The following is a 57,365-nucleotide window of genomic DNA, read 5'->3' as shown; positions in this document are numbered from 1 at the left end:
AGCTTGATCAAATTTACTAAGATCACTAGTAACGCTATTCAACTGTTCACGAATTGCATTAATTGATTTGTTAACTTCATCAATTGAAGCATGTGAGGATGTTTGTAGTTCAGCAATCTTTTGTTCAATGCGTTTCTTCTCAGCAACTTTTTCTTGGTAGTCGTGAGAAGCACTAATGTTGATTTGCTTAGCCTCTGCGGCCTTAATTTGTTCATCAATGCCCTCTAGGCTCTTGATGGCAGAATCGTATGATGGATGCGTCGCAGCAATCACCTTTTGAGTTTGTTCGATCTGCTGTTTTAATGAATCAATTGCTTTTCGGCTCCCCATACCAGATTGTTTGATTTGTTCAAGCCTTTCGGCTTTTCGCTGATTGAACCGTTCAATGGCCTCCTGTTTGCGATCTTCGGCTTTTTTGTGGATGGCTTCGACTTGATCCTCCGGTAGATCTTGCGCACACGTTGGGCAAACGGTATTAGCTTCGTGAGTATGTTCATCCCACTGAAAAGTTCTACTGTGTTCTTCCTGCCATTCGTCACGAAGGTAGGCAGCTTGCCTTTCCTTGTTCTCAATGGACTGTTTAGCATGTTTAATGTCTTCCTCTGCCTGGTTAATTAACGATAATGTGCTATTAGCTTCTTTTTTTCTCTCATGCTGTCGCTGGTAGAGATCAGCAACAACTGATTGGTTATGCTGTTGATACTCAGCCTTAATCTCATTGATTTCCGTTTCAATTTCTGAAATTTGACGTTTCTGTTCTGTGATTTCGGATCCGGAACGAATACGGTTTATTTCTTCATGTTTTTCTTCCATCTTTTTATCAAGCGTCTGTTTTTGTCCCTGAAGTTTTTCTTTGTCTAGTCCAATAAGATCCGGTTTATTACGGTTAACTTCATCGATGCGCACCGGAATGCGATCAAGTTCTTTATTGATTTCTTTTTGTCGATTTTCGACATATTCTTTGTGTTTATTTATTGACCGACCTTCCAACTTTTCCATGAGCTTGTTAAGGTCCATGCGTTCTTGTAGTACCTCATCGTCTGTAACATCACCCGCAATTGAGATGAGCGTTTCGCGTTTTTCTTTCCAGTGGAGTTGATCGTTAAAGTAGGATGGTGAAGTAAGCAGTTTAAACACACTCTCATCGACAATCGATTCAACTTTGGCATCAAATTCCTTTTTACTTGTTGGCGCTTTGTCTACATAAAATTGATTCGTATGGCCATCAAACTCTTTTGAGATGCTGCCTTTCTTTTTAGTCCACTTCTCTTTGTAGACCTTCCGAAGCTCAGTTCTTACTCCATCGACCATCAGCACTGCATCAACCTCGTGCTCAAGCCCGTGAATCTCTTTACCTGACACGTCCAAGGTCTTAACTGCAAATTTGCTACTGTTCTTGCTGTCTTTATCAAAGAGCAACCAAAGGAAGGCATCAAATAAAGAAGTCTTGCCAGTAGCGTTATCGCCGTACACCTTAAGATCTGCACCGTCTGCTTGAAGAGTAAAATCCTTAATACCCTTGAAGTTTCGTAACGTTAAACGCTCAATACGCAGTTTTTTCATATGGACACTGCCTCCTTCGAAATATTTTTGTTGTAAAATTCCCGACTAGCAATAGCAACAACGACGTGGTCTCCACGATCCGCAACGAGTTCGTACGCCATTTCTTCTAAGGTGCTACTAAATGGAGTGACTTCATAGGGAATGCCCAAGGAAATAAATAATTCGGGCTTTACATGCACCTTGATCTTTTTGTCCTTCGTATCTCCTGTCGTCATGATGATGTATGCTCCTTGATCAACAAGTGCTGCGTTAACTTCCGCTAACTGCTCGAGCAACCTCTTTGTATAGTGCACAGTAATCCTCCTATGCTCCCATTGCGATCTAGCTAGGGGTAAGCTACAATGAGGATATAATTTGAATTTGAAACCCCCTGAGTCAAATTGAGTTGCCGCTCAATTGGCTCCTTTTTTTGTTTCCAAGTGTTTGATATAAGCGAGTGCTGCAATAATGTGTTTATTCATCACCGTCACCATAGCTTCATCTCCCATTTCATCTGATGAGGATTGCAATTTCTTTACTGCATCCTCCATTTCAAATGCGTTTGGCTTCATTTCTATGTCTCACCTCCAAATCAAATTTAATGCTCCCATTGCTGATAAATACGCTAGTACTGACAAACCAACAATTAATCCTTCTCAAGCCTCTTCATAGTGCTCCGTTTTGCTGAACGATGTGCTGGATGTGTTGCTCGTAATTCCGGTCTTTCATGTATTTTTCGTATTCGTCGATTGATTTGATCACTACATCGTTTGCGACTGACTGTTGTACCCATTGGTGCTTAACCGATTCTCGAGCAACTCCCCACGCTTCCTCTGCAACGTTCGCAATGCAATAACTGGCATGTCGAACATCAAGAATTTGCTTCAATAGCCGCTGGATTTCCTCTAGCTCAAGTGGATTGAATTCCTTACCGGGTCTCTTAGATACTGAAATCCTTTGCAACTCTTTGGCTGCTGCCCCTGCTTCGGCAAGCTCTTGTAAAAAGTTAATGAGCTGCGTAGACATATCTGCAAGTAAACGCGGATCGGTGGGAGGCAACGCTTGAATACCATAGATATATAAAATCTTTTCCTTCGCTATTCGATCTTCGAGTGCCTCACACCAAGAAATCGCCAGTTCTAATGTTGGTGGTGCATCCCCTTCTTCTATGGCAGTCAGTGCTCTGTAAGAAATTCCCAGCTCCCGTGATAACCATTGTTTGGTTCGTTGTTCGGGTTGACTTGCTCTTTCACGTGCAATTCTTAAGATGTCTTTTATCCGTGACGCTCGATATAAACGGTGACTGTTCGCATTTTTCATCATCTTGTTCGCCTCCGATTCTTAATATATTGTTGTTAAAATGATAGTTAGATAGATTCCTTTGATTCATTTGCAGCATCTTCATCCCTATCTTTCTGGTACTCGCCGGATTCAATTTTCTTTTTAAGGATTTGCTTGGTGGCATACATTACTTGGGATCGCAACCTTCCGTTTTTAAGTTGCTCACCTGGGATGAGTTTTACTTTCACTGTTGTTCAGCTCCTTTCAGGCTATGGTGGTATTTGGTTTCCTTTCTAGTAAGCTTGTACTAGAAGGGAGGTGTCTAAATGAAAAGAATAGATAAGTTTAAAATCATTTGCTTTGCTTGTAATACCGAAGTCATTGTTTCAGTGAAAGATGCCAGGAGTCTCATTGACGAAAGTTTTAATTGTCCAGTTTGTAAAGAAAACCTTTCGAGTGATGTTCACAAAACTGTTCGCTCAGTTCATAAGATCAATCAAGAACTTGAAGATTTAAATGAATTAGAGAATGAAGGATTTATTTCTCTGAGGGTTTAAATCCCCTCTTATAACCAATCACTGTGATAGATTCAAGCTGATCTTTGGCGGCATCCAAAGCCTCTTTTGCTTCTGAAACAGTGATTGGGCTGTTTTTTAATAAAGAAACAATATCGTTAGCTAACATTTGCTTAGCATCTTCACTCATGTGTAATCACCTCCTTTCAGGCTGTATCAGATTTTTGCGCATTTATTGCGCTACTAGACTCAAAAAAAAGTGACCAGTGAAAGCCATAAAATTCCGCTAAACGCTTAGCAACTTTAACACTAGGAGTTAGTCCGTTTTCAATTTTTGAGTAATAAGAACGGTCAATACCTATTTCTTTAGATACTTGTTCCTGATTTAGCTTCATGCCATCTCTCATTCGCTCCAATGAATTAACCTGCATATGAACACCTTCTTCCTGTGCAATTTCTACACCTATTGTAGCGTGCTATTTATGCACAGTCAAGCGTCAATGAGTAATTTTTGCGCAAATATTTAAATGTGCATGAAAATCCCTTATAATTAGGAGTGTGCATAATATGAACACAATACATTTTGAAAGAAGGAAGAATGTCATGTACGGCAATAGGCTATCTTCTTTAAGAAAGAAGAAAGGTTTGTCTCAGCAAGAGTTAACAAATCTTCTAAAATTGAATAGATCCACTTATTCTCGCTATGAGACTGAAGCAACTGAGCCAGATTATGATACGTTGCTCAAGCTTGCGAAATTTCATGATGTCTCTGTTGATTACTTGTTAGGGAACACTGAATCAACAACAGTAAATGTTGCTGGCCAAGAAATTGAACTTAATAAAACAGAACTTAAAGTCTTTAATGAAATAAAAAAACACCCTATCATGTTTCATGATCTCCAATCTGATCCGGAGAAAAAGATTAAGGAATTAATCAGTATGTGGGAGTACACGAAGAAGATTCGGGACGAATATGAGAAAGAGCTTGATCCAGATGATGATGGGATGGAGCCGTTGCCAGACAAAGAGTAACTGGTCTCTTTATAGATTATATCGATTCTTCTTATATCGGGAGGGATATTGTGCGCCAAGAAGTGAGACGCGGAAATACTCAAGCTCAATTTAACGATCAAGCTTCCACTTTTCTATTCGCAGAAATAGGAGTTTTATCTATTTTAATAGGAGTTGCTTTTTCTAGTTGGTGGGTATTTGGATTTGTTTTTATAGGTTTAATAGCTATGACTTGGTTTAGAGGGAGTACCTTAGTTTTAGTCATAACACTGACGTTATGTTGGCTTGTTGCAGGGTTTGCATTAGGGCTAATAATTAGTGGATATGGTGCTGCATTTGTTATTGGAATTATTGCACTCTTAGTATCAGCAGGTTTTCACATTGCTGCTATAGAGTGGGTTGAAGATATGAAATAAAAGCTTTAATGCAGAAAGGCTTTTCTTTTTACGAAAGATCGAACAGATATTCCGAAGATAACTACCCATAATTATTTTCAATATAGTAATAATAGCCCCTTAAAGGGTATTATTTAAACTACAAAAGGGAACATACATTCGATTAAGGGTGTGGTTAATTGTTACTTAGAGAGAGGCTCGGCCATATATTCACAATGAATGGGAGAAAAGAGCAAACAAAGTGCTAGAATCATTCAATTTCGAATTTGCTGACGAACTAGATATAGGGTTAATATGTTACAAATATGGTATTAAGATTAAACCTATGCCGATGGGAGTCACAAACATCTCCAAGGCGATTCCAATCAAGGGCCGCCGTGGAATCATTTATATTCAAAGTGGTTTGAATCCTATTATTAAAAAAATTATACTTGCAGAAGAATTTTGCCATCTTTATTCTCATGAGCAGAAACAACTGGAAGAATCCAATTCATCCATCAATAAAGTTGAAAACCAAGCTAAAACGATGGCCGCTTATCTGTTAATGCCCTCATCACTTTTAGGTGAAGTTTATATAAGCATCTGCCAGCAGACACAAGCTGTCCTAGTCTCAGAAATTGCTGACCATTTTCTCGTTACTGAGGAGTTTGCTCACTATCGCTTAGAGCTTGCCTTCGGGCATCCAGTACACGGAATCACAAAACTGCCTGATGGGTCACACGCGACTATACAGATGTTTGAGGAATAAATAATGGACAAGCTACTAGAGCTTGTCCATTTGCCATTTTATTATGCCCCACTATTGTAATAAGGATCTCATTCTCAATACATCGCGCCGCATACGTCGCGAGCTTCGTACCTTTGTTTGGCGAGTAGCTTTCGATCCCTTTAATGAGTCCGATCGTTCCGATGGAGATGAGGTCTTCTGTGTCTTCTTTCGTACTTTCGAATTTCTTGACGATATGTGCGACGAGGCGTAAGTTATGTTCAATGAGTAAATTCCTTGCGTTTTCGTCGCCTTCCTTCATTTTTTCCAAGCATTCTTTTTCCTCTTCTTTCGAAAGTGGTTGTGGGAACGCGTGGTTCTTTACGTATGAAACAAACAACATCATCTCTTTAAATACAAACACAATCCCTGCGAGTATACCCGACATACCGAATCCCTCCCAAGATCACCTCCATCCATCTTATGCAGGCAATGGCCTGGTCGGTGACTCCGGACGAGGAGAAATTTCGGTTCTTATTGTTATGGCAGTAATAATTGTTACTGTCTCTACTCTGAACGTGTGACCATGCGCACTTTAACCGAAAAGAAATTACGTAGAGTAATACTAATTACGCAGTTTTTAAATGTCTACATAGATACGTGAGATCTCTGCACATTCACAACTTGGAGCTTCTTTCATTTGTTCCTAAGATGTAGAGATAATTTATGAGAAAATCACTTCAATCATGCCCGAGGTTGTTCAAAAAGTTCTGGCGAGCACTGCCTAACTTGGCAGTCAAAACCCAAAATTAATATCAAATGTTCTATATAGGAAGTGAGCAGTGCGTTATAGAATTTAATTAATCATGTTTTTTTTAAGCTCTAAAATTGGCCAAGATTTCTTGACCGCATTTGCATTTTCATACTGTAAACCCCCGTACTTCATCACCATTGCTCCACCAACTTGTTCATAAATGTTGGATTGCATTTCGAGTAAGGTGTACGGGTAAGAAAGAAAATGCTCTGTCTTCTTCAGAATAAATATGTTCAACTTGTGGTAAATGACTTATTATATCTTTTGAAATAAAGAGGAAGACTAAATCTCATCATCTCCTCCAGTTACTAGAAGGACTGGAGCTGTAATATATTCTACTTTTATCCTAATCTCATCATTGTTAGTTAATTTCAGACTGCCGACCTAAATCCCTTTGAGAGATACTGGTTACTCATTAACCACTTACTTATTAGAACACTTATAAACGTTCTATATAGGATGAACTTAACATTTTCCTAATTGCACAGTTTGTTGTTGCTTTCCACTGCAGGCGAATGCTTGCAGTCCAGACTATAAGGGCAACATCGGCGGCCAAAAGACAGCCACCGTGTTTTCTTGACACTCCAGAGTATAAGTGCGACATCACCTCACCCTGCCGCTTGTGTTCGCTGTGTCTACTTGACCACAGAGGACCGGCCGAGCCTCCGTAGTATGACGGCGAGGTCACTGAAAAAATAGTGTCTAAATCTCTAAGTTACTCGTTAACGCGAACCAGCGGGTACGACCCATGTGGGGATTTCAACTACATGGAGCGTTGGGATGGCAGATTATCCCATCATAGAACCGTCTATGTGGGAATATAGCCTTTCTATGTGGGGATTGCTGCTAATAATTTCTCCTTATTGAAGAAAATTCCATCATAGACAGGGTCTACGTGGGATTTTCTATTTATAGCAAACGAAACTCTGTTATACATTTTTCAATTTCCCTTTTTCAGTGAACTTATTACGACCTGCGGGGTATCATCTTCTTCCGCAGGCGTCACCGCCTTTCGTTCCAATCAACGGTACTGAATAGCCGTTGTTGTTGTACTAGAGGTCCTTCCTTGTGACACTGGACGGCATTCATACACTTAGGAGATCAAAGGATAGCTATAGAAACCATTCATTGCTATATCTACTGTGAACGAATATCATTGATTTTCAATGACGTTGAATTTTTGCCTTAAACGTTTGATTTACCATTAATCCTAAAAGAAATTCTTTCGTTCAAATTATATAGAAAGAACCATTACAATTAAAAACAGATAGGTGCATTGAGTATAATCTACTCATAATTAATTGCTTTATATAAAATCTATAGTGGCATTTAATTCTCATTTGCTAGACACCTTCACACTTGTAATATATGACTTATCCTATATTTAAAGTTATAGCACCTATAATCGAGATCGTATGTCTTGTTATTCCAACATTGTATCAAACTCCTTACACCAGGTTAATAATTACCCTGCTACTTTTACCAGAATGTATACCTCTAGAGTTAATTGATACAATATGCCACGTCCAGTGTATATCAATGCACTCACAAGGAGCAGCGTTAAGAAGAAAAGAACACTATCTAAAATTTTCATTATAAGTTTCTTAATAATTACTCTTCTTTATTGTCATCAGTTCAGAATTTTGGTTCTAACAACTTTAAAATAAGGGTATAAAGCCTTTAAAAAATAACAGGAAATTGTCAAGTATTGTAGAACTTTAGTAGTTAATAAGGCATTGCCTAATTACTTCTAATTTCATAGGAATTGTTGGGGTGATCAAAAAACCTGTTAAAAGATGATCTTTATAGGCTTTTCTAAAAAAGTAAAAGACATGTCAATGGCTCGTTATTTTTAAAGATTAATCTACAATCCATATTTATAATTGATGCAACTGCTTTTCTTTAGTTTGTCCTATGATTTTAAATTCCAATATTTCAGGAGCTTGATACAATGTTCAAAGACAAATGGTATTACTCTACATGGTTCATCGTTATATTAATGTTTTTGTGGCCTTTTATTCTTCCTTTGGCTGCTGCAATCTCATTAATGGTCGTACAAATCATTAAGCGAAATGAGGTTTATGATATGACTAAAAATTTGAAGCCCGAATTAATAAAAGATCTGGGGAAACTTGAGACCGTAAAGAAAGAACTTACTGTAGAGAATGAAAATCTTTTAAACAAAAACAATGATTTAAAAACTAACATAGAAATAAATACAAAATTATGCGATGAGAACACGATAAAGCTAGAAGAAATAGTAAATAAAATCAACTTAAATAAGCAGAAGCATGAACAAATTGAGAAATTCCAGCAATTACAAAAAAAGTTTAGAAAAACGTATTAAAAACCTAAGAGAAGAAAGAAAAGTAATTAAAGAGAAGTACAAAAAAGAGAATAAGTTATTAAATGAGTTACCAGCTAAAAAAAATGAGTTAACTGAAGTCACAAATCGAGTGAACAAACTAAAAGATGAGGTAGTTATATTGGAAGAGGAAATACTTTATCAATCATTTGGTTTCTACGATTCGAAATACAAATTAGAAACGTCCCAGCATTATAAAGACAAACTAAAAGAACTCCGCGATGAACAAAAGACGATGGCACGGAATAAACAAGCGACTGTTCATAATAATGAGTTTACATTTAACGGAAGCAAGCAAAAGGGAAAAGCTTTTGTTCACGAAAATGTGAAAATGGTATTAAGAGCTTTCAATGTTGAATGTGAAAATGCAATTTCAAAAGTAACGTTTAGCAATATACACTCCGTTGAAAAAAGAATACTCAATTCTGCAAAATCAATTGAAAAAACGAACAAGCTAGGAAATATTAGAATTTCAGAACCGTACTTAATACTAAAGATTAATGAACTTTATTTAGCTTATGAATATGAACAGAAGAAACAAGAAGAAAAGGAAGAACAAAAACTTATAAGAGAGCAAATGCGTGAAGAAGCTAAGGCACAAAAAGAAATTGCAGCAATGAAAGCAAAAATATTAAAAGAAGAAACGCATTTCAATAACAAAATAAAAAAACTGGAAACCAGAATGAATAATTCTCTAGGCGATGAAAATAATGAGTTAAACCAGAAAATAGCTGAGCTCAATGCGCAATTACTATTGTTAGCTAAAGATAAAGAAAATGTTCACTTTAGAGAACAAAATACGCGTGCTGGATATGTATATATTATTTCAAACATTGGGTCTTTTGGTGATAATGTATACAAAATTGGTGTTACTAGGAGACTTGAACCATTTGATCGCGTAAAGGAGCTCGGAAGTGCATCAGTTCCATTCAACTTTGATGTGCATGCAATGATTTTTAGTGATGATGCACCTAAATTAGAAAAACAATTACATGATCAATTTATTAATACTAGTGTAAATAAAATCAATACCCGAAAAGAATTTTTTAATGTTACTTTAGAAGAGATTGAGAGGTTCGTTAATGCTAACCATGACAAGACGGTAATTTTCACCAAAATTGCTGAGGCTGATGAATATCGACGAACAGTTGCATTGGAGAAAGAGACTCGACAACAGTTATCTACTGTTTCTTAAGTAGACAAGCCAAAGCGCTCCTACTCATTATTTAAGGATTGCAGGTGTATTGAGCTGCTCATAGTCTATATTGATTAACAAAAAAGCTTCTGCTTGCTTTAACAAATAAAATGTACACTAAAAGGGTCGCTGTCGTGGGTTAGACGCATGCGGGAGTAGCGTTAGCCAAAGATCATCGCGCGTAGCGAGATAGCTGAGGCAACGCCTGCGGCAAGCGAATCCACAGAAGCCACTTACTCATAAATTAATTCATATGCAGATATTCAAGCTTTTTAAACAGTTTGTCCATCCATAGATGACTAGAAAAAGCTGTCGTAAATCTTTGTTATTTTCTTTTATGCGACTAACACTATTAAAAATATTATTTGTACTCTATGGCTAGAATCAAAACTTTATTCTAATTAAAAAATGCCCATCTGTGATGAGCAATTACATAAAAGATTTTCCTTTATAATTAAAATAACCAATTTCTTCTTTTTGGTTCATAGTTTTTTTCAGATGTACCCATACCTCTTTTACCAAATTGATGATCTAACTCATCCAACATTTTAGTATATTGCTCCCTATCAAGACTACCATCGGCATAGTAAAAACACGCTAATGCATAAGCTAACGCAGTTGTTTCAACATTAACTGTCACATCGACATCTGAATTACCGCTTTTTGAAATGATTGATTGTGTATCAAATTTCTGCCGGCTCGGTATTACATCCTCACGTCTGTACACTCAATAAACCCTCCAATATAGAAGGGATGCTATAATTAAACAGCATCCTCTCTTAATTAAATTAAAACTCTTCTCTGTTTTGACGAGCTCTCGCTCTAGCAATAGCTTCTGAATCTACATGAACATCAACGTAAGAGTTTCCACTGTTCTGAACATAGGCTTTGTTATCGTTATTGTTGTAATTGTAGTTTTTATCTTTTAAAATGTTCTCATTATCGTTACGGTTTTTGTTATCACTATTCACCCACACACTTGCCACATCATTATCCTCAAACTTACTTTCATCTCCAAAACCTTTGCTGTATTTTTTACAATACCCCATTGCTAAACCCTCCTTATTTTTGGTTTCTTTTAATAATATGTCCAGTATAAGAAGAGGTATAGGTATTCAAATCATGAAGTTATGAAATATGCTCCTGTCCATCTTTTTTAAAGTATATAAGTATTAGCGGTGACTCCGGACGAGGAGAAATTTCGGTTCTTACTGTTCTTCTGATTTGAGCTCCCCTAACGCATCGGCATGCCCGCCAGTTCATCTGGATTGTCAACACGAGCAAAATCACTTAAAATGATACTAATTGAAATTTTTTATATTTTCTTTAAGGGAGGCACTCGCATGAATAAACGAGCAATGACAATTGAAGATATGAGCAACTTAGAACGTGTGTCTGACGTACAGTTTCACCCAGATGGCAATGATTATGTGTACATAAAAACGAGCATTAATGACGCGGACAGCTATAACAGTCATCTATATGCTAGCTCAGTGGTTGAACGTGAGCATCGGCAATGGACGTTTGGCGATGTGTTAGACCACACCCCCCGTTTCTCTCCTGACGGTAAGCAACTCGTATTTCTATCCAATCGAAGCGGAACGAACCAGTTATGGATGATTCCTACGACCGGCGGAGAACCGCAACAGCTAACTTTTTTGAAATACGGAGCAGGAACTCCCCTTTGGTCGCCGGATGGCAAGACGTTACTTTTCTCCGCTCATGTGCTTCCAGATACTCATGTGTACAACGAAGGCGAACTTTCTCCTGAAGCAAAGAAAGAAGAACGAGAACGAAAACAAAAAGAACCACTCAGAATCACACGTCTTAAGCATAAATCAGACAGTCGTGGTTGGCACGATGAGACGGTCTCACAGTTGTTGCTGTATACGATTGACACAAGAGAGGTTACACGGCTTACAGAAGGCTCTCAAGACGCTTTAGCACCTGCATGGCACCCTGACGGCACAAAAGTGAGCTTTGCCATGAATAAGCACGGAGACGGTGAACAGCTTTCTGACATATTTATTATGAATCTTGCCGATAAATCTTTGGAACAGGCGACGAGTGGGGATGGACTCTTTTCATTACCTGGCTGGTCACCAGACGGTTCTTTATTTAGCTATGCGGGTCATCAAAAGGGATTTGCTGGCTCTACACAAACAGAGATCTATATAAAAACATCTCAAGGCACAAACGTTATTACAAAAGCATATGACATGCAGTTTCCAGACAGTATGATTAGCGACTGGAATTCGAGTGCGGGCAACCCAGGCTATGTATGGAAAGACAACCAAAACGTTATAACGACCGCTAGCCGTTATGGAAAAACAGGATTGTTCTCATTGTCGGTAGATGGCGAGTTAACGGTTCTCTACGAAGAAAATGCGCACGTATTTGAGTATAGCTATCACCGTAAGAGTGATACGTTCATTGTGGGCATTAGCCAGCCGACAGACCCGAGCAATTTATTTTTACTGGAGACAGGTGACAAAGCTCATCCGCTTACACAGTTAAATGCCACGATTTTAGATGAAGTCGAGCTCGCTCAGCCAATCACTCATTCATTTACTGCAGATGACGGTTGGACGATTGAAGGTTGGCTATTAAAGCCGTTTGGATTCCAAGAAGACCATTCGTACCCACTTATATTAGAAGTGCATGGCGGGCCTCATGCGATGTATGGGTATGCGTTTTTCCATGAGCTGCAAGTGTTAGCTGGAAAAGGTTATGCGGTATTGTATACAAATCCACGGGGAAGCTACGGGTACGGACAAACGTTTGTAGATGCTGTGCGCGGGGATTATGGCGGCAACGATTATACAGACTTGTTAAGCGCCGTTGATCAAACGGTTGATGCTTACGGTTGGATTGACGCGACAATATAGGTGTGACAGGTGGGAGCTATGGCGGGTTTATGACGAACTGGATTGTTTCACACACCAATCGGTTCAAAGCCGCTGTTACCCAACGTTCCATTTCCAATTGGCTCAGTTTTTATGGGGTAAGCGATATTGGCTACTTCTTTACAAAATGGGAAATCGGGGCTCATTTACTAGAAGATCCGGAAAAGCTATGGAATCATTCTCCATTAAAGTATGCAAAAAATGTTGAGACGCCTCTGCTTATTCTCCACGGTGAACAAGATTTACGTTGTCCAATTGAACAAGGCGAGCAATGGTTCCAAACACTGAAACACCTCGGCAAAGAAACTGAATTCGTCCGCTTTCCTAATGCCAATCACGAATTAAGCCGGAGCGGGCCTCCAGCGCTTCGTAAAAAGCGTCTCAAAGAAATCGTCAATTGGTTTGAGTCGTATATTCCGGTTCAGTCTAAAGTGATTGAACACGGGTGACTTCATAGGGGGAGCACAGCGATGAGAGACTCTTTTTTTCGCAAATTAAAATACCGTCAACCAGGAGTTATAGGAGAACAAGAAGCCGTAAAGTTTGCGGTAGCCTTACCGATTATGTACGAAAACGACGAACCAGTGCTGTTGTTTCAAGTGCGAAGCAGCAAAATGCGACGACAGCCTGGTGATATATGTTTTCCCGGGGGAAAAATCGAGACAGAAGACCTCACTTCAGTAGAGGCCGCTGCACGAGAACTAAGTGAAGAGACGGGCATCCCTCGGTCCAAAGCAGCCCATATCTCAAGTCTCGACCGTTGGTTGACCCCTTATGGGATTGTCGTGTACCCTCATGTATTTTTAATTGATCCAACACCACTCGCACCAAACGATGAAGTGGAGGAACTTTTTACGGTTCCGATTGCTGATTTATTAAAGCAAGCCCCGGAGCGAATTCCAATACCTCTACGTCCAGAACCTCCAGAAGACTTTCCTTATGAACGGATTGCTGGCGGGCGTAACTACCCATTTCGAACAGCAAAATTACCTGAGCTGTTCTATGAACATGAGGGGCGTCACATTTGGGGACTCACTGCGAGAATCCTTGAACATTTTCTCGAAGTACTTAATGAAAAAGACGAGTGAACTTTTGTTCACTCGTCTTTGTTTTGCCATTTTAAGCTACACGTCATGCAATACAACGCCCCAAAAAGCGTTGCTATCCATAACAATAAACCGTCTATAGAACGCATCCCTTTTGAAGATTCAGGGAGCAAAAAGCCGACTGATAAAAACAATGAAACGAGCAAAAACACCGCTGCAAACCGTTGATAATCTGTCGTTTTTATACGGATGTCTTTCGTATGTTTTGATTCCATATTCCCGACCACAACCTCCTCCGTACCATCGCTACCATTCTAGCATGTAAATGGGGACGCGGATGCAGGGAATTATTTCATGTCCATAACCATTGTCTGAACAAGATCTGCCGAGATTTTCGAAGCTGTGTTTAGAAACGATTCATACGACTGCAACGCTTCTTGTCCAGCGATATCGCTTAATGCGCGAATGATTAAGAATGGACAATCAAATCGGTACGCGACTTGAGCAATTGCTCCGGCTTCCATTTCCGTACACAATGCTCCTGGAAATTCCCTTTTAAGCTCATCAATCCTCGTTTCATTGCTCATAAATGAATCTCCAGATAATACGAGGCCCGGTTCAATTGATATGTTATTTTTCTTAGCAGCACCGATGACAGCCTCTTGGAGGTTGTGATCTGCAATGTACGCCGCAGGCATTGCTGGCACTTGCCCAAACTCATAGCCAAACACTGTTGCATCCACATCGTTGTAGCGGACTTCCGTTGATACAACGATGTCACCCACACTCATCGTCCGATCAAGCCCTCCTGCAACGCCGCTATTAACGACCACATCAGGTTTGTAAAGTTCAATCATGAGCGTCGTTCCGATGGCAGCGTTTACTTTGCCAATTCCTGATTTCATAAGTATGATTTCATTGTCGTACAGAAGCCCTTCATAGAAATAACAACCTGCAATCTCTTTTTCCTTTCGGTTACTCAAGTTTGCTGCTATCGTTCGAACTTCTTCTTCCATTGCCCCGATAATCCCAATCTTCACAACACCCATTCCTTCCCTACTTAGCACATTACGTAACAATAGCCTGAAGTTGTTCGTACAACGACAGGCAATCTGTTACTTCTTATTCTACATTTGTGACGAGCCAACCTTCGTCTTCAACCATTCCATCTCTACGCGATACGGGCTTCCTTCATAATACATCGTGCCTCGTGCCAATCCATGCCCACCATTATTTTCGATACGCTCAAGATAATCCCAATCTTCCTCAGGGATTCCTGTTGCATACTCCATCGCTTGCATCATTTCTGCACGGTTTTGAGTACCATCAGTAAATGTAAAATCTAATGATTCTTGCTCTGTACCAATCGGCTGGAAATCACCGTCTTCAGGAGGTGTAAGGGATGAATCGGATTCCTCTGAATCATTGTCTTCATCATCTTCTTCAATGGCGTCCTCTTCAATCGGTTCGGTAATATCTTCTTCGTCGTTTTCTGGCTCTGTAATATCAAGCGGATCTTCGTCTTCTTCGACATCCGACTCATTATCAACTTCTTCATCAACCTCATCATCGGCTACTTCTTCCGATTCAGAGAACAACAGGGTAAACATGAAAAAACCGATCAGCAAAACGACGACGCCAATGGATACGTTGAGCATGCGATTAATGGTTCGTTTCTTGCGCATATGAGCACGACTTTCACGTTGATACTGCTGGTTTTCATCCATATGTTATCACCTATTATCATCCATTCATTATACAAGACTATACTTGTACCCTTTATATTAAAGGATTTACTGATCGGATGAAAGGTTATTTTGTCGGAATTTTACTCTTCCCTATTGAATGCGGATAATTTCTACTTCCATATCCCCACCAGGCGTTGACACGCTTGCTCGGTCTCCAACCTTTCTACCTAGAAGACTTTGTGCCATCGGGGAGTCATTGGAGATCTTTCCTTCAAGCGGATCCGACTCTGCACTTCCGACAATCGTGTAGACTTCATCTTCACCGTCAGGTAATTCTTTGAACGTAACCGACTTTCCAAGTGAAACCTCATCATTGTTTCCATCGTCTTCAATGATTACAGAATTGCGGATCATATTTTCAATCTGCTAATTCGACCTTCAACAAATGCTTGGTCGTCTTTCGCTGTATCATATTCAGAGTTCTCGGAGAGATCCCCAAAGTCACGAGCGGTTTTAATTCGTTCAACGACTTCTTGCCTTCTCGTCGTTTTTAGGTACTCAAGTTCTTCTTCCAGCTTTTGTAAACCCTCTTCTGTCATGTAGTACTTTTTATCCTCTGCCATTTCCTAATCACTCCTCTAACTGGTAAGAAGAAAAGTACGAATTGCTTTCGCACTTTCCTTCTTATAACAATCATATCTACACGTATGCTAATCTGCTTTTATCATACGCATGTAACCATCAAATTACAAATATTTTCTATCATAATTTCTCGGCATTATTTGTCATGGACCGCTTGATCGAAACCGCCATTCCATCTCCAATGGTGTAATACGTTGTCGAGAACTGCGGGTGGTTACTTAGCCAGTCATTAAACGCTTGTAATTTTTTTACCATTTGTCGAAACCGTTTCGGAATGTCTAGGTCACCCGTCACATAGTCACGAAACAATACATTGTCGACAACCATTACTCCACCACTTTTTAAGCGTGGAGAAAATGCATTTACAAACGCTCGATTATGCCCTTTAGATGCATCGATAAATAAAAAGTCGAATGGTTCGCTCGATTGGAGTGTCTCTTCGAACTCAAAAGCATCTCCTTCTAAAATCGAGATTTGGCGGTCCATTCCGCACTGTGAGTGAAAATTTCTTGCCATACGAGCACGCTCACTGTCTCGTTCTATGGTGACGACTTGGATGTCTTGATGAACGTTCGCCATTTGTAAAGAAGAATAGCCAATCGCTGTGCCCACCTCAAGGATTCTCTTCGCACCTGAAAGTTGAATCATCTGCGTTAAGAAGCTTGTACTCCCTTGATCAAGTATAGGCACGTGATGTTCCTTTGCGTACTCTTCCATCTCTGTAATCATCGGAACATGTCGTTCAACCGATTTATTTAACTGGTTAACATATTGAATTCGGTCTGCACTCACGAGTCTTCGTCATCCTCTTCTGCTTGACCCTCAATCCATTCATCACGGTATTGTTGATGCACTTCGTTATGCTCTTCATACGTATTCGAGTAAATCACTTCACCACCGAAGCGAGCATAGAAGAATAGGTATTCACTCTCTTCTGGAGCGAATACAGAACGAATGGAATCCTCGCCTGGGCTTGCAATCGGTCCTGGTGGTAAGCCGCCGTATCGATACGTATTGTAAGGGTCTTCCGTTTCTAAATCATCAAACTCGTCATATACCGATGTTCACCAATGGCATACGCTACCGTTGGGTCGACTTCCAAACGCATGCCTTCTTCTAAACGATTATGGAGTACACCTGAAATTAACCGGCGATCTTCAGCTGTTGCGGCTTCTCTTTCAATAATGGAAGCGAGCGTCAATACTTCATGTACATTCAACTCTTCTGCAGGCCCGAAGTCACCGTTCTCTTCAACAATATCCGTTTGAACAGTTTCATATACTTGTGCCATTCGTTGCAACATGCTTTCAATCATTTCTTCAATTGGCGTATCTTCTTCTAGAAAATCATAAGCTGCAGGGAAGAGATACCCTTCAAGAGCGTAGCGAACATCACTGTCAAAAATATCGTCTTCGAGAAAAGAATACTCTTCATACAAGTCTTCCATCCACTCATCATCTGTGAGCACGTCCATAATGTCTTCTTCATCGTAGTCCGTCTCATCTGCAATGCGAACGGCAATTTGTTCAAGTTGATGCCCTTCTGGAATAATAAATGTGTGGGCATACTCTTCCATATATACACCGTCTTGCAAGGCATGCATCATGTCATCCATATCCATAGACTTGGATAACTCATAGTTGCCAGCTTGAAAACCGGTGAAGTTCTGATATCGGGCGTAATATCGAAAGATTGTTGCATTTTGTATAAGCTTCATCTTCCAAAATTTCCCCAATACCCGTCGCTGTTGAACCAATCGGAATTTCGACTTCAACGACTTCTTCACTGGAAGCATCCACCGGTGAAACCGCTGATTGAATGTAGAAATATCCATATAAAACTGCACCACCTATAAGCAACACCATGGCCCCTAATGTAATTAGTACAATTTTACGGACCTTTCTTGAAGTCTCAGCCCGCTTTGCTAACGGATCCGTTACTTTTTCATGTGGTTCTTCCGCCAAGAGGGTCCCCCTCCTCATTGTCCATAAGTCCTAAAGCGAAAAGAAATCCGGTCCAATATATCGGACCGGAAGATCTCATCCCATACTACTGCAGGTCGTTCTTATCGTCAACGAGCAGTGTCTCATCTTCTTCCAAGAGAGTTGCGATGGTTTCTTCAACAACTTCCCACTCTTCGTCCGATTCGATTTGATGCAATGTGTAGCCTTCAGGGTCATCCGCACTTTCTTCATATTGGAAAGCGAAGATCTCTACTTCTTCATCTTCTTCCTCTTCATCATCAACGACTGGGGTAACAACAACGTACGTCTTCTCTGTATCGTCGATTTCAAACGTAAACATCACTTCAAATACATGTTCTCCTTCACCATCTGGATCAGGAATTACAATTCGCTCATTATCTTCTAACATCTCATTCACCTCTATATTTTATTGCCTTTGTGCAGTATGGTCTAAATACCCTTGTAATATTAACACTGCAGCAATTTTGTCGACAACCTTTTTTCGTTTTTGCCGGCTCATGTCAGCTTCAATTAACGTTCGTTCGGCAGATTTCGTTGTTAGTCGCTCATCCCAAAATTCAACGACCACTTCGATTCGTTCTGCCAACTCCCGACCAAATTCTTGACATTTCTCAGCTCTAGGTCCTATTGAACCGTCCATATTCTTCGGCAAACCAATGACGACTTTAGACACTTCTTGTTCAATGATCAATGATCGAACCTCTTCCATCGTGTCGTCTTTGCTTTTCACGTGGATTGTTTGTAGGCCTTGCGCGGTCCAGCCGAAAAGATCGCTAACCGCTACACCAATCCGGTGATCTCCAATGTCTAGTCCTAGCGTTCTCATTAAGAGGACGGGTTGTCCTTCAAATAGTGTCGAACGAGCTCTTCAATAAGCTCGTCTCTCTCCAAGCGCCGAATAAGTGTACGAGCATCGTTATGCCTCGGGATGTATGCAGGGTCACCTGAAAGAAGATACCCGACGATTTGATTAATCGGGTTGTACCCTTTTTCATCCAATGCGTTGTAGACTGTGTTGAGTAGCTCCTGTACATCAACCTTCGCTGAATCATCCTGAACGTTAAACTTAACTGTATTGTCTTTAGAGCTCATGGAGGGCCACCTCATTTCTCGATTTCAACGCAATGCTTTGAGCGTATTGATCGTTTTCTACATTGTACATGATTTTTTCTATTTATGAAATGGAGCGAACAATCTCGGGAACCGCCTCGATCGCTTCTTGTAGCTTCTCTGGACGCTTTCCTCCAGCTTGTGCCATGTCCGGGCGACCGCCGCCGCCTCCGCCACAAATAGCTGCCGCTTGTTTGACGATGTCTCCGGCTTTGTATCCTTTGGCAATTAACTCCTTGCTGACCGTCGTAACGAGGTTTACTTTCCCATCTTTACTCGTTCCAAGCACAACAATACCTTCTGTGAGCTGTTGTTTCAACTCATCAGCAATTTGACGAAGTCCGTCCATGTCACGCTCAGGAACAATCCCAGCGACGACATGCACGCCGTTAACTTCTTTCTTTTCATCCAAAAGCTTCTTGGCATCCATGTTGCCCAATTTCGCAGACATGGATTCAATTTCTCGATCCTTATCTTTCAGTTCTTCTAGCAGTTGTTTCACGCGTCTAGGTACATCTTCGTTCGTTTTTACTTTGAGAAGTTGTTGGGTCCGATCAAGCAATTCCAACCGATCAACCGTATACTCATATGCACTGGTTCCAGTCACTGCTTCAATTCTGCGAACCCTGCTCCAATACCGCCTTCAGAGACGAGCTTAAACGTTCCGACTTCACCTGAACTACGCACATGACATCCACCACAAAGTTCAATGCTGTATTCACCAATGTGTACAACCCGAACGACACTGCCGTACTTCTCACCGAAAAGCGCCATCGCCCCTTTTGCTTTTGCCTCTTCGACCGTTGTTTCCTCAGTCATAACCCGATAATTGGCGGCGATTCGCTCGTTCACAATCTGTTCAATCTGCTTCATCTCTTCCTCTGTTACTTGCCCGAAATGAGAGAAATCAAACCGCAGACGATCCGGACCTACGTAAGAACCTGCCTGATTTACATGGTCGCCGAGCACATCTTTAAGTGCTTGATGTAGCAAGTGAGTCGCAGAGTGGTTTTTCTCCGTCGCTTTTCGCGCCTGTTCATTAATTTGTGCAAGAACAGGCTGTCCAACAGTCAGCGTCCCCCGAATGATGTTTACTTCATGTAAAGGTTGACCGTTCGGCGCCCGTGTCACCCCTGTCACTTCAGCTTGTAGACCTTCAGCTGCAATCGTTCCCGCGTCCGCCACTTGTCCACCGCTTTCAGCATAAAACGGCGTCTCTTCTAAAATGACAACTGCGGTGTCTCCTTCTTGAACATGTTCCACATGATCTTGACCGAGGACAATCGCTCGAACCGTCGTATTTGCTGCATAGTGATTATACCAACAAACGTGCTCTCTACGTCCAACGTACGCAGCGTCTCATTTTGACTTTGCATGGAGGCATCTTCTTTACGTGCAGCTCTCGCCCTTGATCTTTGTGCCTCCATCTCTGTCTCGAAACCGAGAGTATCAACAGTCAGATCCGCATCCACTACGTATTCTTCTGTTAAATCAACCGGAAAACCATACGTATCATACAGTTTAAACACATCAGCTCCGTCAACTTGTGCTTTGCCTTCGTTCTTTGCTGTTTGAATGACTTGATTTAACATGTTCAATCCATCCGAAAGGGTTTCATGGAAACGCTCTTCTTCACTTTGAATGACCTTTTGAATAAACGGCGTGTTCGCTTCCACTTCAGGGTAGTAAGCCTTCATGACATCACCAATGACGGGGACGAGTTTGTACATAAAGGGTTCGTCCAAACCGAGGGTTTGCGCATATCGAACCGCTCTTCTTAGCAACCTGCGCAGTACATATCCTCTGCCTTCATTCGACGGGAGTGCCCGGTCACCGACCGCAAACGAAACCGTTCTCGCATGGTCAGCAATCACTTTAAACGCTGTATCATCCGTGTCGTTGTTTCCATACTTTTTCCCTGACAGTTTCTCAGTTTCTTGAATGATCGGCATGAACAAATCAGTTTCAAAGTTCGTTTTTGTATCTTGAATGACCGACACGACACGTTCTAAGCCCATCCCTGTATCAATGTTTTGATTCGGTAGCGGCGTGTACGTATCATCCGGATTATGGTTAAACTGGGAGAATACAAGGTTCCAAATTTCTAAATAACGTTCATTCTCCCCACCTGGATACAATTCTGGGTCCGTCTCATCATTGCCATACGCTGGACCTCGGTCATAAAAGATTTCTGAGTTCGGCCCACTTGGCCCTTCACCGATGTCCCAGAAGTTCTCTTCCAGCCGAATAATCCGCTCGACAGGTAGGCCGATATTGTTTTTCCAATAGCCATACGCCTCTTGGTCTTCAGGGTGTACCGTCACACTAAGTTTCCCCGCATCAAAACCGACCCAGCGATCACTCGTGAGAAATTCCCAAGCCAACTCAATCGCTTCTTCTTTAAAGTAATCACCGATAGAGAAATTGCCGAGCATCTCAAAAAACGTATGGTGACGTGCCGTCTTTCCGACGTTTTCGATGTCGTTCGTCCGAATGGCCTTTTGCGCATTCACAATTCTAGGATTCTCCGGAACGACTCGACCATCAAAGTATTTTTTAAGTGTGGCTACACCACTATTAATCCATAACAAAGAAGGATCTTCGTGTGGAACGAGCGAAGCACTCGGTTCAACATCGTGCCCATTCTCCTTAAAGAAATCAATAAACATTTGGCGCACTTCAGCAGAAGTTAACGTCTTCATAACTCAAACCCCCAATCAATTTTTAAACACAAAAAAGCCCCATCCACCAAGGGACGAGACATATTCTCGCGGTACCACCCTCATTAAACGTCAAACAACGCTTCACTCGAATGCTTTTAACGCTGCAAGGCGGCAAGGTTTACTTGCACTCAGGAGTAGCTTTCAATCCATTACCCATCCCCTTCTTTCAGCCGTGGAAAGGATCTCTGTGAAAAGATAATGAATTTACTTGTTCCGTCGACATGTTCTCATATATGATCCTATTTTTAACGAATTCCCCCTCATGTCAAGGGCAGCGACGCTTGAAGGGGTTGATTGATCAAAAATGGCACGTTTAGAAGATGATTCATGAGGTAATTGGATAACAAAATGAATGATTATGAAGCTTTTTTCGTCGTCATCACTTGATTTGTTTAGGTAGATATGGTGAACGTTTGATTTCCTTAATGTGACGTGTGCTAAGTCAGTCGGAAAACTGGACGACGTTCTCTATGGACTCTTTAGGTAGCTAAAAACGTTTTTTTATTAAGCTTTTCCCAAAAGAGCCTTGATTGGAAACAGAATTACCTGCCTATGCGCGTTTTGACGTCATTTTGATTCCAATCGATGGACGTCTCCTTCCAAACAAGCGTTTATGGAAGCAAATCGAGCCCACTACAAATAATGAACGACAGTTTATTTCCAACATCCCTTTTTTATTGTCTCCCTCATATAGCCCAGTTTACGTCGCACACTTAGCCACTTTACTCGGCAACAAGACCATTTATGTTGGATTTGAATTGAGCGTGATGTGCTATGGGTAGATTTCCTCAAATTTGATCGCGCATCCGACTGAAATCGTATCATGGGTGTTTCTATGGAAAGATATCGAGTATCTATAGTTCGAATTTTCACCCGATACACTAAAAATCTATGTGGAGATTTCACCAAACTAGCTTCACGAGCCGCTGCTCATTTCCTACACGATCGTCCACATCATCTTGTTCGTTCATTGATTGGCCACGTGGCAAATCACTACGATCTCAAAATCATGAACAGAGATGAACATATGAACCGAGCACCCGAACCCTTGTCTTTTTTCATCCGTTACTCGTTGCCCGCTCTTCTAGGTTTCGTTTGTCATCGGCATGGACAAAGCCGATGTAAAAGGAGTCGACACGATTCAATTTCAAAATGAGCAGATGAGGCTCAACGAGCTTCCGTAAACAAGAGAGCAAATTATTTTGCTCCCACACTCACTTGTGCAAAATTTGCTATACTGAATGTAAAAAAAGAGAGTGAGAACCTAATGCAAAACTACATTTCCCTCTATGAACAAGTATTTGAAAAGCTCGACATCGGCATCCGGATTATTAATACGCATGCTGAGCCGATTGTTTATAATGCGAAAATGCGCGATATTGAGTCGATGACGATTGCAGACTTTTCTGGCCGCTCATTAATGGATGTGTTTCAATTTAAAAATGAGCAAGAAAGTCGCCTCCTTCGTGCGCTAAACAATGGAGAGCGGACAAAAAACCAAAAACAGACGTACTTTAATTCTCATGGAAATGAAATTACAACTGTGAATCACGTATACCCATTAAAAGACGGTGCAATCACGATCGGTGCGGTTGAAATCGCGACGGACATCACGCGTATGGAGAAGATGCTCCGAGACCAACATCAAAAGAAAGATTCCAGACTGTACATTTTTGATGACTTAATCGGCGACTCCGAGTCGTTCGTGCACGTCATTGACCAAGCGAGACGTTCGGCACGCACGTCATCAAACGTTTTGATCATTGGGGAAACCGGGACGGGCAAGGAATTGTTTGCTCAAAGTATTCATAGCGCGAGTGATCGAAGTGACCAACGCTTCATCGCACAAAACTGCGCCGCTCTTCCTGACGGGTTAATCGAAGGCATTTTATTTGGCACGAGCAAAGGGGCGTTCACCGGCGCGATTGACCGACCCGGCTTGTTTGAACAAGCAAATGGCGGAACGCTCCTCCTTGATGAAATTAATTCTTTACCTCTACATTTGCAACCGAAGCTTCTCCGGGTAATCCAAGAACAAAAGGTGATGAGAATCGGGGAAAGCAAAGAGCGAAAAATTAACGTGCGCCTCATTAGTACGATGAATGAAGACCCGATTGACGCGATTGCCGATGAGCGACTCCGAAAAGATTTATACTACCGGTTAAGCGTCGTAAGCTTGTTTATTCCAGCATTGCATGTGCGCGCCAACGACATCCTTACACTAGCGAACTTCTTTCTCGCTCGCTTCTCCAAACAATTTAATGTTCGAACCGATCAATTGTCACCTGCCGCTGAAGAAGCACTAGCTGCGTACCATTGGCCAGGGAATGTCCGAGAGCTCGAACACGTTATTGAAGGGGCATTAAATGTCGTAAATGGTGAGCACGAACTTCTCCCCTCCCATTTACCTACTCACTTTCAAAACCAAAAACCAAAAATACCGACAGTCATATCCGAGCTCGACGGTGATGAAACATTACAACAAAGGCTCGCGCTCATTGAGAAACAGTTTATTGCAAAAGCGATGGACGAATCGGCTCACAACATCACTAAAGCTGCAGCCAAACTAGGCATGAGCCGACAAAACTTACAATACAAATTATCGAAACACCACGCCCGCTGACGCAAAATTTTATTCGATAAATCGCAAATATTTTTGCGTCCATCATACAATTTCGCGAAAAAAATGCCTCATCTCCTGTTTTTAAAGATTGGCACAGTTCTTGCATTTAAAAGTAAGCGAACGCAATTACATTAGAGGAGTGATACAATGGTCGTTCCATACACACATGAACCATTCACGAATTTTCAAGAAGAAGAAAATAAAGCTGCAATTGAGGAAGCGATTCGTTACGTCAAAGGTGAGCTCGGGAAAGAATACCCACTCATTATTGGTGGCGAGCGCATTACGACAAATGAAAAGATCACTTCAATTAATCCTGCTGACCATAGCGAAATTATCGGTACGGTATCCAAAGCTTCTAAAGATCTAGCTGAACAAGCGATGGAAAAAGCACAAGAAGCGTTTAAAACATGGAGCCGTTGGACACCTGAAGCACGTGCGAATGTGTTGTTCCGTGCCGCAGCAATTTCTCGTCGTCGTAAGCACGAATTCTCTGCTTGGATGGTTTATGAAATCGGTAAACCTTGGAAAGAAGCGGATGCCGATTCCGCTGAAGCGATTGACTTTTTAGAGTATTATGCTCGTCAAATGATTGAACACAAAGACGGCGCGCCAATTAACAGCCGCCCGATTGAACATAACCAATTTACGTACTTGCCACTTGGCGTCGGTGTAACGGTTTCACCTTGGAACTTACCATTCGCGATCATGGCTGGAACGACTGTAGGACCAATGGTTGCAGGGAATACAATTCTATTGAAACCAGCGAGCTTGACGCCAGTTACTACGTACAAATTTATGGAAGTGCTAGAAGAAGCCGGCATGCCTGCCGGTGTCGTCAACTTCATCCCAGGTAGCGGAAGTGAAATTGGCGATTATCTCGTTGAGCATCCGAAGACTCGTTTCATTAATTTTACCGGATCTAAAGAAGTCGGAACGAGTATTTTTGAGAAAGCTGCTAAAATTCAACCCGGCCAAAACTTCCTCAAGAAAACGGCGATTGAAATGGGTGGAAAAGACACGATCATCGTTGATCGTGAAGCGAATTTAGACATCGCTGCCGAGTCGATTGTACAATCTGCGTTTGGTTTCAGTGGGCAAAAATGTTCAGCTTGTTCGCGTGTCGTTGCGCATGCCGATGTATATGATGAAGTTATTGAGCGCGTAAAAGTACTCACTGAAGAAATAACCGTTGATGCACCTCAACATGCAAGCACATACATGGGGCCGGTCTGCGAAGAGTCCGCGTTTGATAAGATCTTAGACTACATCGAAATTGGGAAACAAGAAGCTTCCCTCGTCACTGGTGGTACAGGCGACAAAGAAAAAGGATATTTCATTAAGCCGACAATCTTTAAAGATGCAGATCCGAATGCACGCATTATGCAAGAAGAGATTTTTGGACCTGTCGTCGCATTTTCAAAAGGCTCATCGATTGATGAACTTATTGACATTGCGAACAATACTGATTACGGCCTAACTGGAGCGATCATTTCTGACAACCGCGATCACCTGGAGAAAGCACGTCATGAATTCCACGTCGGTAACCTTTACTTCAACCGTGGCTGTACAGCTGCGATTGTAGGGTATCAGCCATTTGGCGGTTTCAAAATGTCAGGGACGGATACGAAAGCAGGCGGACCAGGATACATCCTCCATTTCATGGAGCCAAAAACTGTATGTGATCAATTCTAATTGGAGAGCACAAGGCTCATCGTCAAACGATGAGCCTCTCTCTAGTAAAAAGGGGTATACGTATGCAAAAACTTAACCGCGACTTCTTCTTATACTTATCGAAAAACAAATTGCTCAATAAAAATGCCAAACGTTGGGGCCTTAAACTTGGTGCCTCCAAAGTTGTCGCTGGTCTCACCCTAGAAGATGCCCACGCTCGATTGCAAGAATTGAATGAAAGCAACCGTTCAATTACGTTGGACCATCTCGGTGAATTTGTGTTTGAAGAGTCTGAAGCCATTGAAGCTTTTGAATCCAGCATGGCAGCATTAGACTTTTTACATGAGCATGAGATTGATTGCTATTTGTCAGTAAAATTGACAAAATTAGGACTTGATGTTGATGAGGATCTTTGTAAATCCCACATAAAACAATTGCTAGAAAAAGCTAAAGAACACGGATCGATCGTGAACATTGATATGGAAGATTATTTGCACTACGAGCAAACGATTCGAATCATCGAGGAACTGCGTACATCATTTGATAACATCGGAACGGTGTTGCAAGCGTATATTAAAACAGGCGTCGAAGATACCGATCGTCTTAAAGGGATGAAGCTACGCTTCGTTAAAGGTGCTTACAAAGAGAGTGCAGATGTTGCCCTCCAAGAGAAGCAAGCGATCGATAAACAGATGCTTGATATGATAAAAACCCACCTCAACAACGGGGGGCATACGGCGATTGCGACTCACGACCATCACATTATCGAACATGTTAAAGCATATGCCGAAGAGCAAAGCATTCCTCGTGAGCAGTTTGAATTTCAAATGCTTTACGGTTTTCGAAATGACTTGCAACTTTCACTCGTTGAAGAAGGGTATCAAGTCCGGACGTATGTCCCTTACGGAAAAGACTGGTATGGCTACTTCATGAGAAGATTGGCAGAGCGCCCACAAAACCTTGCCTTTGCCATGAGAGGTCTGCTTTCAAAATAATAGCCAAACGGTCAAAAGGAACTTCTGAGTAGTCAGTGAGTTCCTTTTTCGTTTCTTTCGACTCGACACAGACGATCGGTTAGCTTTCCGAACTCCCGACTTTCCTCTCCTCCCGAAGCACGTGTATCACGTGTGAGCCGATGACAAATAACGGCACCGAAAGTAACAAGCCAATGATTCCTGCGAACTCATAGCCAATGAGAAGTGCAAACAAAATCATTAACGGATGCAGGTGAACACTCTTTCCAACGATAAAAGGCGACAGCACATTCCCTTCAATCTGTTGAATCACTAAAATGACAACGAGGGTAAAAAGTGTCGTTTGCCACGATATCGTAAACGCGATGACAAGGGCAGGAACGGCACCTAAAATGGGGCCAAAATAAGGAATTAAGTCCATCATCCCTAAAAACAATCCTAGCACAATCGGGTATGGCACACCGACAAGCCACAGACCTATAATTGATAAAACCCCTACGCAAACGGAGACGAGCAACTGGCCACGAATATAGCTACCAAAAGCATGGTCCGCTGCACCGACGATCATTACACCCGTTTCCCGGAACCGTTTAGGAATAAGAAAAACAGCCGCTTTCTCAAATATTCGAAGGTCTTTTAGTATGTAAAATGTAGCAAAGGGTAGTAAAAACAAGAAAGCAATGCCTTCCAGGATTAAGCGCCAGCGGTCAAATAATCCTTCTACGAAACTCGCCCCTTCCGCTTCCAATCGTTCTACACTGTTTTCAACTTGGTTGTGAAGAAGTGGCGGCAGCTGATCAACTTGTCGGTGAAACGAACCGATCCCACTTTCAACATGCTGCATCCAGGCTGGCAATTGTTCAACAAATTCTTTTGCTTCCCTAAAAATAACCGGACCGGTTGCGATGAGTAACCAAGCGCCACCCCCGAAAAAAAAAGGTGTATATGATAAGCACCGAAAGCACTCTCGGGGTGCCCTTTCGTTCTAAAAAATCAATTACAGGATGTAGCAAATACGCAAATAAACCTGCTATGATAAATGGAATCGCAACCTTGATGATGCTTACAATTACAGGCTTCCAAACGGGGGTGAGTAGATACACGATGTATACGAATGCGACACAGATCATTGCGACTAAAGCTCGGTAAAGCCACTTCTTTTCACTGTCCATTCGCTCACCCCTTCAATGCATTAGGATGAACGAAACCCCATGGTTTATACAAAAAAGACACAAACCGCATGGTTTGTGTCTTTTCTTTTTAAAATGCGTTACGATACGCTTTGCGCAAAGATTTCACATGCTTGTTCTTTTTCATCTTTTGCATCCAACGCTTATGACTCCGGTCGTGGGTATTCATCATATAAATCGCTGCACCTACGGTCCCAATTCCTGCCACGAGCAATGATGATGACTCTTATTCATGAACGCCGACCTCCATTTATTAAAACTACCGGAAGCTAATGAGATAACGCCTATACTTTAGCTGTTTGAATGTTCCTCAAGACATCGACTTCTTTCATCTACAGAGAATACGTCATCTAACGAGCTTAGTGAACCGTCCTCTTCAACTTGATAGACAGAAAGTGTCTCATCTTGAACAACGAGTTCAATACAACACTTCCAACAATAATATTGATTTGTACCGATTTTACCTATATTTTTCCACATGCAATTCGGGCAATGCAAAGGAAGTGACCTCCTCGTAAAACAACTTGTTTTACAAGAATGGTCAAAGTAAGGCAATTGTAAACATCGCTACCGGGATTTTTAGTTTCCGCTTTTCGTCTCACTTTTATGATTGGCAGTTGCTTCCTCGAGGTGGGAGAGTCGCGATGGCAGATTGGAGTATCGGGATTGTCTGTCATTGTTTTCGACTGCATACACGAAAGCCCGCTCTTCACCTACCATAATCAAATAGTCTCGCGCACGAGTAATTGCTGTATACAAAAGGTTCCTTTTTAACATTCTCCGATACCCCATCGTCAGTGGCACGATCACGATCGGAAATTCACTACCTTGTGCTTTATGGATTGAGGAGCAATACGCAAGCATAATTTGCTTTAAATCTTGACGCTCATAAGCCACTTCTAATTGATCAAAACGAATAATGACTTGATCTTTTTTGTTATCGGTGTCTTTCGCGCGCCGGATGGCTACAATCTCTCCACGGTCACCGTTGTAAACATTTTCTTCTGGGTTATTGACGAGCTGCAAAACGATGTCTCCTACTCGATACGTTTGGTCTCCATAATCCATCGATGATTTCCGAGGTTTTGGTGGGTTAAATAACGCTTGTAGACGTTCATTTAACGCATTTATTCCTGCTTCACCTCGATACATCGGCACGAGGACTTGCAAATCTAGAGGGGAGTATCCCCTTTCCAGCGCTTTACGACACACTTGTTCAACGAGGGGAAGGACTGTCGCAGCCTGACCTGGAAAAAACGCACGATCAGCGAGCGGTGTCTTAAAATCGGCTGGCAATCTCCCCTCTTTCATCGTATGAGCAAGGTTCGTAATTGAAGATCCTTCCGCTTGTCGATAAACGAGGGATAAACGAACAGCTGGAATTTTATTTGAACGTAACAAATCACTAAGTACTTGCCCTGGACCTACAGACGGCAACTGATCTTCATCACCAACGATGATCACTTGCATGTTTGCAGGAATGGCTTTAAACAGTTGATTGGCGAGCCACAAATCAATCATCGATGCTTCATCAACGATAAGCAGTTCACCTTTAAGCGGTGAATCTTCGTCACGTTCTGTAAACTCCTCTTCATCCCCCCGCCAGCCAATCCACCGGTGAATTGTATAGGCCGGCCTTTCTGTCGTTTCGCTCATGCGTTTTGCTGCTCTTCCCGTTGGTGCTGCCAATAAGACGGGAGACTTTTTGTCTGTTCGTTCACTCCAACCACGGAGTCGACTAAACATCTCGACAATGGCCCGGATCACTGTCGTCTTACCTGTCCCAGGTCCACCTGTAAGAATCATGATTGGCGAGGAGAGCGCCATCTTGACCGCTTCTTTTTGTTGTTCCGCATAAGAAATTGCATACGTCTCTTCCATCTTGCCAAGCTCTTGTAGAAACAGATCTTCAGAAAACGTCTCGATATCATCACGAACACTTAGGCGTTCAATATTAGTGGACAAGCCTTTTTCAGCGAAATATAAAGACGGCAGGTAACAGCGGTTCTCATCAACAGCAGCTACACCGTCTTCAGCTAGGTGAACAATACTCTCTTCAAGGTGATGAGTTTCAGCAAATGGAGAACGATAATTTAATATTGTTTTCGCTTCCTCAATCCATACTTCTTCTGGCAAGTAGACGTGTCCGACAGTATGGCTTGTCGCTTCAAGGGCGTGTATAAGCCCCGCTTTCAACCTCTCTGTATCTAACGCTTCAATGCCAAGGTTCATACCCAGTTCATCGGCTTTTTGAAAGCCGATGCCTTCAATGTCATTCACAAGCTGATACGGTTTTTGCTCAACAATTCGAAGTGTGTCCCCACCGTATTGTTGGACGATTTTTGTCGCGAGCTCCATCCCAAAACCATACGTCATGAGTTTACTCATAAACATCGCTGACTCTTGTTCTGACGCTAACTGTTCTTCGAGCACTTTGCGTTGTTCACGTTTTAAACCCGGAACTTTTTGTAAGCAGGTCGGATCTTGAATCATTTGATCTAGCGCCTCGTCACCTAACGTTTCTACGATTTGTGACGCCGTTTTGCGGCCAATAGACGGAAAGCGGTCACTGGAAAGGTATTGAACAAGCGCCGCTCCCCCTTTTGGCATATGCTTCTCAAAGGATTTAGATTGGAATTGTTGTCCATACTTTGGGTGCTCTTTAAACGTGCCATGAAATGTGAGGTGCTCTCCTTCAGGGGACGTAGGAAAATGTCCGAGCACGGTTAACGTTTGTTCGCTTGTGTTCCGGCTCGCTTCTGAAACATCAACGATCATCACCGTATATCCATTTTCTTCATTGCGAAAGATCAATTGTGTCACTTCTCCAGTAACAAACGGCCGCTCGTCTTTTTCCGTCATACGTTCCCCCCCATTCCTTCACTTCATTGTTCTTTATTTTGTTTCAACCCATGGCCTGCGAGTAAATGATCGGGTTGTATTTGCAACGCTTCTTCGTAATAGCGCTCGGCTCGCTCATGCTCACCTTTATGTGCGTATGCAACTCCAAGATTGTAATAGGCATCGGCATGGCTCGAGTTAATGGCTATCGTACCCGAGAATTGCACGATGGCTTCCTCGATCATGTGCAACTGGGCCAACACGAGCCCGAAGTAAAAGTGAGCATCGGCATCGTTTTCATTTAACTCAACAGCCGTCTTCAAACTCGCTAACGCCCGTGCAAATTGTTGTTGGTTATAAAAACAAATGCCCATCATAAAGTGTAAGCTCTGGTCATTCCCCATGCCAAGACGCTGTGCTTCTTGGTAAAAGCGCAACGCCTCTGGGTATTTTTCAATATGGTAGCAAACATTTCCTGCTCCATAATAAGCAGACGCTTGACGTTCGTCTAACTGAATGGCTCGTTGATAACATGCCAAAGCTTCATCTTCTTCTCCTGAAGCCAATAGCAGTGTGCCCAGATTCGTGTATATATCAGCATGGCGATCTGGTTCTTCTTCTAGCGCCAGATGAAAGTTTTGAAGCGCCAACTCATCAAGACCTGCGTTCATTTGTTCGGTCGCCAGCGTATAAGCGGATGGTTTCATGCAATCCCATCTTTCTTTGAACGTACAATGTCATCAATGATGCCTCCACCTAAACATACATCCCCATCATAAAATACGACGGCTTGGCCTGGAGTGACTGCTCGTTGCTGCTCAATAAACTCCACATAAAATGTTTGATCTTCTTGAACGTGCAAAATGACGTCTTGGTCCGGTTGACGATACCGAAACTTTGCCTTTAGACGAACAGCGGCCGTTGGGGTTTCGTTACTGATCCAGTTCAGTTCACTACCATATAGACCTGCGCTTAATAACCGTGGGTGGGCTGAGCCTTGGCCTACGACAAGCACATTGTTCTCCAAATCTTTATCAACGACAAACCAAGGTTCTCCAGAACCTCCAATGCCAAGACCTTGACGTTGGCCCAACGTGTAATACATGAGCCCTTCATGCTCACCTTTCTTTTCACCATCTGGCGTTTTCATCGCTCCGGGTTGCGCAGGCAAATACGTTTGCAAAAACGATTTGAAGTCACGTTCACCAATGAAACAGATGCCAGTACTATCTTTTTTCCCAGCTGTTGCTAACCCACGTTCCTCTGCCATTTTACGTACTTCACTCTTCTCAAATTCCCCGAGTGGAACATCACTTTTTGCAATTGCTCTTCGCTCAGCTGACTAAGAAAATACGTCTGATCTTTGTTGTTGTCCACGCCGCGAAGCATGTTCACTGAACCGTCCTCAAATCGATGAACTCTCGCATAGTGCCCGGTTGCCACGTAGTCCGCACCTAAAAGCATAGCGTGGTCGAGAAATGCTTTAAATTTAATTTCTTTGTTACACATGACGTCAGGATTAGGCGTTCTCCCTTTCATGTGCTCGTCCAAAAAGTATTGGAACACTTTATCCCAATACTCTTTTTCAAAGTTCACCGAGTAATAGGGAATGTCCAACTGATCGGCCACCCGAGCGACGTCTTCATAATCGACGGTAGCTGTACAAACACCAAACTCATCCTCTTCGTCCCAGTTCTTCATAAACACGCCTACGACTCATAGCCTTCTTCTTTTAGCAACGCCGCCGTCACCGATGAATCCACACCTCCGGACATGCCGACGACGACACGAATATTTTTATTATCTACATTCATGATCTACACCTCAGTTCGTTTCTCTCGTATTAATCGACTAATCTGCTCAAGTTGCTTTGCCGAATGTATGACTTGTTGTTCATCATTTCCATATCCAAAGCTAAATCTTAAAGAATTCTTTACGCGCTCATCATCAGAGCCATACATCGCTTCAAGTACATGGGACGGTTGAAAGCTACCCGCCGTACATGCAGACCCGCTGCTAACCGCTATGCCGGCCATATCGAGTTGTGCGAGCATCGGTTCGGTAAGTGAACCGGGAAAACTGATGTTGATGATATGAGGCAGACTATCCGTAAGTGCCCCATTGATCTCAAATGGAACGTCTCTATTTCTAAGTTCTTCTAAAAGCTTTTCTTTCAATTCCCGACTGTGATCGGCATTTCGTTCACCATCTTGACCAAGAAGTTGTACAGCCTTTTTCAAACCAGCAATTGCAGCTGCGTTCTCTGTGCCCGGCCGTAGTTTCTTTTCTTGCTCACCGCCATAAATAAGGGCTTGGATGTTTGTACCCTTCTTAACATACAAAAATCCCGCTCCTTTCGGTCCATTGACCTTGTGAGCAGAACCCGTTAGTAAATCGACACCCAATGCTTGTACATCAAAGCTCATCTTTCCAAAAGATTGAACGGCATCGGTATGAAATAGTGCTTCGTGATTTTCCAATAGGGAGCTGATCGCTTCAATCGGCTGTATCATGCCTGTTTCGTTATTTCCGTGCATGATTGAAACGAGAATCGTATCCGGACGAAGCGCGCTCTCGACGTCAGCGACAGTGACAACACCTCGCTCGTCAACAGGGAGTCGTGTCACTTCAAAACCTTCATCCTCAAGTTGATCTAAAACGTGCAGCACAGCATGATGCTCGATTTGGGATGTCACAATATGCTTGCCGGTTTGTTTCCGTGCGTGCACTGCACCCCGAATGGCTAGGTTGTTGGATTCCGTTCCACCGCTCGTAAAGATGATTTCATCTCGGTGACTGTTTAATTGACCGGCAACGACCCTTCTCGCCTCATCAATTCCGACACGTACCTTACGTCCAAATCGATGGATGCTTGACGCATTGCCAATCATCGTCCCATCATAATACGGCTTCATCTCAGCAAAAACTTCATCACGAACAGGGGTCGTTGCGGCATGATCGAAATAGATCTCGTTCATACGAATGCCGCCTCCTTCTTCACAATTATATATAAAACATATAGTCTTCTTGTTTATCGGTTTCTTCGTAGTTCGCCAAGTCCTCAAGCGTCGTAGAATCTAGCACATCTTTAATCGCGTCACGGATCTTCACCCATAAATCACGCTTCGCTGGTTCTTCATCTTCCATGACTTCCACAGGGGTAATCGGCCCTTCAAGCACACGAATAATGTCTCCTGCTGTAATCTCATGCGGCTCTTTTGAAAGCATGTAACCCCCGTACGCTCCTCGAACACTCTTCACAAATGTCGCGTTTCGAAGTGGCGCAATCAATTGCTCCAAATAATGTTCTGACAGGTTGTTTTCCTTCGCAATGGACTTCAATGAGATCGGACCCTCACCGTATTTCTTCGCGAGCGCCATCATAATCGTGAGACCGTAGCGCCCTTTTGTCGATATCTTCATTTATATAGCCACCTTTATATCCTGTTCATAAGGTTAACGTTTATTAAAAAGCAACGCTTGTCTTTCTGCTGTAACTGCCATTATAGCATGGACAATCAATGATTTACATGTCTCTTGCTTGGATTGTTCTTAGAAGAGGCCGTGTGCTACACTAGTTGAAGAAACAGAACGTGCATTCGTGTATGAATGGAGGCCCCAAATGAACCATGAACCACTCGCATTTCGCATGCGCCCAAGAACCATTGACGAAGTGGTCGGACAAGTTCACCTTCTCGGAGAAGGAGCTCTAATCTCACGCATGGTCACTGCAGGTACACTTCAACCGATGATCTTTTACGGACCACCTGGGACCGGAAAAACATCACTTGCGACTGCACTTGCGGGGAGTATGGAACTGCGCTACAAACTGCTCAACGCCGTCGAGCACTCCAAAAAAGACTTGCAAATTGCTGCCGAGGAAGCGAAGCTCTACGGTCAGCTCGTATTAATTTTGGATGAGTTTCATCGCCTTGATAAAGGAAAACAAGATTTTTTGCTTCCGTACTTGGAAAGTGGAAAACTCATTGTCATCGGTGCTACAACCGCCAATCCTTATCATTCCGTGAATCCAGCCATTCGCAGTCGTTGCCATATTTTTGAATTGTTTTCTTTACAAGAAGACGAGATCTTAAACAGCTTAAGAGCAGCCATCGATGATCAGGAGCGAGGGTTAGGTCACATCTCAACAAAACTTGATGACGATGCGGCGAGACATATCGCTTCATCTTCAGGCGGAGACTTACGCTCTGCTTTGAACGCTTTAGAGTTGGCCGTTCTATCTACACCAAAAAATGAGGACGGGATCATCCATGTTGATGTGAGCGTAGCCGAAATTTGCATGCAGAAGAAGAATTTCAATCATGACCGTGATGGGGATGCCCACTATGATGTGTTATCAGCATTCCAAAAGTCCATTCGAGGCAGCGATGCGGATGCGGCACTTCACTACTTAGCACGATTAATTGAAGCCGGAGACCTTGTCAGCATTAATCGACGCTTACTCGTCATTGCGTACGAGGACATCGGCCTTGCGAATCCACAAGCCGGTGCTCGCACACTTGCTGCGATTCAAGCATCCGAACGTTTAGGTTTCCCTGAGGCAAGAATTCCGCTTGCGAACGCTGTCGTTGAACTCTGTCTGTCTCCGAAATCAAACAGTGCTTATCGCGCCCTTGATGCCGCACTGGCAGACGTCCGCAAATTCGGGTCTCCTCCAATACCAGACCAAATTCGCGACGCTCACTACGCTGGAGCGAAAGAATTGGACCGAGGCGTCGGTTATTTGTACCCTCACGATTATGAAGGGGCCCTCGTCGCGCAACAATACTTGCCGGACAAGTTAAAAGATCATCGCTACTTGCATTTGAAAGGCTCAAGTAAATTTGAGAAAGCATTTAAAGACGCTGATCAGAACATCCGTGCGAAGACGAAACACCGTTAGCACACAAATTCTTGTTTTGTTTCTATCATTGGGAGTATAGAGATTCATACATTCGTCCATATTAAGACTACATTGAATCTCTTAATGGAAGAAGGTAACCCGATGACAAAAGTGAGACAAGATGCATGGTCCCATGAGGATGATGTGCTATTAGCAGATACTGTCATCCACCATATTAAAAATGGAAGTACGCAGTTAAAAGCATTTGAGGAAGTTGGCGATCAACTTAACCGCACCGCTGCTGCTTGTGGATTCCGCTGGAATGCGGTCGTGCGTGATCGCTACGAAACAAAGATTAGCGAAGCAAAGCGTGAACGAAAAGCATTTCAGCGAAACGATGCCGCACAAGCCGTGCAAAAAACATTCGGTGTAAAACATCCTCAGAGGTCGATTGAGAAACCGGTACACACGGATGACTTAAACATGGAACGAGTCGTTCAGTTCCTTAGCCATTACGTGCATCAAGAAACCATTGATGCCGATACAAAAACGAACGTTGAACAAGTACAATTAGAAAATGAACAGTTAAAATCGCGATTAGAAAAGCTGGAAAAAGAACATGAATCTTTGCTCACCATTATTAATCGTGCCCGCAATATGATGTTTGTTGATGAAACAATGAGTGACTCGTTCATGTCATCGAGCTTTCGCATGGATGAGAACGGCAATCTTCAACATGTTTCAAAAGCAGATTAAAAGCCGTAGGGGTTCTACCCTACGGCTTTTATTTTGATTATATAGAATGAACTTAACATGATCCTAATTGCAGTTTGTTGTTGCTTTCCACTGCAGGCGGATGCTTGCACTCCCGAGTACAAGTGCAACATCGGAGGACAAAAGGCGACCACCGTGTTTTCTAGGCAGTCCAGACTATAAGGGCAACATCACCTCACCCTGCGCTGCCGCTTGTGTTCGCTGTGTCTACTTGACACTCCAGGGTATAAGGCAACATCGGCGGCCAGGTGCTGCACCCCAAAAGTTAGAGCTAAAACTAACGTTTGGGGTACAGCTACCTTCACGTTTCTGCCTCCTGGCTACGGTGTGTGGAAAGAAGTCCAAATGCCCCATATATTCATTAATGTGACACTTGAGAAAGAAAAATCATGATTTTAAACGTGAATGCGCACATAAACGTTGTCAACTGTCACAAATCGTGCGATTTGTGACAGTTGCGTGCCGAAAGTGCCCGGTTTGAGGCTGGATTGTCACATACGTGACCGGCCATCACTTGCTTGTGCCAGGTGGTGGGCCTCGGTCACGACTTTTTACCCTTCGGCAAACGTTTTTCGTGTTGCCCGCAACCCTTGCAGTGACGAACAACGATCGGCAACGAGATGAATTGCAACAGAAAATATACAAGCACTCACCCGCAAAGACCCATCTCGATCATCCGATTCAGTGAAATTCATTCGTTCAACTTATATAGTTAAGCGCCCTTTTTTCTTCAATTGTCAGATTTACTTCCTTTCTAATTGGAAATTCACAGATAGATTATCTAACAAATTTATTACACGACGATTGTGAATTTTGCTATCATTAGGAGTATCATCAACGAATGGGCGGGGATATCATGAACTATAAAAAGAAAAAAGTCATCACGATTGGTGTTGTTTGTGAACTGACCGGCCTGAGCGAGCGTCAAATTCGCTATTACGAAGAGCGTCAGCTTATTTTTCCGGAACGAAGCAAAGGCGGAACACGCAAATATTCTTTTTTAGACATTGAACGCCTTATGGAGATTGCCGAAAAGATGGCAGATGGTATGCAAACATTTGAAATTAAACGAATGGACAAGCAACGAAACGCTTCGTTGCGTGAGAAAATGATCAAAGGCCAAATTAGTGCACGTTTCGGCGGACCACAGACCGCGGAGAACAAAACAAATTAACGAAAAAGAGTGAATGACCATGACGGGTCATTCACTCTTTTTCGTTATGTATGTCGTCCCGTTGTGCCGTATATAAACACCAAGTTTTGAAGCCTGCTCTCACAGGTGGGTGCCTTGTTCAATACTCCGTAAAGTCCTCAGCTTCCGAGGCGTGTACTTCCTATTGAAACGGCAGGCTCCCAAGTTAAAAATGTTGGCTCAAAACGTATAGTGTGCTACGAACACCACAGGACTTCTTATGTAGCAAAATTATAGCACGTAAACCTTCCCTCTGCAAGCTGTTAATTATTCTTAAAGAAATTGTGAAACCCTTGGTTTACAAGGGTTTCACATGGACTGCCTGTTGGGTATACTAGCAGAAGGAGGGATCATATGTCAAAAGCACTTCACCGAATACCTATCACTCATATCGAACAAAAGGTCAGTTCCATTGAGAAACATACGGAACATTTCGATACAGATATGGTACTATACGAAGAAAAGATTACAATCGACAACGAGTCATTTACCATTGAATCTGTCTTCGACATGTCGTACCGATTCAAACAAGGTGAGATTGGATTTTTGTATCTCCATACTTCACAAGGAGTGAGAACGTTTTACATTAAGGAAGACCCTACTTCTTTCATAGAACGCTTTCGCACTGTCGAAAGGAAATAAACGTTATCTCGGGCGAATGTTCAACTCTTTCCATTGGTTAGAGCTGACTTCGCTCGGTGCTCCTGTTAACAAGCAACTTGCACTTGCGGTCTTAGGGAAGGCAATTACTTCACGCAAATTGTCTACCCCTGCAAAAAGCATCACCAACCGGTCTAAGCCTAACGCAATACCACCGTGAGGAGGTGCACCATTGCCTAGCGCCTCAATCAAGAAGCCAAATTCATCCAACGCATCGGCCTCTTTAAACCCTAACGTTTTAAACATTTGCATCTGTAAGTCAGGCTCATGAATACGTTGTGAACCGCCACCGAGCTCGTAGCCGTTTAACACAAGGTCATAAGCGTGTGCGGTAACTTCTTCAGGACGTTCCTCTAACTTATCGATGTCTTCGGCAACGGGTCGTGTAAACGGATGGTGTAAAGCGACGTGGCGTTTAGCATCTTTGTCATATTCTACGAGTGGAAAATCCGTAACCCATAAGAAATTGAACTTCGATTCATCAATCAACTTCAATTCCTTCCCAAATTTCATCCGTAAAGCGCCGAGAACATCATAAACAATACCCGCTTCATCAGCGGCAAACATGAGTAAATCTCCACTCTCTGCTTGCATTGCTGTTTTCATTTGCTCTTGAATTTCTGCAGATAAGAATTTCGCAATTGGACCTTTTAGTTCCAGAGATTCGTCGACTTTCAACCAAGCAAGACCTTTTGCTCCGTAAATGGCTGCAAAGTCCGCCAGATCATCAATCTCCTTACGTGACATCTGATCTCCTTGCCCTTTTGCATTTAAGCCCTTGACTTTTCCACCCGACTCAACGGCTGAAGTGAATACTTTAAAATCACTTGATTGCACAATATCCGATAGCTCGACAAGTTCCATATCAAAACGGGTATCTGGCTTGTCAGACCCGTAACGATTCATTGCTTCATCGTACGTCATTCTAGGAAACGGCTTGGGAATTTGGATACCTTTCGTAACATCCATCAAATGCGACATCATCTCTTCTGTCATCTTGAACAAGTCTTCACTGTCCATAAACGATGCTTCAATATCAATTTGTGTAAATTCTGGTTGACGGTCCGCTCGCAAATCTTCATCACGGAAACAACGCACGATCTGATAGTAACGTTCAAAACCTGCAATCATAAAAAGCTGTTTAAACAACTGCGGGGATTGCGGCAGCGCATAAAATTCCTCTTCGTGTACGCGGCTTGGAACGAGATAATCTCTAGCACCTTCTGGCGTACTTTTTGTGAGCATCGGCGTCTCAGCTTCCATAAACTCTTGATTGTCTAAAAAGTGTCTGATTTCTTTTGTAATCTGATGGCGCAGTCGGAAAACCTGTTGCATATCTGGTCGTCTTAAATCTAAGTAACGCTTAGAAAGACGCACATCCTCGGATACTTGTACATTTTCTTCAATCGCAAATGGAAGTGCTTTTGATGCATTTAAAATACGAACCTGATCGACATGTACTTCCACTTTTCCCGTTGGAATCTTCTCGTTAATCGTTTCTTCTTCTCGAAGAACGACCGTCCCTTCTACATCGAGTACATATTCATTACGGATGGATTCAGCGGTTTTAAGTGCATCTGCATTAATTTCTGGACTAAAAACGACTTGTACAATCCCTTTACGGTCTCGTAGATCAATGAAGATTACTTGACCGAGATCGCGTCTCGTTCTCGCCCACCCTTTCAGTTGCACTCTCTCTCCGATCATGCCTTCAGTAATTTCTCCACTATAATGCGTTCTTCCTAACCCTACCATGTTGTTCTCTCCTTTATGTCTACTTTGACAGTTCAGATACGAGCGCTTCAAATGGAACTTGTTGTTGATCTCCCGTTTCCATATTCTTTACGTTCGCAGCTCCTGTTTCTAGTTCATTCTCACCGATAACAATGACATGCTTTGCGCCACTGCGATCAGCCGCTTTGAATTGAGCTTTCATCTTTCTTTGCAAGTAATCTTTGTCAGCGATAATGCCAGATTGTCTTAATTCTCGAAGCATAACGGCTGCATAGTCACTTGCTTCTTCTCCAACGGCAACCACATACACATCCAATGTGCGGTTGTTCTCTTCTAGCAATCCTCTTGCTTCAAGAGCCATAAGAACACGCTCAATACTTAAACCGAAACCAATCCCAGACACTTTCGGTCCACCGAACTCTTCCACTAGGCCTTCATAGCGTCCTCCGCCTGTAAGCGTCGTAATGGCGCCAAACTCAGGTTCGTCAAGCATGATCTCAAATGCGGTGTTCGTGTAATAATCAAGGCCACGGACGAGGTTTGGATCAATAACGTACGGAATGTTCATCGCATCTAACAACTGCTTCACTTTTGCAAAATAGGCGACTGACGTTTCATTCAAGTAATCTTGTATGGACGGTGCCGTTTGCACGAGTTTGTGGTCACGATCGACTTTGCAATCGAGGATACGCATCGGATTGCTTTCAAGACGTGACTGACAGTCCGAGCAAAATTCGTCAATACGCGCTGAAAAATGATCTACAAGTGCGGTACGGTGATCGCCTCGACTTTCTTTATCTCCTAAACTGTTTATGACGAGCTTTAACTTGTCTAGACCGCACGCTTTGTAAAAGTCCATTGCCAGAGAAATAACTTCCGCATCAATGGCTGGGTCGTCACTCCCGAGCACTTCAACACCAAACTGGTGGAATTGCCGCATTCTTCCTGATTCTGGCCGTTCATAGCGGAACATTGGGCCGTATAATAAAGTTTGATTGGCTGCTGAACAATGCCGTACATTTTATTTTCTACAAATGAACGTACGACCGAAGCGGTACCTTCCGGGCGCAATGACAGATGTCTGCCTCCTCGGTCTTGGAACGTATACATTTCTTTTTGCACAATATCTGTGCTATCCCCAACACTACGTTGAAAAACCTCTGTTGTCTCAAAAATTGGTGTGCGAATTTCTTCGTAATTGTAGGCTCGGCTCACCGACCGAGCAATGGCTTCGATCTTTTGCCAATCAGACGATGCGCCTGGCAAAATGTCTTGTGTTCCTCTTGGAATCCGATAATCCATAGTATGATTCTCCTTTCGGTCTAATAAAACGCAAAAACGTCCCTCTGTAAAAACAGAGGGACGAGTATAACCCGCGGTGCCACCCAAACTTGAAGTACAATCCAATTACTTCCGCTTATCACAGTTAACGCCTGTGTTACGTCTCATCCTACTGCGTAGAAAACGGTTCGAATGAGGCCCTGTGAAGTGTCTTTCTCAAACGGATAAACAGAAGGGCTTTCAGCTAATGCCGCTTCCTCTCTTTTGAATAGTGCCGCCTGGTACTTTTCTCCGTTAATGGGATGTATTATGTTTTATATCATAAATATCTCTTTGCACGTTGTCAACTGTATGTGTTACTTTTTTTCTGGCGATTCTAGCATTAACGTAACTGGACCATCATTTACGAGAGCGACATCCATCATCGCCCCGAACTTACCGGTTTGTACATCTAGCCCATAGGAACGGAGCTTTTCATTAAATAATTCATATAAACGATCTGCCTCAGTCGGGTTCGCTGCCCCAGTAAAACTTGGTCTCCGACCTTTCTTTGCGTCTGCGTAAAGCGTGAACTGCGATACCGACAAAATGCTACCTTCTCGGTCTAAAATGGAGTCATTCATTTTTCCATCCCCATCTTCAAACAAACGAAGATGGGCGCACTTGTCCGCCAACCATTCTACGTCTTTTTCGGTATCTTCATGAGTGATGCCAACGAGAAGAACATACCCATAGTCGATCTCGGCAATTCTCTTTTCGTCCACTGTTACGCTCGCTTGTTTGCTTCGTTGCAAAAGTACTCTCATCTTGCAAAACTCCTTTGCCTAATGCATCACACGACGTACGGAATAGATATCTGGTAGCTTTTTGATCTTGTCGACGACTTTGTAAAGATGATCAAGGTTCGTGATCGCGATCGTCATATCAATGACCGCCATTTTATTTTTATCAGATCGCCCATTTACCGCATGAATATTCGTTCTTGATTCCGCTACAACATGTAACACTTCATTAAGGAGACCTCTACGATCATAACCTGTCACTTCAATATCCACATTATAGCTTTTCTTCTTTTCTTCATCTCGGTCCCATTCAACCGGAACGAGCCGGCTATTGTCTTCTTCTAAGCCGACGACATTAGGGCAATCTGAACGGTGAATGGAGACACCTCGACCTTTCGTAATAAATCCTAAAATCTCATCACCTGGAACTGGATTGCAACACTTCGACAGTCGAATGAGTAAATTATCTACCCTTTTACACTCACACCTGCGCCTGATTTACGCGTACGAACTGGCGTACTAATCTCTTTAACTGCCTCAGTGACGGTCTTCTTCTCTTGTTGTTCATTTTCTTGACGTTTCTTATCTGTGAGGCGTGTAACGACTTGTTTAGCGCTAATGCCGTTATAACCGACCGCGGCAAACATATCTTCTTCGCCTGCAAAGCTAAACTTGTCCGCAGCTTTTTGCAAATTATCTCCGATGAGAATTTCTTTTGGACTAAATTCTTGGGATTTTAATTCACGTTCAATCGCTTCCCGTCCTTTTTGAACGTTCTCATCTCGTCGTTCTTTTTTGAAAAACTGCTTAATTTTATTTTTTGCATGGGAGCTTTGAGTGATTTTTTGCCAGTCTTGCGACGGACCATAAGAGTGCTTGGACGTGAGAATTTCAATAATGTCTCCAGTCTTTAATTCATAATCAAGGGGAACCATCTTGCTGTTTACTTTCGCTCCGATTGTACGATTTCCAATTTCTGTATGAATCCGGTATGCAAAGTCAATAGGCACCGAACCTCGCGGTAATTCAATCACATCGCCTTTTGGTGAGAAAACAAACACCATATCGGAAAATAGGTCAATTTTGAGCGATTCCATAAATTCTTCTGCATTCGTGGCATCGTTTTGCCATTCGAGAATCTCTCGAAACCAGCCGAGCTTGTCCAGCGACTGCTCGGTACTTGCAGCACCCTCTTTATACGCCCAGTGCGCTGCCACACCGTATTCAGCGATACGGTGCATCTCTTCTGATCGGATTTGCACTTCTAACGGCTCACCTTTCGGGCCGATAACCGTCGTATGAAGTGACTGATACATGTTCGCCTTTGGCATTGCAATATAGTCTTTAAACCGACCTGGCATCGGTTTCCATTGTGTATGAATAACCCCTAATACCGCATAACAATCTTTAATGCTTTTGACGATGATCCGTACAGCTAACAAATCATAAATCTCATTGAACTGTTTCTTTTGGATTGTCTCTTACGATAGATGCTATAAATATGTTTTGGTCGTCCGGAAATGTCCGCCTCTACATTCAATTCTTTCACATTGTCACGAATATCGGTCATCACTTCATCAATGTATTGCTCACGTTGCGCACGCTTTTGCTTCATGAGATTGACAATCCGATAGTATTGCTGTGGATCTAAATACCGAAGCGCGATATCTTCAAGTTCCCACTTAATCGTTGAAATCCCTAGACGATGAGCAAGAGGAGCAAAAATTTCTAAAGTTTCGTTTGAAATGCGTCTTTGCTTCTCTGCAGGCAAATGCTTCAACGTCCGCATGTTATGCAGACGATCGGCGAGCTTAATGAGGATAACCCGTATATCCCGTGCCATGGCCACGACCATTTTACGGTGGTTCTCAGCTTGCTGTTCACGTTTGGATTTGTATTTGATCTTCTTTAGCTTTGTGACACCGTCGACGAGCATCGTTACCTCTTCGCCGAAATGTTCATTCAATTGCTCTAAGCTCGTCTCTGTATCTTCGACAACATCGTGTAAAAATGCACCGGCGATTGTCGCAGGTTCAAGCTGAAGGTCAACAAGAATCCCTGCGACCTGTACGGGATGGTGAATATACGGTTCTCCTGATTTTCGAAACTGTCCTTCGTGTTCTCGTTCTGCATATTGATAAGCTCTCGTAATAAATTGTACGTGCTCATCTGACATATACTTCGCTGCCCGCTCTAGTAACTGCTCAATCGTCATGGAATCACCTTTCATCAATCTCTCGGTTCTCTATTTAATCTATTATCAATAAAAAATGATGGCATGTAAAGTGTCATGCTCGTTAAAACCTAAATCTTCGACAACAAATGGGGTCAATAATAAAAAGGTCCTCTAAAAGAAAGGACCTCCATGTCAAAAAAGTATCACATTATTTGTAAGAGATTAATGAAAAAACATCATAATCTTTAATCTTTGAACGACTGTCAATGTAAGCGAGTTCAATGAGAAATGCACAGCCAACCACTTCGCCACCGAGCTTTTCAACGAGCTTAATCGTTGCCTCAATGGTGCCTCCTGTCGCCAACAGGTCATCGGTAATAATAACGCGGTCCCCAGGCTTGATGCTGTCTTCATGAATCGCTAATGTGTCATTGCCATATTCTAAACCGTAATCGGCTTGCACAACTTTACGTGGAAGTTTGCCAGCTTTTCTCACAGGAACAAAGCTTTTTTCTAATTGAAAGGCAATTGGACAACCAACGACAAATCCCCGTGCTTCAGGACCGACGATAATGTCAGCTTTTCGTTCTTTGACATACTCACTCATTTCAAGAATTGCACTTCGATAAGCTGGCCCGTTTTGTAAAAGTGGGGTAATGTCTTTAAATTGAATGCCTTCTGTCGGGTAGTCCTCAATAATTGTAATATGTTCTTTATAATCCACTGAGTAATTCCTCTCTTTCAGGTAACTTCCGCTTCAGTTGCTGGTCAAACCAGCGTTTTAACTCCTCTGAACTTGAAAGTAACAACGTCTTTTCTGCATCTACGCGAGTTTGATGCATCATATAGGTCGGTGCATCTTTCAAGTCTTTCTTCAATGGCGCATGATGAATATTAATCAAACCATTCTCTATTGTAACAAATTCGAGCTCTCGAAACACGTTTGTCATGAATTTAATCATCGGCTCTGACCAACCTTTATACTTTTCAAGCTGCGTCAATTCATTTTTTGAGATCGGACCCTTTTGCTTAATGAAGGCAAAGTACCACTTAAATTCTTCTCGAGAAGGTACCGTCATAAAGTAAGATACTGCTTCTTCTTGAAAAGCGACATACACATTCTTTACAGATGCTGAGGATTGTGTCAACAATGCTTCGATTTCCTCAAGAGAGTCTGGTAGTTCGACGAGAGCACACGTGCTAGGCATGGTTGAATCTGCTTCATCTGCGCGGATAATCGTACTCTCAGTGTCTAAACGTTGCAGCTGTTGTTTTTTCTCTTCGGTAAACACAACACGTGCAACATCAGCGGGTAATGAAGCGAGTGATTTGCCTCGCACATCAAACAGTTGATAGCCGTTTACTTGTGCATCTTTCAAAATCAGTTGCGGCTTTATCTTTCCTCGCCATTCGTTCGTTTCCAACTCACCAATCACAGATATGCTGCTGCTCATGCTCACTTGATCATCGATATAACTTTTGCGAAAACCGATGCAATCCAACTGCGCATCGTCATCCGCAAGTTGCATCTTCACGTGATTCTTCTTTGCGCCGATCGAGCGTTTATCAATGATCTTAGACTCTTCAATCAGTACACACGGCTTGGGATTGCCCATTCCAAAAGGGGCTAACTGTTCAACTTCTCGAATAAGGTCAATCGTTACATCAGAAACCGTTAATGACAATTCAATGTGAGTGACCGGAATAAACTCTTCTTCTGTCATTGTTTCGTTCACACGCTTATTCATATGACGTCGGAGCTCGTCAATATGAGTCGTATCGATCGTTAATCCTGCTGCCATCGGATGTCCGCCAAAATGAGTAAATAGGTGACGAACTTCTGAAAGTGTATCGTATAAATCAAACCCTGGAATGCTACGCGCCGAACCTTTCCCGACGCCATGTTCATCTTGCGCAATGACGATCGCCGGTCGATTGAACTTTTCAACGAGGCGAGAGGCCACAATGCCAGTCACACCCGAGTTCCAGCCAACACCAGATACGACAACGGCATCCACATCTGTCTCTTGATCTACGCTTTTAAGTGCCTCTTCGGCAATCCGCTCTACCGTCTCTTGGCGATCTTGATTTAAATGATCAATTTGCTCAGCAAGAACGAGCGCTTCCTCTGTATCTTTAACCATCAGCAACTCACAAGCCGGCTTAGCAGAGGCCATTCTCCCTGCCGCATTTAACCTTGGACCAAGGCCAAACCCAACATCTTGAGAAGAAAATGGAGGCCCGTTTAGTCCACTCACTTCTCCTAGTGAGCGTAACCCGGCACGCTTTTGTAGCCCCAACTGCTTTAATCCCCGCTTCGCAAAATAACGGTTTTCATCCACTAGCGGAACAAGGTCACTGATCGTGCCAAGTGCAACCAAATCAAATCCGTCTTTAGGCACTTCACCTAACAGTGCGTGCGATAGTTTCAGCACAACGCCGACCCCTGCGAGGTCTTTGTAAGGATACGAGCAGTTTTTCTTCTTCGGATTAATGATGCTTTTTGCATCTGGCAGCTCAGGACCCACTTCATGGTGGTCAGTCACAATGACGTCTAAGCCAATTTCATTCGCAAAACTTACGGATTCTACAGCCGCAATGCCTGTGTCCACCGTAATGACAAGCGACGCACCTCCATCACGTAAACCTTGAAAAGCGTTCACGTTTGGTCCGTAACCTTCGGTAAACCGGTTGGGGATGTACCAGTCATACACCGCTCCAAGCTTTTGTAGTGTTTCACACATGAGTGCTGTACTTGACACCCCGTCGACATCATAATCCCCGAAGACAATGATCTTCTCTTTGTCGATCACCGCTTTATGAATCCGGTCAACAGCTTCTTTCATGCCATGCAAAAGAAAAGGATCGTGCATACGATCCTCGTTCATATGTAAAAAAGCTTCTGCTTTCTCTTTCGTCTCACACCCGCGATTCATGAGGAGATGGGCAGTCAAAGGGGACACGCCGAGCACCGATGCCAACTGATCTGCTTTCATCGTCTGTGTTTTCATTTGCCATTTTGTGTTTGCTTGTAACATTCGTTCTTCACTCCTCACCTAGACCGTATACATTATACAGAACAGCTGAATGCTCAGCAATCGATTAATCTGTGTCCGAATGCTCTATTTCTGAAGTTTGATCTTTCGGATCTGGGTGATCACTCACTTGGCGACCTTCCTGTTGGCTTTTCTTCAAACGACGAATCTCTTGTTGCAATTTGTACACTTTCAACATTCCCACAGCGCCGACAATCACCCCGCCCATTAATACAGAACCTAAAATGATGAGAATAAGTGGCACTTGGGTTGTGGCAAACATAAAGTCTACCGTTACCGAGTCAACGTTTATCACAGCAAATATTGAGATTAAAAGTGCAGCGATTAAACCGAGAATTAATGTCCATTGGCCTTTCATGTTAAATCACTCCTGCGTTTAGTTTCTCGTTCATCAACATCTAATGGGTTCACGTGGACAAGGACGTCCCGAACCCGATCCTCCTCCATCAGTGTATTCTTTACACGTTTGGCAATGTCGTGCCCTTCTCGAACAGAGATGTCAGGATTCACTACTATTTTAATATCAACAATCACATAATGTCCATGCTCTCTTGCATGAAATTCATCAATTTTTATGAGACCTTCCACTCCGTTTACACGCTCAATCATGTCAACGGTATCTTCCTCATGCAATACATGGTCCAAAGAGTTATGAATCGCATCTCTACCGAGCTTATACGCCATCACCATAACGAGAGCTGCTACAAATACACCAGCAATCATATCTCCATACATGAGCCATGACAGACCAAATTGCGCCCCTAAAAGGGATGCACCGACCCCTACCATTGCCGCGATCGAAGAATACGCATCAGAGCGATGATGCCATGCATCCGTAATGATGGCTTCACTGTTATATTTCTTCCCAAGATGAAGCTTATAACGGAACAACGCTTCTTTTACGATGATCGAAAAAATAATCACATACAGAGCAGCAATACCTGGAACAGGATTTTCAGACCCGATGTCTCCAAGCGTACTGATCGCAATATCTAAACCGATCACGAACAGCAACACACTAACGATAATGGCTGTAATCGATTCTGCTTTCCCGTGGCCATACGGGTGATCTTCGTCTGGTGGGAGCTCGGCGGCACGTACGCCAATCAGCACAGCAAACGAGGTGACGACATCTGCAGCTGAGTGAAGCGCATCAGCAATAAGTGCCCGGCTATTCGCAAACCAACCGACGAAAAATTTTAAAGCGGCGAGGACGATATTAATCCCGATTCCGAGCCAAGCAGCGAAATTAATTTTCTTGAAACGCTCACTGTTTCCATTTTGCATACCGATCGCTCCATTATTCAAAGATTTGATACGTTAAAAACACCCCTCCAATGCTCTCGGAGGGGTATTGTCCTAGTATTCTTCTGCTTCTACCGGCTTATTCTTTTTTCTTTCTAACGAACGATGCTTCATCACTAACCACAATTGTGCGGCAAAGAACAATGACGAATACGTTCCGGCAATAAGGCCAATGACAATCGCAAAGGCGAATGACGTAATCGCTTCACTACCAAACAACCAAATTGCACCCGCAGCAAATAGAACGGTTAGAACAGTGTTAATGGAACGAGTGAGCGTCTGTAACAAACTATCATTCACAACTTTAGCAAGATGGTTAAAGTCTCGAATTTCATCTTCTTTCTTCATGTTCTCGCGGATACGGTCAAACGTAACGATCGTATCATTTATCGAATACCCGACAACCGTCAAGATTGCGGCAATGAACGGGATGTTCACCTCAAGCTGTAAGATGCTAAAGATGGTAAGCACGAATACAGCATCATACAAGAGAGCGGCAACCGCTGCAACACCGTAAAGGAATTCAAATCGAAACGCCACATAAATGACAATTCCGAAGGCAGCGAGTAACGTAGCGATAATCGCGTTTTGCGCAAGCTCACGCCCAATTTGTGGAGAAACGGTACTTACGTTTGGTTCTTCGCCAAATTCATTTGTGAAATACGCCTGTATCTCCCCGACATCTTCTTGAGGCATTGCTCCGATAAATCGAGCAGATGCTTGTTCATTGTTGTCACCCGCAAGTGTAATATCATCAGGTTCAAAACCGCCGGCAGCGATAAAGTGATCCGCTACTTCTTCTTCTGTTAACGGCTCTCCAGCAACAACATCGACACGCGTTCCACTTTCAAAGTCTATTCCGAGGTTGAGACCAACGGTTGAGAGTAAAATCGCTCCAATGAGCGTCATAATGATTGTTAAACCGAAATATTTTTTGCGGTGTTTAATCAGGTCCCAGTTCTTGTTAGCCATATTAAAGTCCACGAACGTCACGCCCCTTTACACCAAATAACCAATATTTACGGTTTAAGGTCCGGCTGTTCACCCATAACCCAAGGAGAACCCTCGAGCCCCAGACAGCCGTAATAAAGCTTGTTAAGATACTCGTAATCAACATGACAGCAAACCCTTGAACGGCACTTGTTCCGAAGTAGAACATGACAGCAGCGGCGATAATGGTCGTAATATTGGCGTCAATGATCGTACCTAGCGCACGACGACTCCCCGCTTTGTATGCTGATTTCACTGATTTACCGTCTTTTAGTTCTTCTTTTATTCGTTCATAGGTAAGAATATTCGCATCAACCGCCATACCGACACCGAGAATTAATGCTGCAATCCCCGGCAATGTAAGTACACCTTGGATGGCATTGAAGAAAATCATTACCAAATAGATGTATACAGAAAGCGTGATCGTTGCAATGACACCCATGAAACGGTAATACGCCAACATATAAATAAACACTAACGCGACACCGATCATGCCGGCGATTAACGTCTGCTCTAATGCTTGTTCACCAAGAGACGCACCGACAGCATTTGAGTACACTTCCTCGAGTGATACAGGAAGGGCACCCGCATTAAGTATGTCTGCTAGAAACTCAGTTTCTTCTAAAGAAAAGTCACCGGTTATCGTAACATTTGTCTCTCTAAGCATTTGAGTAACTTGCGGTGCTGAAAGATAAGCTGGTTCTTCGCTTTGCGCTTCTTCTGCAAATGACATGCCTTCTTCAAAATCCAACCAGATAACGAGTAAGTTTCTGGTGGTGTTTGTTGCGATAATTCCGCAGTAATGTCACCAAACTTGTCACGATCTTGAAGCGTTAAAGCGACAATCGGGGCGTTCGTCTCCGGATCAAACGTCGCTTGTGCCCCGCCTTGACTTAAATCCTCGCCCGTTAATAAGATGTTATCGTCCACATCTCTAAAGGTTAACTCCGCTTCCGTACCGAGCGTGGCCCTTGCTTCTTGTTGGTCCTCAACGCCAGGCAGCTGCACGCGAATTCTGTCTTCTCCTTCTACAGAGATTGCCGGTTCGGATACACCGAGTACGTTTACTCGTTGGTTCAGAGCCGTTGCTGTTGACTGTATATCATCGTCTGTCAACTCTTCTCCATCTTCAGGTTGCAACTGATACAACACTTCAAACCCGCCTTGAAGGTCAAGTCCTAAATTCGTATCTGATGCAACGTCTTCAGCTGTCTGAAAAATCAGCACACCTATAGCGATGACGATGGCGAAAAATGTACCGATTCTCAGCCACTTCTTACCCATTACATGTCCTCCTTCATTAAAAACCAAAAAACCTATCCACTCTCGCAGCCCCTTCAGACACAGTTCACTGAAGATCATCTTCTACGAGCATCTTTTGCACAACATATCTATTATACGAACCCTACTTTTTTACTGTCAATGCCGAAGAACGTCATGAAGTAAGCCTTCTAGCTCATCTTCGGTGTCTTTCGACCATTTCCCCTCACCTTTATACGCTGAAATTGTGACTTTGTTCATATAATCCGTCACATTCAAACGCATAAACACATTCACGAATTGATAGAAAGGGACAAACTCTTCTTCTTTTTGCAACTTCTCTAGCCCTAGCTGCCATACGTCTTCTTTCGTCGCTTCTTTCTGCCCTAGTAAGTGAAACTCATCGGCTTTCAATATTAACACCGGTTCTAAATCATCTCTCCACACTTCAAATTGTTGGGGGTTCACTACGTTCACCTCTCGATTTCTTCCTTTCCGTCACGAGCTTGTCATGCCTGCCCAAAATGCGCATACATATGGAGAAGGACAACCTTACGATTAGATGACAAAAAGGAGGCGTAAATGTCTAAACAAACCTTCTTTGCAGGAGCATTTATCCTGATTATGGCCGGTCTTGTTACCCGTTTGCTTGGTTTTGTCAATAAAATTGTCGTCGCCAGAATTATGGGCGCTGAAGGAATGGGCTTGTACATGATGGCCATTCCAACATTTTTACTGGTCATCACACTCACACAGCTTGGTCTGCCCGTTGCGATCTCAAAGCTCATTGCTGAAGCCGATGCTGTAGGAGATCATGACCGTAAAAAGCGAATTCTAGCAGTAAGTATGGTCGTCACCGGCTCGTTGAGCATCTTGTTTACGACGTTAATTATTTTTCTTGCGCCGGTGCTTGCTGAGTGGTTACTTACCGACACGAGAGCTTTATACCCATTGCTGGCGATTATCCCAATTGTTCCCATTGTAGCACTTTCTGCCGTTTTACGCGGCTATTTTCAAGGAATGCAAAATATGAAACCGATCGCCTACGCTCAGGTGATTGAACAGATAGTACGAATTGCGCTTGTCGCCATTTGTACGAGCACACTGCTTCCTTACGGAATTGAATTCGCCGCTGCCGGTGCGATGATCTCGGCGGTACTCGGTGAACTTGCATCTCTACTGTACGTCATCTACATGTTCAAAAGAAAAAAACCGATGAGAATCCGCAAAAACTTCTCTCAAGCCTTAGTTGGCGGTAAAAAAACGCTACATGATTTAATGACGATCGCTTTGCCAACAACCGGCAGCCGTCTCGTTGGCTCAGTGTCACTATTCCTTGAGCTATCATCGTTGCACAAAGTCTTGCTGCAGCCGGTGTCGCTACGATTTTAGCGACAAGTCAATACGGTGAACTGAGCGGTTTTGTTATCCCGTTGTTATTTTTACCTTCTTTTATTACGTATGGACTTTCTGTATCGCTTGTACCTGCAATCAGCGAAGCCCATAGCAAAGAAGATTACGCTCTCATTCAAAGAAGGCTTCAACAAACGACAAAAGTGGCCTTGTTATCTGGGGGCATCTCCATTGTTATTTTGTACGTGTTTGCGGTTCCTGTGCTTACGCTTATGTATCATGCTCCTCAAGCGGCTGTTTACTTGAAGCTGATGGCGCCTTTTTGCATCTTCCTGTATTTTCAAGGGCCTCTGCAAGCCATTCTACAAGCGCTTAACCTTGCGAAGTCGGCGATGTACAACAGTTTAATTGGTGCTGTCGTCAAACTTTCTGCCATTGCTTTTCTCGCATCTCAACCAGAACTTGGCATGATGGGCGCTGCTCTTGCGATCTGTACGAGCATGGTGCTTGTTACTTTGCTTCATTTTATTAGCGTTTCCCGGGCGGTAGGGTTTACGATCCGTTTTCGTGACTGGACAAACACCGGTATTGTAACGCTTTTATCTGCGGGTGTGGCCATCATGTGCTTTCGTACGTTTGTTACCGCTGAACAAATGCTCGCTGGGACGCTACTGAGCATATTGATTACCGTCGCCGTCTATTTTATCGCCCTTTTCTTATTCGGTTTGCTTCACATCAAGAATATCAGTCGCATTCCGATCGTTCAATCCTTGTTTCGTTCCTAACCTTCGATGCTTAGCAGCGAGAAGTGCCTTCACGCACTTCTCGTTGTCACACCCACCACGCTTATGCATCTGCTTTTATGTTAATCACAAAATTCCCTTCCCGATTCCCAGAACAGACCGCAATTTTTTTCACGTCGTCGTACCCTCTTTTTTTCAATTCTGTCCTCAACCACTCTTCATCTCGACCAATGTGCTGTAATTGGTGCATCTGCATTTCTCCATCAACGATAAATGGAAATGGAAAAATGACTTGCCCAGCATTTTTTGTTGCCTCAATGACAGACAAATCCCCAGATGGTTCAAGGATGGCATAAGCCACTTGCGTGAAATCCGTTAAATCGTGTTGGCGCAACTGCAGCATCAAATCATCAAAATTGTAACGCAAACGTCGCATCGCCTGTTCGTCTACTTTACCATTTTCAATAACAATCGTCGGCTGTCCGTCCAATAGATCCCGAAGCCGGTTGCTTTTTAAAGATATATAGGCCAATACAATTTGCAAACACGCGAGAATGATAATCGGAAACATGCCTTCAATGAGCGATTCCTCCTCAATCCCAGTCACTGCAAATTCGGCAATCATGATCGACACGACAAAATCTAGTAAGGTCAACTCTCCTACTTCTCGTTTCCCCATCACACGTAATGAAATTAAGAGAAAGAAATAAAAAAACAATACACGCCAAAAAATCGAAAACAGATCCAATGTGATCCTCCTTAACAACTTCTTGCCATTATGTTTTCCGTTAGGAGGAATTGCATCCGTAATTTTTTATTCTATATGCTTGTATGACACATAAGCTGTAGAGAAGAAAATGAATCTAATGATTGGAGGCGATCCAGTGGACACCCCATATTTAAAGGCAATTGGCGGTTCTTTTCTCACGATGCTCACGCTCGTCATTGCAAGCAGTCTCATTCTCGCTACGATCCTTCGCTTTAGTTCGTTTACCGAACAATCTTTAGGTGCAGTAACGATTGCCATCACGTTAACGATTACGTTTATTGGTGGGCTCGTCGCCGCCATTCGTGCAGGATCGAAAGGATGGTTGCTCGGGCTTCTGGCAGGGGTTAGTTTTGTACTCCTAGCGCTTAGCATCCAGTTTCTAGGATACGGGACACCCGTAGTCCTATCCCAACTCATCGTATTTTCTCTTTGCATCGTTACGGCGTTGATCGGGGGGATGATTGGCGTATCGATACGATCATCGATTGCGTAAATGAAAAAGACCGACATTCACCACCTGTGTGAATTCGGCCTTTTTTACTTAGTTTTGGTTCATCACTTCGCGAACAGCAGAACGATCATACGTAAGCTTGCGGTTATCATTGACAAGCAGTACAATCTTCTCTTCATCGATCGCATCGATCGTGCCGTGCAGTCCGCCAATTGTAACGATGTCATCCCCTTTTTGAAGGTTTGCATGCATTTCACGCACTTGCTTTTGGCGCTTTTGCTGAGGACGAATCAGCAAGAAATACACAATCGCAAACATCAAAAGTAACATAATAATTGGTTCGATCATTATCATTCACTCCCTTCTCGTAATACAAACATCCTCTGTTAGAAATTCTTCGCATCCGGACGATTAAACCCATATTGTTCAAAGAATGCTTCTTTAAAATCAAGTAGCCTGTCCTCTTTAATCGCCTCACGAACATTCACCATTAAGTTTAGCAGGAAATGCAAGTTATGGTAAGAGGTTAAACGAAACCCGAATGCTTCTTTGCTTTTAATTAAATGTCGAATATAAGCTCGAGAATAATTCTTACATGCATAACACGAACAATTTTCGTCGATTGGACGAAAGTCTCTCGCGTATTCGGCATTTCTAATGACTTTACGCCCCGTAGATGTCATGCACGTACCGTTTCGACCAATCCTTGTTGGAAGCACACAATCAAACATGTCTACCCCACGAATGGAACCATCTATGAGTGCATCTGCTGAGCCTACACCCATTAAATAGCGAGGCTTATTGTCTGGAAGGTGAGGCATCGTCTCTTCAAGAACACGATTCATAACGTCCTTGGGTTCACCGACGGAAAGTCCTCCAATTGCATATCCTGGAAAATCCATGGAAACGAGGTCCTTCGCACTTTGAGCGCGTAGGTCCGGATACTCTCCTCCTTGCACAATCCCAAAAAGCCCTTGCGCTTCGTTTCCTTCATGGGTCGTAAGGCACCTTTCTGCCCAACGGCTTGTACGTTCTACACTCCGCTTCATGTATTCATATGAAGCTGGATAAGGTGGGCATTCGTCAAATGCCATCATAATATCAGATCCAAGAGAATGCTGGATTCGCATCGCTTTCTCTGGAGAGAGAAACAATTTCTCACCACTAATGTGATTGCGAAAGTGCACACCCTCTTCTTGAATGTCACGAAGCTTGCTCAAACTAAACACTTGAAATCCGCCGGAATCCGTTAATATTGGACGATCCCAGTTCATAAAGGAATGCAAGCCACCCGCTTCCTCTATGAGATCTTCCCCAGGTCGCAACCATAGATGATACGTATTGGAAAGGATAATTTGTGCGTTCATCTCTTTCAATTCATCAGGCTCATCATTTTTACAGTCGCAAGTGTCCCTACCGGCATAAACATTGGTGTATCAAAGCTACCGTGCGGCGTATGAACCTTTCCTAACCTTGCCCCTGACTGTTTGCACGTCTTGATGTGCTCGTAATAAACTGCTGACATACAGATCTTAGCTCCTCTTAATAAACATTGCATCGCCAAAACTAAAAAAGCGGTATCGCTGTTCAATGGCCGACGTGTACGCCGCCATAATTTCATCTCGTCCTGCCAGAGCACTCACAAGCATCATTAGCGTGGACTTCGGGAGGTGAAAGTTTGTAATCAAGCTGTTTACCGCTTTCCATTCATACCCTGGATAAATAAAGATGTTCGTCCAACCTGAGCACGGGGCAAACGCTCCGCGCTCACTTGCGATTGTCTCGAGCGTCCGCGCTGACGTTGTCCCACAAGCGATAATTCGGTTTCCATTACGCTTTGCATCATTCAAACGTCTCGCTGTGTCTTCATCCATCTCATAAAACTCTTTGTGCATGTCGTGGTCTTCAATTTTTTCCACAGAAACCGGACGAAACGTACCTAATCCGACGTGCAAAGTAATATAACAGATTTGGACACCTTTTGCACGCAATCTGTTTAACAACGCCTCGGTGAAGTGCAGACCAGCGGTTGGGGCTGCCGCAGCACCCGTATGTGTGGCATACACCGTTTGGTAACGATCGCGTTCTTCAAGCGTCTCAGTAATGTATGGTGGCAGTGGCATTTCACCGAGACTCTCCAATACTTCTAGAAAAATCCCATCATAGGAGAATGAGAGCTCTCTGCCGCCGTGTGGAAGTACGTTTGTACATACCGCTTGCAAACGGCCGTCCCCAAACGATATGGTCGTGCCTTCTTTTACCCGTTTGGCTGGTTTAACGAGTGCTTCCCACGTATCATCACTTTGTTCTTTTAACAACAAACATTCAATGTTTGCACCACCGTTCTCCTTCGTCCCAAACAACCGAGCCGGCAGCACCTTTGTATTATTTAAAACGAGACAATCCCCATCGTTTAACTCTTCTTCAATGTGCGTAAAATGGGTATGATGAAGCGCCCCACCCGGTGTCTCAAGGACGAGAAGCCGCGATTGGTCTCGTTCCTTTAAAGGGGTCTGCGCAATCAATTCTTCTGGTAGTTCAAAATCAAAGTCATCAACTCTCATCGCTATGTTCACTCCTGTTGTTCCTGTAGGTCATCGAAAACGCCCCACAATAAAGAAAATGAGGCTTAACACAATGCTTATTATGATGGATGTAACGATCGGTATATAGACCGTCGTATTTTCACCTCGGAAGAGAAAATCTCCTGGCAGCTTGCCAAGCGGTATAATCTTTCCACCGACCTGCCACAACAGCCCAATACCGATAA

60 protein-coding genes, 1 other RNA gene, 10 pseudogenes and 2 other annotated features (2 of these 73 cut by a window edge) are annotated in these 57,365 nt (G+C 43.0%); of the genes and pseudogenes, 17 read left to right on the top strand and 54 right to left on the bottom strand.

Annotated elements, in window-relative coordinates; genetic code table 11:
• The 5 genes from JCM19039_RS04725 to JCM19039_RS24225 form a co-directional block, all read right to left on the bottom strand.
• Positions 1-1,563 carry the 5' portion of an AAA family ATPase gene (locus JCM19039_RS04725; protein WP_052398514.1) on the bottom strand. Its footprint begins 186 nt before the window's first position, so only the first 1,563 of its 1,749 coding nucleotides appear in the window; it begins with the start codon at positions 1,561-1,563; its stop codon lies beyond the left edge, outside the window.
• Positions 1,560-1,856 (bottom strand): hypothetical protein, encoded by a 297-nt coding sequence (locus tag JCM19039_RS04720; protein ID WP_042424420.1) that lies wholly within the window; start codon positions 1,854-1,856, stop codon positions 1,560-1,562. Before JCM19039_RS04720 ends, JCM19039_RS04725 begins: the two co-directional genes overlap by 4 nt.
• A 99-nt stretch (positions 1,857-1,955) precedes the next feature.
• Positions 1,956-2,114, bottom strand: a complete 159-nt coding sequence (locus JCM19039_RS24230) for a hypothetical protein (protein ID WP_193744145.1) — start codon at positions 2,112-2,114, stop codon at positions 1,956-1,958.
• 94 nt (positions 2,115-2,208) lie between these two features.
• Positions 2,209-2,865 carry a helix-turn-helix transcriptional regulator gene (locus JCM19039_RS04715; protein WP_042424417.1) on the bottom strand — a complete coding sequence of 219 codons (657 nt, stop codon included), beginning with the start codon at positions 2,863-2,865 and terminating at the stop codon, positions 2,209-2,211.
• Between the two features lie 44 nt (positions 2,866-2,909).
• The gene (locus JCM19039_RS24225; protein ID WP_193744144.1) at positions 2,910-3,071 is read right to left on the bottom strand and encodes a hypothetical protein; all 162 of its coding nucleotides are present in this window, start codon (positions 3,069-3,071) and stop codon (positions 2,910-2,912) included.
• A 78-nt stretch (positions 3,072-3,149) separates the two neighbouring features.
• On the opposite strand from JCM19039_RS24225, the gene JCM19039_RS04710 reads away from it, so the two are divergent.
• The gene (locus tag JCM19039_RS04710; protein WP_042424414.1) at positions 3,150-3,380 is read left to right on the top strand and encodes a hypothetical protein; all 231 of its coding nucleotides are present in this window, start codon (positions 3,150-3,152) and stop codon (positions 3,378-3,380) included.
• On the opposite strand, the gene JCM19039_RS24220 is transcribed toward JCM19039_RS04710, so the two are convergent.
• Together JCM19039_RS24220 and JCM19039_RS04705 are read right to left on the bottom strand one after the other, a co-directional pair.
• Positions 3,361-3,528 (bottom strand): hypothetical protein, encoded by a 168-nt coding sequence (locus tag JCM19039_RS24220; protein ID WP_193744143.1) that lies wholly within the window; start codon positions 3,526-3,528, stop codon positions 3,361-3,363. The genes JCM19039_RS04710 and JCM19039_RS24220 overlap by 20 nt on opposite strands.
• 16 nt (positions 3,529-3,544) lie before the next feature.
• The gene (locus tag JCM19039_RS04705; RefSeq protein ID WP_042424411.1) at positions 3,545-3,769 is read right to left on the bottom strand and encodes a helix-turn-helix transcriptional regulator; all 225 of its coding nucleotides are present in this window, start codon (positions 3,767-3,769) and stop codon (positions 3,545-3,547) included.
• A 136-nt stretch (positions 3,770-3,905) separates the two neighbouring features.
• Between JCM19039_RS04705 and JCM19039_RS21555 the strand changes: the two genes are divergently transcribed.
• The 3 genes from JCM19039_RS21555 (at position 3,906) to JCM19039_RS04690 (ending at position 5,492) form a co-directional block, all read left to right on the top strand.
• Positions 3,906-4,370, top strand: coding sequence for a helix-turn-helix domain-containing protein (locus JCM19039_RS21555; RefSeq protein ID WP_052398513.1), 465 nt, complete (start codon positions 3,906-3,908; stop codon positions 4,368-4,370).
• A 50-nt stretch (positions 4,371-4,420) separates the two neighbouring features.
• A complete protein-coding gene (locus JCM19039_RS04695; RefSeq protein ID WP_052398512.1) occupies positions 4,421-4,765 on the top strand; it encodes a hypothetical protein in 345 nt (114 codons plus the stop codon).
• 220 nt (positions 4,766-4,985) lie between these two features.
• The gene (locus JCM19039_RS04690) at positions 4,986-5,492 is read left to right on the top strand and encodes an ImmA/IrrE family metallo-endopeptidase (protein ID WP_042424405.1); all 507 of its coding nucleotides are present in this window, start codon (positions 4,986-4,988) and stop codon (positions 5,490-5,492) included.
• Here the strand turns inward: JCM19039_RS04690 and JCM19039_RS04685 are convergent.
• Positions 5,470-5,898 carry a sigma factor gene (locus JCM19039_RS04685; RefSeq protein ID WP_081834327.1) on the bottom strand — a complete coding sequence of 143 codons (429 nt, stop codon included), beginning with the start codon at positions 5,896-5,898 and terminating at the stop codon, positions 5,470-5,472. The genes JCM19039_RS04690 and JCM19039_RS04685 overlap by 23 nt on opposite strands.
• Positions 5,899-6,306: 408 nt before the next feature.
• The gene (locus JCM19039_RS24215; RefSeq protein WP_042424402.1) at positions 6,307-6,501 is read right to left on the bottom strand and encodes a hypothetical protein; all 195 of its coding nucleotides are present in this window, start codon (positions 6,499-6,501) and stop codon (positions 6,307-6,309) included.
• Positions 6,502-8,215: 1,714 nt separating this feature from the next.
• Between JCM19039_RS24215 and JCM19039_RS24775 the strand changes: the two genes are divergently transcribed.
• On the top strand, positions 8,216-8,611 hold the full coding sequence (locus JCM19039_RS24775; RefSeq protein WP_042424398.1) for a hypothetical protein: 396 nt from the start codon (positions 8,216-8,218) through the stop codon (positions 8,609-8,611).
• Positions 8,565-9,824: a DUF4041 domain-containing protein gene (locus JCM19039_RS04670; protein ID WP_202963185.1), complete on the top strand. Its 1,260-nt coding sequence runs from the start codon at positions 8,565-8,567 to the stop codon at positions 9,822-9,824. The genes JCM19039_RS24775 and JCM19039_RS04670 overlap by 47 nt, the downstream gene beginning before the upstream one ends.
• Before the next feature lie 454 nt (positions 9,825-10,278).
• On the opposite strand, the gene JCM19039_RS04665 is transcribed toward JCM19039_RS04670, so the two are convergent.
• On the bottom strand, positions 10,279-10,551 hold the full coding sequence (locus JCM19039_RS04665; protein ID WP_052398511.1) for a hypothetical protein: 273 nt from the start codon (positions 10,549-10,551) through the stop codon (positions 10,279-10,281).
• A 61-nt stretch (positions 10,552-10,612) separates the two neighbouring features.
• Positions 10,613-10,873, bottom strand: coding sequence for a hypothetical protein (locus JCM19039_RS04660; protein ID WP_042424395.1), 261 nt, complete (start codon positions 10,871-10,873; stop codon positions 10,613-10,615).
• Positions 10,874-11,071: 198 nt separating this feature from the next.
• Here JCM19039_RS04660 and JCM19039_RS27105 point away from each other — a divergent pair.
• Positions 11,072-13,179 (top strand): annotated as a pseudogene (locus JCM19039_RS27105) (prolyl oligopeptidase family serine peptidase).
• A 21-nt stretch (positions 13,180-13,200) separates the two neighbouring features.
• Positions 13,201-13,818 carry a CoA pyrophosphatase gene (locus JCM19039_RS04650; protein WP_042424392.1) on the top strand — a complete coding sequence of 206 codons (618 nt, stop codon included), beginning with the start codon at positions 13,201-13,203 and terminating at the stop codon, positions 13,816-13,818.
• A gap of 8 nt (positions 13,819-13,826) precedes the next feature.
• On the opposite strand, the gene JCM19039_RS04645 is transcribed toward JCM19039_RS04650, so the two are convergent.
• From JCM19039_RS04645 to JCM19039_RS24210, 15 genes and pseudogenes are all read right to left on the bottom strand, one after another.
• Positions 13,827-14,063: a YrhC family protein gene (locus JCM19039_RS04645; protein WP_193744142.1), complete on the bottom strand. Its 237-nt coding sequence runs from the start codon at positions 14,061-14,063 to the stop codon at positions 13,827-13,829.
• Positions 14,064-14,123: 60 nt separating this feature from the next.
• Positions 14,124-14,825 carry a 5'-methylthioadenosine/S-adenosylhomocysteine nucleosidase gene (gene mtnN / locus JCM19039_RS04640; protein ID WP_307190158.1) on the bottom strand — a complete coding sequence of 234 codons (702 nt, stop codon included), beginning with the start codon at positions 14,823-14,825 and terminating at the stop codon, positions 14,124-14,126.
• Positions 14,826-14,903: 78 nt separating this feature from the next.
• Positions 14,904-15,503: a DUF1510 family protein gene (locus JCM19039_RS21550; RefSeq protein ID WP_052398510.1), complete on the bottom strand. Its 600-nt coding sequence runs from the start codon at positions 15,501-15,503 to the stop codon at positions 14,904-14,906.
• A gap of 111 nt (positions 15,504-15,614) precedes the next feature.
• Positions 15,615-16,087 (bottom strand): annotated as a pseudogene (gene greA, locus JCM19039_RS04630) (transcription elongation factor GreA).
• A 139-nt stretch (positions 16,088-16,226) separates the two neighbouring features.
• Positions 16,227-16,898, bottom strand: coding sequence for an O-methyltransferase (locus JCM19039_RS04625; protein ID WP_042424386.1), 672 nt, complete (start codon positions 16,896-16,898; stop codon positions 16,227-16,229).
• Positions 16,899-17,011: 113 nt separating this feature from the next.
• Positions 17,012-17,089, bottom strand: a pseudogene (locus tag JCM19039_RS26325) (hypothetical protein); the annotation flags it as partial.
• Positions 17,090-17,139: 50 nt separating this feature from the next.
• The gene (gene mltG / locus JCM19039_RS04620) at positions 17,140-17,823 is read right to left on the bottom strand and encodes an endolytic transglycosylase MltG (protein ID WP_255343625.1); all 684 of its coding nucleotides are present in this window, start codon (positions 17,821-17,823) and stop codon (positions 17,140-17,142) included.
• Positions 17,741-18,070 (bottom strand): hypothetical protein, encoded by a 330-nt coding sequence (locus tag JCM19039_RS25130; protein WP_238544921.1) that lies wholly within the window; start codon positions 18,068-18,070, stop codon positions 17,741-17,743. Before JCM19039_RS25130 ends, mltG begins: the two co-directional genes overlap by 83 nt.
• A gap of 85 nt (positions 18,071-18,155) precedes the next feature.
• A complete protein-coding gene (locus JCM19039_RS04615) occupies positions 18,156-18,479 on the bottom strand; it encodes a DUF1292 domain-containing protein (protein WP_042424384.1) in 324 nt (107 codons plus the stop codon).
• An 18-nt stretch (positions 18,480-18,497) separates the two neighbouring features.
• Entirely contained in the window at positions 18,498-18,917 is a 420-nt protein-coding gene (gene ruvX / locus JCM19039_RS04610) for a Holliday junction resolvase RuvX (RefSeq protein WP_042424382.1), read from the bottom strand.
• The gene (locus tag JCM19039_RS04605; RefSeq protein ID WP_042403928.1) at positions 18,917-19,183 is read right to left on the bottom strand and encodes an IreB family regulatory phosphoprotein; all 267 of its coding nucleotides are present in this window, start codon (positions 19,181-19,183) and stop codon (positions 18,917-18,919) included. Before JCM19039_RS04605 ends, ruvX begins: the two co-directional genes overlap by 1 nt.
• Before the next feature lie 82 nt (positions 19,184-19,265).
• Positions 19,266-19,808 carry a DHHA1 domain-containing protein gene (locus tag JCM19039_RS27775; protein ID WP_373975007.1) on the bottom strand — a complete coding sequence of 181 codons (543 nt, stop codon included), beginning with the start codon at positions 19,806-19,808 and terminating at the stop codon, positions 19,266-19,268.
• Positions 19,805-19,975, bottom strand: coding sequence for a hypothetical protein (locus tag JCM19039_RS27770; RefSeq protein ID WP_373975080.1), 171 nt, complete (start codon positions 19,973-19,975; stop codon positions 19,805-19,807). The genes JCM19039_RS27775 and JCM19039_RS27770 overlap by 4 nt, the downstream gene beginning before the upstream one ends.
• A gap of 318 nt (positions 19,976-20,293) precedes the next feature.
• Positions 20,294-21,870: pseudogene (gene alaS, locus JCM19039_RS27765) on the bottom strand (alanine--tRNA ligase); the annotation flags it as partial.
• A 79-nt stretch (positions 21,871-21,949) separates the two neighbouring features.
• Positions 21,950-22,153 (bottom strand) — a binding site (T-box leader).
• A gap of 829 nt (positions 22,154-22,982) precedes the next feature.
• A complete protein-coding gene (locus JCM19039_RS24210; RefSeq protein WP_193744141.1) occupies positions 22,983-23,120 on the bottom strand; it encodes a hypothetical protein in 138 nt (45 codons plus the stop codon).
• Between the two features lie 71 nt (positions 23,121-23,191).
• On the opposite strand from JCM19039_RS24210, the gene JCM19039_RS04595 reads away from it, so the two are divergent.
• The 3 genes from JCM19039_RS04595 (at position 23,192) to JCM19039_RS04585 (ending at position 27,216) form a co-directional block, all read left to right on the top strand.
• Positions 23,192-24,547 (top strand): sigma-54-dependent Fis family transcriptional regulator, encoded by a 1,356-nt coding sequence (locus JCM19039_RS04595; RefSeq protein ID WP_152550082.1) that lies wholly within the window; start codon positions 23,192-23,194, stop codon positions 24,545-24,547.
• 147 nt (positions 24,548-24,694) lie between these two features.
• Complete coding sequence (gene pruA / locus JCM19039_RS04590; protein WP_042424377.1) at positions 24,695-26,242, top strand: L-glutamate gamma-semialdehyde dehydrogenase; 1,548 nt, start codon at positions 24,695-24,697, stop codon at positions 26,240-26,242.
• A gap of 62 nt (positions 26,243-26,304) precedes the next feature.
• On the top strand, positions 26,305-27,216 hold the full coding sequence (locus JCM19039_RS04585) for a proline dehydrogenase family protein (protein ID WP_042424374.1): 912 nt from the start codon (positions 26,305-26,307) through the stop codon (positions 27,214-27,216).
• Positions 27,217-27,295: 79 nt separating this feature from the next.
• Here JCM19039_RS04585 and JCM19039_RS04580 read toward each other — a convergent pair.
• From JCM19039_RS04580 to cymR, 9 genes and pseudogenes are all read right to left on the bottom strand, one after another.
• Positions 27,296-28,114 (bottom strand): annotated as a pseudogene (locus tag JCM19039_RS04580) (AI-2E family transporter); the annotation flags it as partial.
• On the bottom strand, positions 28,077-28,325 hold the full coding sequence (locus JCM19039_RS27760; protein ID WP_373975078.1) for an AI-2E family transporter: 249 nt from the start codon (positions 28,323-28,325) through the stop codon (positions 28,077-28,079). The pseudogene JCM19039_RS04580 and the gene JCM19039_RS27760, both read right to left, overlap by 38 nt.
• Positions 28,326-28,455: 130 nt before the next feature.
• Entirely contained in the window at positions 28,456-28,599 is a 144-nt protein-coding gene (locus tag JCM19039_RS24205) for a hypothetical protein (RefSeq protein WP_193744140.1), read from the bottom strand.
• A gap of 77 nt (positions 28,600-28,676) precedes the next feature.
• Positions 28,677-28,865: a hypothetical protein gene (locus JCM19039_RS04570; RefSeq protein WP_042424368.1), complete on the bottom strand. Its 189-nt coding sequence runs from the start codon at positions 28,863-28,865 to the stop codon at positions 28,677-28,679.
• Positions 28,866-28,964: 99 nt separating this feature from the next.
• On the bottom strand, positions 28,965-31,247 hold the full coding sequence (locus JCM19039_RS04565; protein WP_042424364.1) for an ATP-dependent RecD-like DNA helicase: 2,283 nt from the start codon (positions 31,245-31,247) through the stop codon (positions 28,965-28,967).
• 23 nt (positions 31,248-31,270) lie between these two features.
• The gene (locus tag JCM19039_RS04560) at positions 31,271-31,933 is read right to left on the bottom strand and encodes a tetratricopeptide repeat protein (protein ID WP_042424360.1); all 663 of its coding nucleotides are present in this window, start codon (positions 31,931-31,933) and stop codon (positions 31,271-31,273) included.
• Positions 31,933-33,015, bottom strand: a pseudogene (locus JCM19039_RS27755) (hypothetical protein); the annotation flags it as partial. The pseudogene JCM19039_RS27755 and the gene JCM19039_RS04560, both read right to left, overlap by 1 nt.
• A gap of 28 nt (positions 33,016-33,043) precedes the next feature.
• Entirely contained in the window at positions 33,044-34,204 is a 1,161-nt protein-coding gene (locus tag JCM19039_RS04550; RefSeq protein ID WP_042424357.1) for a cysteine desulfurase family protein, read from the bottom strand.
• Between the two features lie 25 nt (positions 34,205-34,229).
• Positions 34,230-34,649 carry a cysteine metabolism transcriptional regulator CymR gene (gene cymR, locus JCM19039_RS04545; protein ID WP_042403915.1) on the bottom strand — a complete coding sequence of 140 codons (420 nt, stop codon included), beginning with the start codon at positions 34,647-34,649 and terminating at the stop codon, positions 34,230-34,232.
• Between the two features lie 199 nt (positions 34,650-34,848).
• On the opposite strand from cymR, the gene JCM19039_RS04540 reads away from it, so the two are divergent.
• Entirely contained in the window at positions 34,849-36,129 is a 1,281-nt protein-coding gene (locus tag JCM19039_RS04540) for a replication-associated recombination protein A (RefSeq protein WP_042424354.1), read from the top strand.
• Positions 36,130-36,231: 102 nt separating this feature from the next.
• Positions 36,232-36,825, top strand: coding sequence for an RsfA family transcriptional regulator (locus JCM19039_RS04535; RefSeq protein ID WP_042424351.1), 594 nt, complete (start codon positions 36,232-36,234; stop codon positions 36,823-36,825).
• Positions 36,826-37,394: 569 nt separating this feature from the next.
• Here the strand turns inward: JCM19039_RS04535 and JCM19039_RS24200 are convergent.
• Positions 37,395-37,538, bottom strand: a complete 144-nt coding sequence (locus JCM19039_RS24200; RefSeq protein WP_193744139.1) for a hypothetical protein — start codon at positions 37,536-37,538, stop codon at positions 37,395-37,397.
• Positions 37,539-37,699: 161 nt separating this feature from the next.
• Between JCM19039_RS24200 and JCM19039_RS04530 the strand changes: the two genes are divergently transcribed.
• Positions 37,700-38,017 (top strand): MerR family transcriptional regulator, encoded by a 318-nt coding sequence (locus JCM19039_RS04530; RefSeq protein ID WP_042403088.1) that lies wholly within the window; start codon positions 37,700-37,702, stop codon positions 38,015-38,017.
• A gap of 51 nt (positions 38,018-38,068) precedes the next feature.
• Here JCM19039_RS04530 and ssrS read toward each other — a convergent pair.
• Positions 38,069-38,253: non-coding RNA, 6S RNA (gene ssrS / locus JCM19039_RS22975), on the bottom strand.
• Between the two features lie 136 nt (positions 38,254-38,389).
• Between ssrS and JCM19039_RS04525 the strand changes: the two genes are divergently transcribed.
• Positions 38,390-38,677, top strand: a complete 288-nt coding sequence (locus JCM19039_RS04525) for a hypothetical protein (RefSeq protein WP_042424348.1) — start codon at positions 38,390-38,392, stop codon at positions 38,675-38,677.
• 3 nt (positions 38,678-38,680) lie between these two features.
• Here the strand turns inward: JCM19039_RS04525 and aspS are convergent, their stop codons facing one another.
• From aspS to JCM19039_RS04475, 12 genes and pseudogenes are all read right to left on the bottom strand, one after another.
• Positions 38,681-40,450, bottom strand: coding sequence for an aspartate--tRNA ligase (gene aspS, locus JCM19039_RS04520; protein WP_042424346.1), 1,770 nt, complete (start codon positions 40,448-40,450; stop codon positions 38,681-38,683).
• Between the two features lie 19 nt (positions 40,451-40,469).
• Positions 40,470-41,731, bottom strand: a pseudogene (gene hisS, locus JCM19039_RS04515) (histidine--tRNA ligase).
• A 53-nt stretch (positions 41,732-41,784) separates the two neighbouring features.
• Positions 41,785-42,017: a binding site (T-box leader), on the bottom strand.
• A 49-nt stretch (positions 42,018-42,066) separates the two neighbouring features.
• Positions 42,067-42,516: a D-aminoacyl-tRNA deacylase gene (dtd, locus tag JCM19039_RS04510; protein ID WP_042424343.1), complete on the bottom strand. Its 450-nt coding sequence runs from the start codon at positions 42,514-42,516 to the stop codon at positions 42,067-42,069.
• Positions 42,517-42,534: 18 nt separating this feature from the next.
• Positions 42,535-44,722, bottom strand: a pseudogene (locus JCM19039_RS04505) (bifunctional (p)ppGpp synthetase/guanosine-3',5'-bis(diphosphate) 3'-pyrophosphohydrolase).
• A 154-nt stretch (positions 44,723-44,876) separates the two neighbouring features.
• The gene (locus JCM19039_RS04500) at positions 44,877-45,392 is read right to left on the bottom strand and encodes an adenine phosphoribosyltransferase (RefSeq protein WP_042424340.1); all 516 of its coding nucleotides are present in this window, start codon (positions 45,390-45,392) and stop codon (positions 44,877-44,879) included.
• The gene (gene recJ / locus JCM19039_RS04495) at positions 45,382-47,706 is read right to left on the bottom strand and encodes a single-stranded-DNA-specific exonuclease RecJ (RefSeq protein ID WP_042424337.1); all 2,325 of its coding nucleotides are present in this window, start codon (positions 47,704-47,706) and stop codon (positions 45,382-45,384) included. Before recJ ends, JCM19039_RS04500 begins: the two co-directional genes overlap by 11 nt.
• A 64-nt stretch (positions 47,707-47,770) precedes the next feature.
• Entirely contained in the window at positions 47,771-48,082 is a 312-nt protein-coding gene (locus tag JCM19039_RS04490) for a lipopolysaccharide assembly LapA domain-containing protein (RefSeq protein WP_042424333.1), read from the bottom strand.
• Positions 48,079-49,011 (bottom strand): cation diffusion facilitator family transporter, encoded by a 933-nt coding sequence (locus JCM19039_RS04485; protein ID WP_042424693.1) that lies wholly within the window; start codon positions 49,009-49,011, stop codon positions 48,079-48,081. Before JCM19039_RS04485 ends, JCM19039_RS04490 begins: the two co-directional genes overlap by 4 nt.
• Before the next feature lie 72 nt (positions 49,012-49,083).
• Positions 49,084-50,013, bottom strand: coding sequence for a protein translocase subunit SecF (gene secF / locus JCM19039_RS24195; protein WP_238544920.1), 930 nt, complete (start codon positions 50,011-50,013; stop codon positions 49,084-49,086).
• A complete protein-coding gene (gene secD / locus JCM19039_RS27090; RefSeq protein ID WP_307190157.1) occupies positions 50,003-50,752 on the bottom strand; it encodes a protein translocase subunit SecD in 750 nt (249 codons plus the stop codon). Before secD ends, secF begins: the two co-directional genes overlap by 11 nt.
• Complete coding sequence (locus JCM19039_RS27085) at positions 50,659-51,303, bottom strand: hypothetical protein (protein WP_307190156.1); 645 nt, start codon at positions 51,301-51,303, stop codon at positions 50,659-50,661. The genes secD and JCM19039_RS27085 overlap by 94 nt, the downstream gene beginning before the upstream one ends.
• Positions 51,304-51,438: 135 nt before the next feature.
• A complete protein-coding gene (locus JCM19039_RS04475) occupies positions 51,439-51,747 on the bottom strand; it encodes a post-transcriptional regulator (RefSeq protein WP_042424690.1) in 309 nt (102 codons plus the stop codon).
• Between the two features lie 114 nt (positions 51,748-51,861).
• On the opposite strand from JCM19039_RS04475, the pseudogene spoVB reads away from it, so the two are divergent.
• Positions 51,862-53,417 (top strand): annotated as a pseudogene (gene spoVB, locus JCM19039_RS04470) (stage V sporulation protein B).
• A gap of 61 nt (positions 53,418-53,478) precedes the next feature.
• Here spoVB and JCM19039_RS04465 read toward each other — a convergent pair.
• Positions 53,479-54,123: a DUF421 domain-containing protein gene (locus JCM19039_RS04465; RefSeq protein ID WP_042424330.1), complete on the bottom strand. Its 645-nt coding sequence runs from the start codon at positions 54,121-54,123 to the stop codon at positions 53,479-53,481.
• Positions 54,124-54,259: 136 nt separating this feature from the next.
• Here JCM19039_RS04465 and JCM19039_RS04460 point away from each other — a divergent pair, with 136 nt between their 5' ends.
• Positions 54,260-54,637, top strand: coding sequence for a TIGR04086 family membrane protein (locus JCM19039_RS04460; RefSeq protein ID WP_052398507.1), 378 nt, complete (start codon positions 54,260-54,262; stop codon positions 54,635-54,637).
• Between the two features lie 48 nt (positions 54,638-54,685).
• On the opposite strand, the gene yajC is transcribed toward JCM19039_RS04460, so the two are convergent.
• From yajC to JCM19039_RS04440, 4 genes and pseudogenes are all read right to left on the bottom strand, one after another.
• Positions 54,686-54,949: a preprotein translocase subunit YajC gene (yajC, locus tag JCM19039_RS04455; RefSeq protein WP_042403071.1), complete on the bottom strand. Its 264-nt coding sequence runs from the start codon at positions 54,947-54,949 to the stop codon at positions 54,686-54,688.
• A gap of 32 nt (positions 54,950-54,981) precedes the next feature.
• A pseudogene (tgt, locus tag JCM19039_RS04450) lies at positions 54,982-56,120 on the bottom strand (tRNA guanosine(34) transglycosylase Tgt).
• A gap of 7 nt (positions 56,121-56,127) precedes the next feature.
• Positions 56,128-57,159, bottom strand: a complete 1,032-nt coding sequence (gene queA, locus JCM19039_RS04445; RefSeq protein WP_042424323.1) for a tRNA preQ1(34) S-adenosylmethionine ribosyltransferase-isomerase QueA — start codon at positions 57,157-57,159, stop codon at positions 56,128-56,130.
• A 30-nt stretch (positions 57,160-57,189) separates the two neighbouring features.
• Positions 57,190-57,365, bottom strand: the 3' portion of a protein-coding gene (locus JCM19039_RS04440; RefSeq protein WP_042424320.1) for a DUF2905 domain-containing protein. The gene runs 43 nt beyond the window's last position; 176 of the gene's 219 nt are visible here — the last part of the coding sequence; its start codon lies off the right edge, out of view; the stop codon is at positions 57,190-57,192.

The sequence above is a fragment of the Geomicrobium sp. JCM 19039 genome (genome assembly GCF_000698145.1).
Lineage (GTDB): Bacteria > Bacillota > Bacilli > Bacillales > Marinococcaceae > Geomicrobium_A.
Note: the sequence above shows the minus strand (reverse complement) of the source record. Positions and strands in the feature narration are given on the sequence as shown.

Coding starts and splice junctions, on each gene's coding strand:
- JCM19039_RS24230 (WP_193744145.1), bottom strand. CDS start 2,114: ATGAAGCCAAACGCATTTGAAATGGAGGATGCAGTAAAGAAATTGCAA.
- JCM19039_RS04715 (WP_042424417.1), bottom strand. CDS start 2,865: ATGATGAAAAATGCGAACAGTCACCGTTTATATCGAGCGTCACGGATA.
- JCM19039_RS04710 (WP_042424414.1), top strand. CDS start 3,150: ATGAAAAGAATAGATAAGTTTAAAATCATTTGCTTTGCTTGTAATACC.
- JCM19039_RS24220 (WP_193744143.1), bottom strand. CDS start 3,528: ATGAGTGAAGATGCTAAGCAAATGTTAGCTAACGATATTGTTTCTTTA.
- JCM19039_RS04705 (WP_042424411.1), bottom strand. CDS start 3,769: ATGCAGGTTAATTCATTGGAGCGAATGAGAGATGGCATGAAGCTAAAT.
- JCM19039_RS21555 (WP_052398513.1), top strand. CDS start 3,906: ATGAACACAATACATTTTGAAAGAAGGAAGAATGTCATGTACGGCAAT.
- JCM19039_RS04685 (WP_081834327.1), bottom strand. CDS start 5,898: ATGTCGGGTATACTCGCAGGGATTGTGTTTGTATTTAAAGAGATGATG.
- JCM19039_RS24775 (WP_042424398.1), top strand. CDS start 8,216: ATGTTCAAAGACAAATGGTATTACTCTACATGGTTCATCGTTATATTA.
- JCM19039_RS04660 (WP_042424395.1), bottom strand. CDS start 10,873: ATGGGGTATTGTAAAAAATACAGCAAAGGTTTTGGAGATGAAAGTAAG.
- JCM19039_RS04650 (WP_042424392.1), top strand. CDS start 13,201: ATGAGAGACTCTTTTTTTCGCAAATTAAAATACCGTCAACCAGGAGTT.
- mtnN (WP_307190158.1), bottom strand. CDS start 14,825: ATGGGTGTTGTGAAGATTGGGATTATCGGGGCAATGGAAGAAGAAGTT.
- JCM19039_RS21550 (WP_052398510.1), bottom strand. CDS start 15,503: ATGGATGAAAACCAGCAGTATCAACGTGAAAGTCGTGCTCATATGCGC.
- mltG (WP_255343625.1), bottom strand. CDS start 17,823: ATGAAGCTTATACAAAATGCAACAATCTTTCGATATTACGCCCGATAT.
- JCM19039_RS04615 (WP_042424384.1), bottom strand. CDS start 18,479: ATGTTAGAAGATAATGAGCGAATTGTAATTCCTGATCCAGATGGTGAA.
- ruvX (WP_042424382.1), bottom strand. CDS start 18,917: ATGAGAACGCTAGGACTAGACATTGGAGATCACCGGATTGGTGTAGCG.
- JCM19039_RS04605 (WP_042403928.1), bottom strand. CDS start 19,183: ATGAGCTCTAAAGACAATACAGTTAAGTTTAACGTTCAGGATGATTCA.
- JCM19039_RS27770 (WP_373975080.1), bottom strand. CDS start 19,975: ATGGCGCTTTTCGGTGAGAAGTACGGCAGTGTCGTTCGGGTTGTACAC.
- JCM19039_RS04595 (WP_152550082.1), top strand. CDS start 23,192: ATGCAAAACTACATTTCCCTCTATGAACAAGTATTTGAAAAGCTCGAC.
- pruA (WP_042424377.1), top strand. CDS start 24,695: ATGGTCGTTCCATACACACATGAACCATTCACGAATTTTCAAGAAGAA.
- JCM19039_RS04585 (WP_042424374.1), top strand. CDS start 26,305: ATGCAAAAACTTAACCGCGACTTCTTCTTATACTTATCGAAAAACAAA.
- JCM19039_RS27760 (WP_373975078.1), bottom strand. CDS start 28,325: ATGATCTGTGTCGCATTCGTATACATCGTGTATCTACTCACCCCCGTT.
- JCM19039_RS04570 (WP_042424368.1), bottom strand. CDS start 28,865: ATGTGGAAAAATATAGGTAAAATCGGTACAAATCAATATTATTGTTGG.
- JCM19039_RS04565 (WP_042424364.1), bottom strand. CDS start 31,247: ATGACGGAAAAAGACGAGCGGCCGTTTGTTACTGGAGAAGTGACACAA.
- JCM19039_RS04560 (WP_042424360.1), bottom strand. CDS start 31,933: ATGAAACCATCCGCTTATACGCTGGCGACCGAACAAATGAACGCAGGT.
- JCM19039_RS04550 (WP_042424357.1), bottom strand. CDS start 34,204: ATGAACGAGATCTATTTCGATCATGCCGCAACGACCCCTGTTCGTGAT.
- cymR (WP_042403915.1), bottom strand. CDS start 34,649: ATGAAGATATCGACAAAAGGGCGCTACGGTCTCACGATTATGATGGCG.
- JCM19039_RS04540 (WP_042424354.1), top strand. CDS start 34,849: ATGAACCATGAACCACTCGCATTTCGCATGCGCCCAAGAACCATTGAC.
- JCM19039_RS04535 (WP_042424351.1), top strand. CDS start 36,232: ATGACAAAAGTGAGACAAGATGCATGGTCCCATGAGGATGATGTGCTA.
- JCM19039_RS24200 (WP_193744139.1), bottom strand. CDS start 37,538: ATGAATTTCACTGAATCGGATGATCGAGATGGGTCTTTGCGGGTGAGT.
- JCM19039_RS04530 (WP_042403088.1), top strand. CDS start 37,700: ATGAACTATAAAAAGAAAAAAGTCATCACGATTGGTGTTGTTTGTGAA.
- JCM19039_RS04525 (WP_042424348.1), top strand. CDS start 38,390: ATGTCAAAAGCACTTCACCGAATACCTATCACTCATATCGAACAAAAG.
- aspS (WP_042424346.1), bottom strand. CDS start 40,450: ATGGTAGGGTTAGGAAGAACGCATTATAGTGGAGAAATTACTGAAGGC.
- dtd (WP_042424343.1), bottom strand. CDS start 42,516: ATGAGAGTACTTTTGCAACGAAGCAAACAAGCGAGCGTAACAGTGGAC.
- recJ (WP_042424337.1), bottom strand. CDS start 47,706: ATGTTACAAGCAAACACAAAATGGCAAATGAAAACACAGACGATGAAA.
- JCM19039_RS04490 (WP_042424333.1), bottom strand. CDS start 48,082: ATGAAAGGCCAATGGACATTAATTCTCGGTTTAATCGCTGCACTTTTA.
- JCM19039_RS04485 (WP_042424693.1), bottom strand. CDS start 49,011: ATGCAAAATGGAAACAGTGAGCGTTTCAAGAAAATTAATTTCGCTGCT.
- secD (WP_307190157.1), bottom strand. CDS start 50,752: ATGTCATTTGCAGAAGAAGCGCAAAGCGAAGAACCAGCTTATCTTTCA.
- JCM19039_RS27085 (WP_307190156.1), bottom strand. CDS start 51,303: ATGGGTAAGAAGTGGCTGAGAATCGGTACATTTTTCGCCATCGTCATC.
- yajC (WP_042403071.1), bottom strand. CDS start 54,949: ATGATAATGATCGAACCAATTATTATGTTACTTTTGATGTTTGCGATT.
- queA (WP_042424323.1), bottom strand. CDS start 57,159: ATGAGAGTTGATGACTTTGATTTTGAACTACCAGAAGAATTGATTGCG.